Annotated in this window: 53 protein-coding genes and 1 pseudogene (2 of these 54 cut by a window edge); 19 read left to right on the top strand and 35 right to left on the bottom strand. The window is 41.1% G+C overall.

Translation table 11 applies throughout. The features are described 5' to 3' along the window. The 4 genes from CYAN7822_RS21190 to CYAN7822_RS21175 form a co-directional block, all read right to left on the bottom strand. Window positions 1-151 carry the 5' end (the start) of a zinc-binding dehydrogenase gene (locus tag CYAN7822_RS21190; RefSeq protein ID WP_013324299.1) on the bottom strand. Its footprint begins 857 nt before the window's first position, so 151 of the gene's 1008 nt are visible here — the first part of the coding sequence; its start codon is at window positions 149-151; the stop codon falls past the left edge of the window. A 21-nt stretch (window positions 152-172) separates the two neighbouring features. Then, complete coding sequence (locus CYAN7822_RS21185; RefSeq protein WP_013324298.1) at window positions 173-622, bottom strand: DUF3598 family protein; 450 nt, start codon at window positions 620-622, stop codon at window positions 173-175. 219 nt (window positions 623-841) lie between these two features. Then, window positions 842-2257 carry an aldehyde dehydrogenase family protein gene (locus CYAN7822_RS21180; protein WP_013324297.1) on the bottom strand — a complete coding sequence of 472 codons (1416 nt, stop codon included), beginning with the start codon at window positions 2255-2257 and terminating at the stop codon, window positions 842-844. 10 nt (window positions 2258-2267) lie between these two features. Beyond that, entirely contained in the window at window positions 2268-3311 is a 1044-nt protein-coding gene (locus CYAN7822_RS21175) for a nitrilase-related carbon-nitrogen hydrolase (protein ID WP_013324296.1), read from the bottom strand. Between the two features lie 310 nt (window positions 3312-3621). Between CYAN7822_RS21175 and CYAN7822_RS21170 the strand changes: the two genes are divergently transcribed. Beyond that, window positions 3622-3864, top strand: coding sequence for a DUF4327 family protein (locus CYAN7822_RS21170; RefSeq protein ID WP_013324295.1), 243 nt, complete (start codon window positions 3622-3624; stop codon window positions 3862-3864). A gap of 318 nt (window positions 3865-4182) precedes the next feature. Further along, window positions 4183-4425, top strand: coding sequence for a DUF4327 family protein (locus CYAN7822_RS21165; RefSeq protein WP_013324294.1), 243 nt, complete (start codon window positions 4183-4185; stop codon window positions 4423-4425). Between the two features lie 273 nt (window positions 4426-4698). Here the strand turns inward: CYAN7822_RS21165 and CYAN7822_RS21160 are convergent, their stop codons facing one another. The 6 genes from CYAN7822_RS21160 to CYAN7822_RS21135 all read right to left on the bottom strand — a co-directional run bounded on the left by CYAN7822_RS21160 (window position 4699) and on the right by CYAN7822_RS21135 (window position 9960). Beyond that, on the bottom strand, window positions 4699-5043 hold the full coding sequence (locus tag CYAN7822_RS21160) for a hypothetical protein (RefSeq protein WP_013324293.1): 345 nt from the start codon (window positions 5041-5043) through the stop codon (window positions 4699-4701). A 190-nt stretch (window positions 5044-5233) separates the two neighbouring features. After that, window positions 5234-6172: a GDP-L-fucose synthase family protein gene (locus tag CYAN7822_RS21155; RefSeq protein ID WP_013324292.1), complete on the bottom strand. Its 939-nt coding sequence runs from the start codon at window positions 6170-6172 to the stop codon at window positions 5234-5236. A gap of 37 nt (window positions 6173-6209) precedes the next feature. Beyond that, window positions 6210-7292 (bottom strand): GDP-mannose 4,6-dehydratase, encoded by a 1083-nt coding sequence (gmd, locus tag CYAN7822_RS21150; protein WP_013324291.1) that lies wholly within the window; start codon window positions 7290-7292, stop codon window positions 6210-6212. A 328-nt stretch (window positions 7293-7620) separates the two neighbouring features. Continuing rightward, window positions 7621-8352, bottom strand: a complete 732-nt coding sequence (locus CYAN7822_RS21145) for an undecaprenyl-phosphate galactose phosphotransferase family protein (RefSeq protein WP_013324290.1) — start codon at window positions 8350-8352, stop codon at window positions 7621-7623. Window positions 8353-8427: 75 nt separating this feature from the next. Beyond that, window positions 8428-9588 carry a glycosyltransferase gene (locus CYAN7822_RS21140; RefSeq protein ID WP_013324289.1) on the bottom strand — a complete coding sequence of 387 codons (1161 nt, stop codon included), beginning with the start codon at window positions 9586-9588 and terminating at the stop codon, window positions 8428-8430. 3 nt (window positions 9589-9591) lie between these two features. Further along, window positions 9592-9960, bottom strand: coding sequence for a single-stranded DNA-binding protein (locus CYAN7822_RS21135; RefSeq protein WP_013324288.1), 369 nt, complete (start codon window positions 9958-9960; stop codon window positions 9592-9594). 275 nt (window positions 9961-10235) lie between these two features. Between CYAN7822_RS21135 and CYAN7822_RS21130 the strand changes: the two genes are divergently transcribed. The 6 genes from CYAN7822_RS21130 (at window position 10236) to CYAN7822_RS21105 (ending at window position 19312) form a co-directional block, all read left to right on the top strand. Next, window positions 10236-11300 (top strand): rod shape-determining protein, encoded by a 1065-nt coding sequence (locus CYAN7822_RS21130; RefSeq protein ID WP_013324287.1) that lies wholly within the window; start codon window positions 10236-10238, stop codon window positions 11298-11300. A 40-nt stretch (window positions 11301-11340) separates the two neighbouring features. Then, window positions 11341-12105, top strand: coding sequence for a rod shape-determining protein MreC (gene mreC, locus CYAN7822_RS21125; protein ID WP_013324286.1), 765 nt, complete (start codon window positions 11341-11343; stop codon window positions 12103-12105). 1 nt (window position 12106) lies between these two features. Then, the gene (gene mreD / locus CYAN7822_RS21120; protein ID WP_013324285.1) at window positions 12107-12646 is read left to right on the top strand and encodes a rod shape-determining protein MreD; all 540 of its coding nucleotides are present in this window, start codon (window positions 12107-12109) and stop codon (window positions 12644-12646) included. 393 nt (window positions 12647-13039) lie between these two features. Further along, a complete protein-coding gene (locus tag CYAN7822_RS21115; protein WP_013324284.1) occupies window positions 13040-15847 on the top strand; it encodes a cation-translocating P-type ATPase in 2808 nt (935 codons plus the stop codon). Window positions 15848-16080: 233 nt separating this feature from the next. Next, window positions 16081-17877 (top strand): SLC13 family permease, encoded by a 1797-nt coding sequence (locus CYAN7822_RS21110; RefSeq protein ID WP_013324283.1) that lies wholly within the window; start codon window positions 16081-16083, stop codon window positions 17875-17877. A gap of 91 nt (window positions 17878-17968) precedes the next feature. Then, the gene (locus CYAN7822_RS21105) at window positions 17969-19312 is read left to right on the top strand and encodes an ammonium transporter (protein WP_041933903.1); all 1344 of its coding nucleotides are present in this window, start codon (window positions 17969-17971) and stop codon (window positions 19310-19312) included. A gap of 127 nt (window positions 19313-19439) precedes the next feature. On the opposite strand, the gene CYAN7822_RS40525 is transcribed toward CYAN7822_RS21105, so the two are convergent. The 8 genes from CYAN7822_RS40525 to CYAN7822_RS21060 form a co-directional block, all read right to left on the bottom strand. After that, complete coding sequence (locus CYAN7822_RS40525; protein ID WP_013324281.1) at window positions 19440-19829, bottom strand: photosystem I reaction center subunit IV; 390 nt, start codon at window positions 19827-19829, stop codon at window positions 19440-19442. A gap of 365 nt (window positions 19830-20194) precedes the next feature. Beyond that, on the bottom strand, window positions 20195-20920 hold the full coding sequence (locus CYAN7822_RS21090; protein ID WP_013324280.1) for a metallophosphoesterase family protein: 726 nt from the start codon (window positions 20918-20920) through the stop codon (window positions 20195-20197). 66 nt (window positions 20921-20986) lie between these two features. Next, entirely contained in the window at window positions 20987-21625 is a 639-nt protein-coding gene (locus tag CYAN7822_RS21085) for a bifunctional 4-hydroxy-2-oxoglutarate aldolase/2-dehydro-3-deoxy-phosphogluconate aldolase (RefSeq protein WP_013324279.1), read from the bottom strand. Between the two features lie 325 nt (window positions 21626-21950). Then, complete coding sequence (locus CYAN7822_RS21080; RefSeq protein ID WP_013324278.1) at window positions 21951-22211, bottom strand: hypothetical protein; 261 nt, start codon at window positions 22209-22211, stop codon at window positions 21951-21953. A 266-nt stretch (window positions 22212-22477) separates the two neighbouring features. After that, a complete protein-coding gene (locus CYAN7822_RS21075) occupies window positions 22478-23242 on the bottom strand; it encodes an ABC transporter ATP-binding protein (protein WP_013324277.1) in 765 nt (254 codons plus the stop codon). A 19-nt stretch (window positions 23243-23261) separates the two neighbouring features. After that, window positions 23262-24440, bottom strand: coding sequence for an FtsX-like permease family protein (locus CYAN7822_RS21070; protein WP_013324276.1), 1179 nt, complete (start codon window positions 24438-24440; stop codon window positions 23262-23264). Window positions 24441-24525: 85 nt separating this feature from the next. Further along, the gene (locus CYAN7822_RS21065) at window positions 24526-24738 is read right to left on the bottom strand and encodes a hypothetical protein (RefSeq protein ID WP_013324275.1); all 213 of its coding nucleotides are present in this window, start codon (window positions 24736-24738) and stop codon (window positions 24526-24528) included. A 391-nt stretch (window positions 24739-25129) separates the two neighbouring features. Beyond that, window positions 25130-25780 carry a hypothetical protein gene (locus tag CYAN7822_RS21060; RefSeq protein WP_013324274.1) on the bottom strand — a complete coding sequence of 217 codons (651 nt, stop codon included), beginning with the start codon at window positions 25778-25780 and terminating at the stop codon, window positions 25130-25132. 147 nt (window positions 25781-25927) lie between these two features. Between CYAN7822_RS21060 and CYAN7822_RS21055 the strand changes: the two genes are divergently transcribed. The 4 genes from CYAN7822_RS21055 to CYAN7822_RS21040 all read left to right on the top strand — a co-directional run bounded on the left by CYAN7822_RS21055 (window position 25928) and on the right by CYAN7822_RS21040 (window position 30020). Further along, window positions 25928-27289 carry a GTP-binding protein gene (locus tag CYAN7822_RS21055; protein ID WP_013324273.1) on the top strand — a complete coding sequence of 454 codons (1362 nt, stop codon included), beginning with the start codon at window positions 25928-25930 and terminating at the stop codon, window positions 27287-27289. Window positions 27290-27396: 107 nt separating this feature from the next. Next, window positions 27397-28041 carry a tetratricopeptide repeat protein gene (locus tag CYAN7822_RS21050; RefSeq protein WP_013324272.1) on the top strand — a complete coding sequence of 215 codons (645 nt, stop codon included), beginning with the start codon at window positions 27397-27399 and terminating at the stop codon, window positions 28039-28041. 110 nt (window positions 28042-28151) lie between these two features. Beyond that, window positions 28152-29120 carry a YegS/Rv2252/BmrU family lipid kinase gene (locus CYAN7822_RS21045; protein ID WP_013324271.1) on the top strand — a complete coding sequence of 323 codons (969 nt, stop codon included), beginning with the start codon at window positions 28152-28154 and terminating at the stop codon, window positions 29118-29120. A 207-nt stretch (window positions 29121-29327) separates the two neighbouring features. Next, on the top strand, window positions 29328-30020 hold the full coding sequence (locus CYAN7822_RS21040) for a manganese catalase family protein (RefSeq protein WP_013324269.1): 693 nt from the start codon (window positions 29328-29330) through the stop codon (window positions 30018-30020). A gap of 125 nt (window positions 30021-30145) precedes the next feature. On the opposite strand, the gene treY is transcribed toward CYAN7822_RS21040, so the two are convergent. From treY to CYAN7822_RS21025, 3 genes are all read right to left on the bottom strand, one after another. Beyond that, window positions 30146-32935: a malto-oligosyltrehalose synthase gene (gene treY / locus CYAN7822_RS21035; RefSeq protein ID WP_013324268.1), complete on the bottom strand. Its 2790-nt coding sequence runs from the start codon at window positions 32933-32935 to the stop codon at window positions 30146-30148. Window positions 32936-33043: 108 nt separating this feature from the next. Then, window positions 33044-34867: a malto-oligosyltrehalose trehalohydrolase gene (gene treZ / locus CYAN7822_RS21030; protein WP_013324267.1), complete on the bottom strand. Its 1824-nt coding sequence runs from the start codon at window positions 34865-34867 to the stop codon at window positions 33044-33046. 97 nt (window positions 34868-34964) lie between these two features. Continuing rightward, the gene (locus CYAN7822_RS21025) at window positions 34965-36908 is read right to left on the bottom strand and encodes an alpha-amylase family glycosyl hydrolase (protein ID WP_013324266.1); all 1944 of its coding nucleotides are present in this window, start codon (window positions 36906-36908) and stop codon (window positions 34965-34967) included. Between the two features lie 346 nt (window positions 36909-37254). Between CYAN7822_RS21025 and CYAN7822_RS21020 the strand changes: the two genes are divergently transcribed. Beyond that, a complete protein-coding gene (locus tag CYAN7822_RS21020; RefSeq protein WP_013324265.1) occupies window positions 37255-37977 on the top strand; it encodes a vWA domain-containing protein in 723 nt (240 codons plus the stop codon). Between the two features lie 279 nt (window positions 37978-38256). Here CYAN7822_RS21020 and CYAN7822_RS21015 read toward each other — a convergent pair whose 3' ends face one another. The 6 genes from CYAN7822_RS21015 to CYAN7822_RS20990 form a co-directional block, all read right to left on the bottom strand. After that, window positions 38257-38751, bottom strand: coding sequence for a host attachment protein (locus CYAN7822_RS21015; RefSeq protein ID WP_013324264.1), 495 nt, complete (start codon window positions 38749-38751; stop codon window positions 38257-38259). 94 nt (window positions 38752-38845) lie between these two features. After that, complete coding sequence (locus CYAN7822_RS21010) at window positions 38846-39424, bottom strand: DUF1802 family protein (RefSeq protein WP_013324263.1); 579 nt, start codon at window positions 39422-39424, stop codon at window positions 38846-38848. Window positions 39425-39645: 221 nt separating this feature from the next. Then, the gene (locus CYAN7822_RS21005; protein ID WP_041933901.1) at window positions 39646-40224 is read right to left on the bottom strand and encodes a HEAT repeat domain-containing protein; all 579 of its coding nucleotides are present in this window, start codon (window positions 40222-40224) and stop codon (window positions 39646-39648) included. A 222-nt stretch (window positions 40225-40446) separates the two neighbouring features. Continuing rightward, complete coding sequence (locus CYAN7822_RS21000; protein ID WP_013324261.1) at window positions 40447-40947, bottom strand: HEAT repeat domain-containing protein; 501 nt, start codon at window positions 40945-40947, stop codon at window positions 40447-40449. Window positions 40948-40998: 51 nt separating this feature from the next. After that, entirely contained in the window at window positions 40999-44733 is a 3735-nt protein-coding gene (locus CYAN7822_RS20995; protein ID WP_013324260.1) for a HEAT repeat domain-containing protein, read from the bottom strand. A 295-nt stretch (window positions 44734-45028) separates the two neighbouring features. Further along, on the bottom strand, window positions 45029-46324 hold the full coding sequence (locus CYAN7822_RS20990; RefSeq protein ID WP_013324259.1) for a Glu/Leu/Phe/Val family dehydrogenase: 1296 nt from the start codon (window positions 46322-46324) through the stop codon (window positions 45029-45031). A gap of 195 nt (window positions 46325-46519) precedes the next feature. Between CYAN7822_RS20990 and CYAN7822_RS20985 the strand changes: the two genes are divergently transcribed. Further along, a complete protein-coding gene (locus tag CYAN7822_RS20985; protein ID WP_041933335.1) occupies window positions 46520-47077 on the top strand; it encodes a DUF4126 domain-containing protein in 558 nt (185 codons plus the stop codon). 5 nt (window positions 47078-47082) lie between these two features. Here the strand turns inward: CYAN7822_RS20985 and CYAN7822_RS20980 are convergent, their stop codons facing one another. From CYAN7822_RS20980 to CYAN7822_RS20960, 7 genes and pseudogenes are all read right to left on the bottom strand, one after another. Next, the gene (locus CYAN7822_RS20980) at window positions 47083-48621 is read right to left on the bottom strand and encodes an anthranilate synthase component I (RefSeq protein ID WP_245602778.1); all 1539 of its coding nucleotides are present in this window, start codon (window positions 48619-48621) and stop codon (window positions 47083-47085) included. 48 nt (window positions 48622-48669) lie between these two features. Further along, window positions 48670-49047 (bottom strand): annotated as a pseudogene (gene folK, locus CYAN7822_RS39560) (2-amino-4-hydroxy-6-hydroxymethyldihydropteridine diphosphokinase); the annotation flags it as partial. Window positions 49048-49099: 52 nt separating this feature from the next. Beyond that, entirely contained in the window at window positions 49100-49240 is a 141-nt protein-coding gene (locus CYAN7822_RS37830; RefSeq protein WP_157871832.1) for a hypothetical protein, read from the bottom strand. A 54-nt stretch (window positions 49241-49294) separates the two neighbouring features. Then, window positions 49295-50767 (bottom strand): N-6 DNA methylase, encoded by a 1473-nt coding sequence (locus CYAN7822_RS20975; RefSeq protein ID WP_013324256.1) that lies wholly within the window; start codon window positions 50765-50767, stop codon window positions 49295-49297. A gap of 106 nt (window positions 50768-50873) precedes the next feature. Beyond that, on the bottom strand, window positions 50874-51308 hold the full coding sequence (locus CYAN7822_RS20970) for a hypothetical protein (protein ID WP_013324255.1): 435 nt from the start codon (window positions 51306-51308) through the stop codon (window positions 50874-50876). Window positions 51309-51458: 150 nt separating this feature from the next. Then, complete coding sequence (locus tag CYAN7822_RS20965; RefSeq protein WP_041933897.1) at window positions 51459-52142, bottom strand: DUF4335 domain-containing protein; 684 nt, start codon at window positions 52140-52142, stop codon at window positions 51459-51461. A gap of 104 nt (window positions 52143-52246) precedes the next feature. Continuing rightward, window positions 52247-52855, bottom strand: a complete 609-nt coding sequence (locus CYAN7822_RS20960) for a DUF3038 domain-containing protein (protein ID WP_013324253.1) — start codon at window positions 52853-52855, stop codon at window positions 52247-52249. 153 nt (window positions 52856-53008) lie between these two features. Here CYAN7822_RS20960 and CYAN7822_RS20955 point away from each other — a divergent pair, with 153 nt between their 5' ends. The 3 genes from CYAN7822_RS20955 (at window position 53009) to CYAN7822_RS20945 (ending at window position 55037) form a co-directional block, all read left to right on the top strand. Continuing rightward, window positions 53009-53527: an adenine phosphoribosyltransferase gene (locus CYAN7822_RS20955; RefSeq protein ID WP_013324252.1), complete on the top strand. Its 519-nt coding sequence runs from the start codon at window positions 53009-53011 to the stop codon at window positions 53525-53527. A gap of 133 nt (window positions 53528-53660) precedes the next feature. Beyond that, window positions 53661-54722 carry an ABC transporter permease gene (locus CYAN7822_RS20950; protein WP_013324251.1) on the top strand — a complete coding sequence of 354 codons (1062 nt, stop codon included), beginning with the start codon at window positions 53661-53663 and terminating at the stop codon, window positions 54720-54722. A 24-nt stretch (window positions 54723-54746) separates the two neighbouring features. Beyond that, on the top strand, window positions 54747-55037 hold the full coding sequence (locus CYAN7822_RS20945) for a hypothetical protein (protein WP_013324250.1): 291 nt from the start codon (window positions 54747-54749) through the stop codon (window positions 55035-55037). A gap of 8 nt (window positions 55038-55045) precedes the next feature. Here CYAN7822_RS20945 and CYAN7822_RS20940 read toward each other — a convergent pair whose 3' ends face one another. Beyond that, window positions 55046-55321, bottom strand: coding sequence for a DUF7219 family protein (locus CYAN7822_RS20940; RefSeq protein ID WP_013324249.1), 276 nt, complete (start codon window positions 55319-55321; stop codon window positions 55046-55048). A gap of 200 nt (window positions 55322-55521) precedes the next feature. On the opposite strand from CYAN7822_RS20940, the gene purC reads away from it, so the two are divergent. Further along, window positions 55522-56253: a phosphoribosylaminoimidazolesuccinocarboxamide synthase gene (purC, locus tag CYAN7822_RS20935; RefSeq protein ID WP_013324248.1), complete on the top strand. Its 732-nt coding sequence runs from the start codon at window positions 55522-55524 to the stop codon at window positions 56251-56253. A gap of 69 nt (window positions 56254-56322) precedes the next feature. Further along, window positions 56323-57671: the 5' portion of a BamA/TamA family outer membrane protein gene (locus tag CYAN7822_RS20930; protein WP_013324247.1), read on the top strand. The gene runs 1018 nt beyond the window's last position; only the first 1349 of its 2367 coding nucleotides appear in the window; its start codon is at window positions 56323-56325; its stop codon lies off the right edge, out of view.

Raw genomic sequence — 57671 nt, 5'->3', positions numbered from 1 at the left:
CAAACCCCCCATTAACCGCCGCAAATTGATTGCGAATGACAATTTCATCAGCTTGTGGCTGTTCTAAGTTAACTTCTACAATTTCTGCGGCTGTTCGAAAATCATGACTATACTGTTTCACCATTAATTTTCGGTAAGTTTTTGGGTTCATTCTTTGTATCTAATTGTCATTTTATGTAATTCTACTTTCTTGTATTAGAGTTCGTTGATAAATTTGATTATTTTTAAACCAATGCCAAGTTCTTGCCCGATGATTATTACAAGGACTAATTTGAATCATTTCATAAATATACATTTCTTCGGGAATCCCTTTATAAGTGAGCCAAAGGATAAGGGTTGAATCATCCGCTTCCCAAGAATAGCCATTTAATCTTTCAGTATCAAACCAGACTTTTTTGTCTCGATAAATTCCCGGAAAGTGAAATTCTTGCACTTTTCCATCTGGCCAACTGTAGCGATTCACTTGATAGTAAGTGTCAGGTTTATCTGAGGGAAATTGACAACTTAAATGCGATTGATGATGATCCAAAATTTGCCCATTAATATCAATTAAGGTGTAAGTTCCTTGCCATTCTCCCTCATGACGGGCAAGTACGGGCATAGCTTCACGAATATTAGTCATATTTTATCGCAGTTTTTTGATTATTTATTATATCGTGTTTTTATTTGAGTTGTGAACCCTATTTTTTAGCACTGACACCTTAAAAGGTGCAGCTATACGAGCGAAGCCCGCCTGCGCGGACTAAAGTATTTATTAATAATAAATATTAAACCTTGAAGCCTGCGTCGGCAGGCTTTGTTCGTGTAGCTGCACCCTTCAGGGTGTGAGAATTAATAAACTTTACTTAAACCACCAAGGATCAGCCATCGATTGAGTTTTTACTAACAAAGCTTTTTTACGCCTAAATCGTTGCAAAGCCGCCGCCCCCATGCGAGAACCTCCTAACCCCGAAAACTTAAAAGAATTCTTCTCTCCTTCATGAATAAAAGCCGTTAAGCCGGCATCATTAATACTAATTGCTCCTGCCTCTAAATCAGCCGCCACCGCTAAAGCTTCCTCAGTAGAAGCGGCAAAAACGGCCGCACTTAATCCATAAATACTATCATTGGCTAATCTAATTCCCTCTTCAACACTTGAAAAAGCCATCACCGGCATAATGGGGCCAAACGTTTCCTCACTCATAATTTTCATCGAATGATTAACCTCACTCAACACAGTAGGAAGACACCAAAACCCCCCTTCTAACAGTTCTACTTCTCCGCCACAATGGATTTTTGCCCCCTTATAACGGGCATCTTCTAAATGAGTTGCCATAATTTCTGCTTGAGAAGCTGATATAATGGGGCCAATTTGTCCATCTTCAAAGGTGGGATAAGCGAGTTTAAGTCTTTGGGCTTTTGCTGTTAGTTGTTCGACAAAAGATTCAAAAATAGACTCGGCTACATAAACCCGTTCTAAAGATAAACAAGATTGCCCATTATTAACCACTGATCCCCATAAAATTGCTGATGTGGCTTCTTCAAGATTAGCGGATTCTAAAACAATGGCGGCATCTTTTCCTCCCAATTCTAAAAAGGCAGGAATAAACTGTTTAGCGGCTGCGGCGGCTACTTTTTTGCCGGTGGCTACACTCCCGGTAAAACAAATTAAATCTACCTTTTGGATTAAATTCGCCCCCGTTTCTGCTGCTCCTTCAATATAGGCTAAAACATCCCGCAATAAGGGAACAGTGCTAATAGTTTTAATTAAAGGTTGAATGAAACGAGGAGCAATTTCACTGGGTTTGACGATTACGGCACATCCTGCCATTAAAGCTGGAATTGTATCAATCGTAGACAAGAGTAACGGGAAATTCCAAGGACTGATAACCCCCACCAAAGGATAAGCAATAGATTGATGTTGTAGGTTAATAAAAGGAATAGCGGTAGTCCGTTCTGCTTCTGGGGCCAGTAATTGAGGGGCTAAACGACACCAGCGATCAATCCCAGAAATCAAAGAGTCTATTTCTAAAATTGATTCGGATTTTCTGCCCGTATCAGTGATTAAAGCCTCTAAAAGTTCGGCTTGATCAGCTTTTATTGCTTGTTTCCAAGTTTGTAAAACTTCGATTCGTTGCTGGAGTCCGCCTAAAACCCATTGTTTTTGATGTTGTCGTAGATGCCCACACAGATCAGTCAATTGTTGCTCTGTTGGCGGCGTGATGGTGTAATCGATTTTTCCATTTCGGGGGTTACGAATTGGTATTGAAGTATCCATTCATTAAAATTTATATGATTCCTAATTTTGTTAAACGTTCAATGGTTTCTCGTTGAGTATTGATAAAATGGCTGCGCTCAATTTCTCCTGTTAGCATCGTATTATTGGGGTAAAAGTTGGGGTTTTCATATTGTTGAGGATAAATTTGGCTGCGGTGACGAGCTAGTAAATTTTTCATCCCGAGTTGACGACGATAGCGCCGCAGTGCCGCCAGATCAATATCCGCATAAGCGGCCATACTTTCTCCGGTGTCGGTTTCGGCTAATACCAGTCCCCGATAATCGATGATTTTCGACCCTCCATCCACAGAAGAAGCCGCGATCGCTGTTCCGCTAATACCGGCTGTATTGGCACTAATGACATAAGCCATATTTTCAACCGCGCGGCAAAGTTTAGCCGCTTCTTTAGGCGCTCGTGCATTGCCAAACACTTCTGAGGTAGGATGAAGGATGATTTCTGCTCCCCGCATGGCTAAACTTCGAGCGACTTCGGGAAATAAAATTTCATCGGAAGCAACGGCGGCTAGATTGCCGATGGGGGTTTTTGCCACCGGAAACATTCCCTCTACGCCATAACACTCTAAATAACGCTCTAAGACATCTCCAGGGGTAGGAGAAAACATAGAATTGAGCCGACGGTAGCGTAAAATGATTGAGCCAGTGGGATCGATGACAAAACAGGTTTGAAAATAAATATTAGGAAAATTGTCATCGAGTTCGTAGGCGTTGCCGGCCAAAAAGAGGTTATTTTTGCTGGCTATCTGTCCTAATTCTTGGTAGAGGGGATCAGCCATCTCTAAACAGGCTTTTTTTGCCCAGTCGGTGATCGACTCTCCCATTGGAAAACTGGTGAGTACATATTCAGGGAGCAACACTAAACGGCAATTAGGCCCAATAAAAGCTTTGGCGGCACTAATTTGTTGTCCAATACGTTTGATACTCTCCTGCATGATTTTTCGCGCCTCGGTGGCGTTAGTGGCCTGGTTCACCCCATGACAAGTAACTTGTAGCGCTAAGGCAATATAAGCATCGATCTGTTCTATAGAGTTTGACATCACAGTTGATCGGATTTTTACTCAATATAGATCAGCCTAGTTTTCCTTGGCACATCTTTTGGTAAAAATGCTAGGGTGAATACAAGGGCAGTAGACGAGCGGCTAGATTACCACACTATCGCCAGATAGAATTTTAAGTTTTGTCATCGGGTTTTTAAAATCAGTCTAGGCATTTCTAACCCTTACCGGATAGCACTTTGCTAAAAAGATAAGAAATTGTAATTAACGATACAGCAAGAAATCGCTTTATTCTTTTGAGCAATTGGATTATGATAAATCATAGGTCTTGTTAGTTGATAGGTAACTTCTCATGAGTGTTAGTACACTGGCATCGGCTTCAACGTTTCATTACTCCATCAAGATGATCAAGGAAGAAGTTCGTCAACTGGTGGAACATGGAACCGTCAGCCGTCATCAGCCGATTTATGTTCTTTGTCAATATATCCCGCCTCGCGAGTGGGTTTATGTAGAATGCGAATTAGAAAGATGTGATTACCTGCTACGGGACCAAATAGGAGATTTAATCGCTTCTGAATGTTGGGATAATGATTAATTAAATTTCTCATAAGCAGTTTCTCCTGCTGATACCGAACTTGAACACTGTAGTATACCCTTGTACACTGCCTTGGATAAGCACAATCTTTCTGAATCACCTGCCCTAGTCCACAAACTAGGGCTAAAAGACTGAAGGGTAAAATTTTCAAGAAAAAGTTAGAGAAATCTTAAGAAAAACCTAAATTTTCTAGCTTTCGTCTAAAAATGCCAAAAGATTGTAACTAAGTATACAAAAAAAATGGGGATCGCTAAGAGATCCAAAAAGGATTAAGCAATCGGGGTTAGTCTATAAACTACTTAAACAGGTTGGTAATTTATGAGCAGTCAAGCAGTATCCTCCCTTCAAATTAGCCACTATACCATTGAAGTGATCCAGGAAGAAGCCCGTCAATTAGTCGCTCAAGGAGTCATCAGTCGTCAACAGCCTATCTATGTTCTGTGTCAATATATTCCGGCTCGGGAATGGGTAGAGGTTGAGTGTGAACTAGAAAGATGTGATTATTTGTTGCGTGATCGCATTAGTGATCTCATTGCCCCTGAAACTTGGACTGATGACTAAACCTAATAATTAACAGAGATCATTAAAGTCGAGGTAGCTATTTTATTTAACTTTATTAAGAACGAGAAAAAAGGTCGGTAAGTTCCTCGATTGAATTATTGATTAGTATTTTGTCATCTGAGTTAGACAAAGCGTTTGCAATACTTATGTTAGAAGACAACTAACTAGAGTTGTTAGTCATGGATTTGACTGAACAGTAGGTCAATTAAGCTACGGACTTTTTGTTCAGTCAATTTCTTTTTTTCATTTTAGGAGGGGAAACAGCAAGCCCTTTTAAGCCGCTTGTTCTAAATATTGCTCGAGATCTTCGATAAGACGAGTCAATTCGGCTTCTGTGGTTAAACGAATACGCTCATCACGAACCGTTAGCAAGACTTTAGCCGCAAAAGGACTCGGATAAATGTTCGGGTTACAAAAGACTTCTAGAAAGACTTCCCCGGTATGGCGGTATTCCATCGCTTTTTTAGGAGTTGGCTTACCTCCAGTAGAAGTATTGACCGCGATCGCTTTTAAGCTTTCCATTAATTGATTAATTTCTTGTTTTAGGGAGAGTGCTGCCTCTACTGTAAAACTAAAACTTACAGCACCTTGAATCAAGTTGAGTGTTAGTTGGGTCATGGTTAGTCACGAGACTAGGTCAATGTTTTATATTTATCAAAAAAGTACCCTTTAGAGAACCCTTCTTTTGATCACATTTCTCTCTATGATTTTCCCCGTAAGCTCTAGGTCAATGTAAAGAAATTTTAAGAGCTTCGCCAAAATTAATTAGGTTATATCAGGAGGGCTGTTTTAACCCTCCCTAACCCATTTATCCCGGATGCTGTCTATACCATTCAATTGTATTTTTTAGTCCTTCTTTAAAGTCCATTTGAGCAACAAAACCAAATTTTTCTCGGGCTAATCTAGTATCAAGACAACGGCGGGGTTGACCATTGGGCTTATCGGTTTGCCAAACAATTTCCCCTTTAAATCCCATTAACTCACAAATCATCTCCACTAGGTCCCGAATAGAGACTTCAAAATTTGTTCCTAAGTTAACGGGTAAAGATTGATCATAAGACTGAGTGGCCATGACAATTCCTCTAGCGGCATCAGTAGAATAAAGAAACTCACGAGTAGGACTCCCATCACCCCAGACGGGAATCTGCTTTTCCCCCTTTTGTTGAGCTTCGTAAACTTTACGAATTAAAGCCGGAATAACATGAGAACTATTGGGGTCAAAATTATCTTCAGGACCATATAAATTGACGGGCAGAAGATAAATCCCATTAAAGCCATATTGCTGACGATAAGATTGAAGTTGAACTAATAAAGCCTTTTTTGCGATGCCATAAGGCGCATTCGTTTCTTCAGGATAGCCGTTCCAAAGGTCATCTTCAGAAAAAGGGACGGGCGTAAATTTAGGATAGGCACAAATGGTCCCCACACAGACAAATTTTTCTACCCCTGCACAGTAGGCAGCATGAATCAGTTGAGTCCCCATCATTAAGTTATCGTAAAATAACTCTGCCGGTTTTTCTCGATTTAATCCAATCCCTCCGACATGAGCGGCTAAGTGAATGATAATATCCTGTCCAGTAACCGCCCTTTGACAATGATCTAGCACTCGCAAATCACAAGAGTGAGAACGAGGAATCGTAATTTGATCAGCCTTAGCTCCAGCGATTAAAAGTTGTTCAACCACTTGTCGTCCTAAAAATCCGGCCCCACCAGTGACGACAATCCGTTTTTCACTGAGATTCAGCATGATTTCTCCCCTTATTAGTTGGCTTACTGTGATTAATTTAATCTATGGTGGTTCTCGTCTCATGACGAATATAAGCCGTATCGGCTAAAAAGTGTTCACTATGATTTCCCTTGGCGATGGGGATGTCTAAAGCCGCTAGATCAGCTTCTACCATTAAATGAACTAATTCTTCAAAAGTGACTGAGGGTTGCCAACCGAGCTTAGTTCTAGCTTTAGAGGAATCTCCGATCAATAAATCCACCTCAGCCGGGCGTAAATAGCGCTCATCGAATTCTACATAGTCTTGCCAATCGAGATTAACGAATTTAAAGGCAATTTCTAGAAATTCTTTGATGGAATGGGTTTCATTAGTAGCAACGACATAATCATCAGGTTCTTGTTGCTGTAGCATTAGCCACATAGCTTTAACATAATCTTTAGCATAACCCCAGTCCCGTTTAGAATCTAGATTACCTAAATAGAGTTTTTTCTGTTGTCCGGCCAAAATACGGGCGATGGCTCTGGTAATTTTGCGAGTCACAAAGGTTTCACCCCGCCTTGGGGATTCATGGTTAAAGAGTATTCCATTACAGGCAAACATTCCATAAGATTCACGATAGTTAAGGGTTTGCCAGTGAGCATAAACTTTGGCACAGGCATAGGGACTGCGGGGATAGAATGGGGTTGTTTCTTTTTGCGGGATTTCTTGGACTTTGCCAAACATTTCCGATGAACCCGCTTGATAAAAACGCACTTCTATGCCTGTGCGATGTTGATAATCTCGAATTGCTTCTAGTAATCGTAGTGTTCCCATTCCCACTGAGTCGGCTGTGTATTCTGGTGAGTCAAAACTCACACGCACATGAGATTGGGCCCCTAAGTTATAAATTTCTATCGGTTGAACTTGTTCTAAAATCCTCCGCAGGGTTGTCCCATCGGTTAAATCTCCATAATGTAGAAATAGTCGTGCTTCTGAGTTATGGGGATCGACATATATATGATCAATGCGGTCTGTATTGAAGGTGGAAGTGCGACGGATAATTCCATGAACTTGATAGCCTTTTTCTAATAGTAACTCACTTAAGTAAGAACCATCTTGTCCAGTAATACCAGTAATTAAAGCCGTCTTTGCTTGAGTCATGTTTAATGATCCTCAGAGGTTGTCTAATGCAAAATACCTACTTAAATTTAATTTATCATTTTCTTAAATTCAATTAAATTCTTTCTTTAATAAATTTATATTAATTTTTATAGCAATTTTATGCAATTATACACAATATTTTGCTTAATTTATTCTCCAGACGAATTCACGAGAGCCAAGGAAGGCTTGAAAAAAATACAAGGCAAAAAGAGGAATCCTTTGCCTTGTTAGCGAAATTTCTGGATTTTTTCAGCAATAATTTTTAGATGGGTTCTGTTTAGCTAAAAGCCATTCCAAAACCTTGTGAAAATTGAGTAATACTTATTCCTCAATAAGCTCCATTGTTATGAGGGAAAACCACTACGCCAATGGTTTTTACCATCACCCACAAATCCATGAAAAAATTGCGGGAATTTACGTAGTAAACATCCATTTGAACTCTTAAGGGGTAAGGAATATCATTGCGCCCAGAAACTTGCCATAATCCTGTAATTCCCGGCTGAATTGTCAGCACTTTATCAATCCGATTTCCGTACTTATATAATTCTTCTGGAACTAAAGGTCTTGGGCCAACAACACTCATATCCCCCATTAAAACGTTCCAAAATTGAGGAAATTCATCTAAGCTAGTTATGCGTAAAAATTTTCCAATCCAAGTTACTCGTGGATCGTCTCTGAGTTTAAAATTATCTTCAAACTCTTCACGCATCTCTTCTGAGTTAGCCATCATGGACTCTAAGATCTCATCAGCGTTAGTGACCATTGTTCTAAACTTGATACAGTCGAAGCGTTTATAATTTTTTCCGACTCGTTCCTGTATGTAGAAAATCGGCCCCGGAGAACTAACGGCAATTAATAAGGCAATAATTAGATAAAGCGGAGAAAAGAAAATTAAAACCCATGAAGAAAAGACAATATCAAACAATCTTTTGGCAAAATCCCCGTTTATAGCTTCTAACCCCGATCTTTTGGGTTTTGAGCGCAAAACTAGAGGTTGGAAACCTCGTCTGACCAAAGCTTGTAAAGCCTTGACGGAGATGAATTGGCTATTAGCAGTCATCTTGCTCCTTCACATCACATCACACCACACTGTCCCGATCATAAAGCTAGAAGACGATTAAGTGAGCGACTCTCGTCACAAAAATCGAAATTTTTTCGAAAAATTTTTCGCACGGGAGTGGCGACAACAATCTTCTAAAAACTCTAGATAGGACGTTTGAAATATTTTTGCTGTAAACTGAGTTGCCATCGAGTGACAACTATCTGAACTAATTTGATGTTGAAACTCCAAGAAAGTTTCGACAGATTCCACTAACGCGGTTGGGGTTTGCGGATAAAAGAATATCCCAGTCCCATTTATGGGATTTTGACGGATATCTCGAACCGTTTCTAAGGCACCACCTCCTTGATAAGCTATTATAGGGGTTCCACAGGCCTGTGCTTCAACTAGGGCAATGCCAAAATCTTCACAAGCTGCATAGACAAAAGCTTTCGCTGATGCCATGTATTTTTCTACCACTTCATTGGGTTGTTCCCCTAATATTGTTATATTCGATTTAGCCCGTTGACGGATAAAATTTAATTCGGGCCCATCCCCAATGATCACTAATGGCAATTTTAAATGATTAAAAGCCTCTACGATTAAAGAGACTTTTTTATAACTCACCAAGCGGCACACCGTTAAGTAAAAATCTTCTTTTTGAGCTTTAAAGGGGAAACGATCCAACTCGACGGGGGGGTAAATCACTTTAGACGAGCGGCGATAACAACGCCAGATGCGACGAGCGGTATGGTTCGAGTTGGCAATAAAGTAATCCACTCGATTAGCACTAATCACATCCCATTGACGCAGGCGATGCAGAAGATAGCGAGTCAAAATTCCCGCTACACCTCTGCCGGCTGGACTCGCTTGCAGATAATCAAAGGTTAAATCCCAGGCATAACGCATCGGCGTGTGACAATAGCAGATGTGAAGTTGTTCAGGAGTGGTCAAAACCCCCTTGGCCACCGCGTGGGAAGAAGACAAAATTACATCATAATCTCGTACATCTAGCTGTTCAATGGCCAACGGCAGTAAGGGTAAGTATTTTTGCACTCCATTGCGCGCCCCCGGCAAATGTTGTAAAAAAGTTTTGCCGATGGAGCGCCCGTAAAGGTAGCTATCCGGATTAGTCGATTCAAAATCAATCAGCGCATAAACATCGGCTTCTATGTGCCGCAAGATCTCTTTGACGACTAATTCGGAACCGCCTGTGGCTTTCGGGGTTAACCACTCATGAACTAGGGCATATCTCATAAACTACAGGGTCGGGTCATCACCATAGCCGCTCAGGGCATTTTGATCATTATCCCGTTTTGAGCCTAATAAATCCAGCTTATCCACTCGAATCACTGGTTTAGAACGATTCGCTCCTGTATTGGCATCGGTCCAGGTTTCGATTTTTAATGAGCCTTTAACGCCAATTAAACTGCCTTTCCGCACATAATTAGCGGCTACTTCGGCAGTTTTCCCCCAAATTTCCAAATTAAACCAATCCGGCTCATCACTTTTACTGGTGGGACGATTAACGGCTAAGGTTAATGTACATAAAGAACTCCCCGAGGTAAAAAATTTAATTTCTGGGTCTCTACCCACACGACCCACCAAATGAACAACATTCAGACTCATAACTTGACTTGATTCTTTGATCGAGTACATCAGTACATTTATTTTAAGGCCAACTAAGTTATTGTAAAAATAATTAGATATTTGACTTTTCCTAGGGAATCAATGATAACTTTATCTTAGAGATAAGGGAATTATAACAATAAATTAATTAATCCAACTAGACTTAGGAGGAAAAACATAATAAAATCCACTTCGATTCCCTAGGGGTAAGAAAGCATCCGCCACTGAGTGACGGAGCGATTATTACTTCGTCAAAAAATAGCACAATTTCCAAAATGGGGGCAGTAAAACAAGTGGGTTTGTTTCGTCGCTTTTCTCTTTCTCTCTCACGAGATATGGGTATAGACCTAGGGACTGCCAATACCCTAGTTTATGTCTCGAATAAAGGCATAGTTCTAGAAGAACCCTCCGTGGTAGCTATAGACCAAGACAAGAATCCCCTAGCGGTGGGTGAAGAGGCTAAAAAAATGCTCGGACGGACTCCGGGTAATGTGGTGGCCTTACGTCCTCTGCGCGATGGGGTCATTGCCGATTTCTACAGCGCCGAAATTATGTTGGCAGAGTTTATCCGCCGCGCTCATGAAGGAAGTACCTTGGGAAATCCTCGTATGGTGATCGGTATTCCCAGTGGCATTACTGGAGTAGAACGACGAGCGGTGATGGAAGCCGCCACCCGAGCCGGAGCCAGAGAAGTCGGATTGATCGATGAGCCAATTGCGGCGGCACTCGGGGCCGGACTGCCGGTGACTGAGGCCACCGGTAATATGATCATCGATATTGGAGGCGGGACCACAGAAGTGGCGGTACTCAGCTTACAAGGAAGAGTCCTCAGTGAATCGGTACGAGTAGCCGGCGATGAGTTAACCGATTCCATCATCCAATACATGAAAAAAGTTCATAATCTGGTAATCGGAGAAAGAACCGCAGAAGAAATTAAAATTCGTCTGGGTTCGGCTTATCCGATGCAAAACCAAGATGAACCGGTCATGGAAGTCAGAGGCTTACATCTGATGTCCGGATTACCGCGAACCGTAACCATTAAAGGCGAGGAAATCCGCGAAAGTATGGCTGAACCCCTATCAGTGATCGTTGATGCTGTCAAACGCACTTTAGAGAGAACACCTCCTGAGTTAGCGGCTGATATTATCGACCGAGGCATTATGCTGGCTGGTGGCGGAGCCTTACTCAGAGGATTGGATACCCTGATAGGTCATGAAACCGGTATTGTGACTCATATTGCTGAAGATCCCTTAAGATGCGTCGTTAAAGGAACAGGAGAAGTGCTAAAAAATCAAAAACTTTTAGATCGGATCTTGGCAGAAACTTCTCGCAATGCCTAGGTGTCTTTAGTTGATGACGGGTATATAGGTCAATTGCGGTATGTTCATAGTAAGACGCCGATGGACTCGACGGGGTTTGCGAATGGTCCTAGCAGGATTAGCCTTGGGCAGTGGCTGGTTTTTTTATCAAACTCATAGCGCGGCCATTCTTGAGTTATATGCTGTCGTTACCCGTCCTTTTCAAACTGATTCTGCTCAAATCAAACAGCAGCAACTGACGGATGCTCGTGTATCTGAGTTGCAAGAACGGGTTAAGGAATTAGAACAGCAAAATCAACAACTGAAAGCTTTATTAGGGTATTTTGAAGCACAACCTAAACCGGCTATCACCGCTCCTGTGATTGGACGAAGTTCTGATGATTGGTGGCAACAATTAATCCTAGGTCGAGGGAGTCGAGATGGAATTGAAACAGGGGCTGCTGTAACTGGCATTGGTGGGTTAGTGGGGAGAATTAGTGAAGTGACTCCTCATACTTCTCGCGTGTTATTAATCAGTAATCCTACTTCTCGCGTAGGGGTGACCATTAGTCGCAGCCGCTCTATGGGCTTAATTGAAGGACAAGGGTCGAAAATTGCTGTTATGCGATTTTTTGAGAAAGTTCCTGATGTTCGTCCGGGTGATACCGTGACTACCTCCAGTGTCAGTCGTTTATTTCCTGCTGGGTTGCCCATTGGTCGTGTTCAGTCTGTGAATTTAGAAAGTCGCGGCCCTGCCCCTGAAGCCAAAATAGAATTGATTGCCCCTATTAATAATTTAGAATGGGTGATTGTTCATCCCCTAAAAAGCCACGAAGAGTTTAACTAGAGTGATTAAAGTAGCCCGCTTATCTCCTAAGACGCGGCAAATCCTCAACGGATTTGTTATTGTTAGTTCGATTTTGCTGTGCATTTTTTTCTCGCTGACTCGTTTACCTGGGATGGAGTTGTTGGGAATTGGCCCCAATTGGCTGATGATGTGGGTGATTGCTTGGAGCGTCAAGCGCACGATTTTTCAGGCTGTGGTAGCAGGATTAACCCTAGGCTTGATTCAAGATGGCATCACCTCCTCTTATCCTTCCCATGTTGTGGTTTTAGTGTTAATTGCTTATATCACAGCCCAAATTCAGAAGCAACGGTATATTAAAGAAGATTTGATGTCGGTGGTTCTGATTGTTTTCATGATGAGCTTATTCTCTGAAACTTTACTGGCCTTTCAGTATGTTATATCCGGTATTCGCCCTCTTGACGAAATTTGGCTAGATTATCAACAAATAGCCCTTTCCTCAGCTATTCTAAGCAGTTTATGGACTCCAGTCCTTTATTATCCTCTTAATAATTGGTGGGAAAATATTAAAACTTTAGATTAATTTACTATTAATGATTTTTCGGGAAAAATTTTCGTTGTTAATTAATATTAATTATTTTTTAATTATTTTAGTATCAAAAAGCACAAATTGCTGGTTCATCGGATAGGCCTTTCGCTTTCTGTTGCTTCTGCCAGAATGAGGGAACAGGGATAGGGGTTAAGCTAATTTCTTGATCCCTGAGACTAGATCAAGGTAATCAACAATGGTAAAATCAAAAATTAACCTGATCAGACAACAGAGTCTGGCTCAGGGTATTGAAATGGGTTTATGATTTTTATTGAGTTTAATCATCAGAAATTATTGAAAAAATATAGCACTCCTTCCCTAGGGATAATTTTCCTAGTTAAATCACTTTAAACACTGGCTAATCCTGCTCACTTTATTCAAAAAAATATGTCATTTCCCACCACCTCTTCTTTATCGGCTCCCTCTTTCCCGACTGCGGCTCAACCTTGGCATACCCAAACAGTGGAAGAAGCTTTAAAACTGCTTCAAGCCGATTCACAACAAGGCTTAACTCAACAGCAAATTCTCCAACGACAGCAATATTATGGCCCCAATGAACTCAAAGAAACCGGCGGTCGTAGTGCCTTAAAAATTCTCTGGGAACAGTTTACTAACATTATGTTGGTAATGCTGATTGCTGTGGCGGTTGTGTCGGCCGTTTTAGACCTCAAGGCAAGAGCATTTCCCAAAGATGCGATCGCCATTTTTTCCATTGTGATTTTGAATGGAATTTTAGGCTACTTACAAGAAAGCCGCGCCGAAAAAGCCTTAGCCGCCCTAAAAAATCTGTCTTCCCCCAAAGTGCGAGTCATCCGCTCGGACAAGACCATAGAAATTAGTGCAAAAGAATTAGTGCCGGGTGATATTATGCTCCTAGAAGCCGGTGTCCAGATTGCCGCAGATGGTCGCCTCCTAGAAGCCCAAAACTTACAAGTCAAAGAATCTGCCTTAACCGGAGAAGCCGAAGCCGTCAATAAAGTGGCCGAGACAGTCTTAAGTGAAGATGCTCCCTTGGGTGATCGGATTAATCTTGTGTTTCAAGGAACAGAAGTCATCCAAGGCAGGGCCAAAGTTCTCGTCACCAAAACCGGCATGGACACAGAAATTGGTCACATTGCCGCCATGCTTCAATCGGTTGAAACTGAACCCACTCCCCTGCAACAACGAATGTCTCAATTGGGAAATGTGCTGGTGAGCAGTTCTTTAGTATTAGTTGGCTTGGTGGTGATCGGTGGCGTATGGCGAGCCGGATGGGATTTATTCGAGGAACTGTTGGAAGTTTCCTTAAGTATGGCGGTGGCAGTGGTACCAGAAGGCTTACCCGCAGTGGTAACCGTGACTTTAGCCATCGGAACTCAGCGTATGGTGCGGCGCAATGCTTTAATTCGTAAACTCCCGGCAGTGGAAACCCTAGGCTCAGTGACTACCATTTGTTCTGATAAAACCGGCACCTTAACTCAAAATAAAATGGTGGTGCAGAAAGTCGAGACAGGCAGTGTCAGCTTTCAAGTTACTGGGGAAGGATACGCGCCGCTAGGAGACTTTATCACCGAAATGGGCGTTAATGACGCTCAAAACCCAGAAATTCAAACCCTATTAACCGCTTGTGTGCTGTGTAATGACGCTCTCTTACAACAAAAAGAAGGCTCATGGGAAATATTAGGAGACCCCACAGAAGGCGCTTTACTGACTTTAGCCGCCAAAGGAGGCATTTATTCAGAAGCGATCGCGCCTCAAATGCCGAGGTGTGGAGAAATTCCTTTCTCTTCTGATCGAAAGCGGATGTCAGTGGTAGTGGAAGGGTTACCCGCTTTGAAAAACGGCGCTCAACCCTATACCATGTTTACCAAAGGCTCACCCGAGTTGATTTTAGAACGCTGTAGCCACATTCTGATCGGTGATCAGCCTCAAGTGCTAACCCCACAACAACGAGAACAGATTCTTTTCCAAAACGACCAAATGGCCATGCAAGGGTTGCGGGTACTGGGATTTTCCTATAGATTCCTCCGAGAAATTCCCTCACTCGAAAGCGAAGAAATCGCCGAACAACAGTTAGTTTGGCTCGGATTAGTGGGAATGCTCGATGCTCCTCGTAAAGAAGTCAAAGGAGCCGTAGCACGCTGTAGACAAGCCGGCATTCGCCCGATCATGATTACTGGCGACCATCAACTCACCGCTCAGGCGATCGCTTATGACTTAGGCATTGCCCAACCCGGAGAGAAGATTCTCACTGGAAGAGAATTAGAAAAACTCAATCAACAGCAATTAGAAGAAAATGTCGAACAGGTCAGCGTTTATGCCAGGGTTTCTCCAGAACATAAACTGCGGATCGTTCGAGCCTTGCAAAATCGAGGCAAATTCGTGGCGATGACTGGGGATGGGGTAAATGATGCACCTGCCCTCAAACAAGCTGATATCGGTATTGCTATGGGCATTACCGGTACTGATGTGAGCAAAGAAGCCAGTGATATGATTTTACTCGATGATAACTTTGCCACCATTGTCGCCGCCACAGAAGAAGGAAGAGTCGTCTATAGTAACATTCGCCGTTTTATTAAATACATTTTGGGCAGTAATATTGGAGAAGTGCTGGTGATTGCGGCTTCGCCGTTGCTCGGTTTAGGGGGTGTTCCCTTGTCTCCTTTACAGATTCTTTGGATGAACCTGGTTACTGATGGTTTACCCGCCCTCGCTTTAGCGATGGAACCGGCTGAACCCAATGTCATGAAACGTCCTCCCTTCAGTCCTCGGGAGAGTATTTTTGCCAGAGGGTTAGGATTTTATATGATCCGAATCGGAATTATTTTTGCGATTTTAACCATTGGTTTGATGATCTGGGCTTATAATCAAGCTCATGCCTCTGGAGATCCCGAACGTTGGAAAACGATGGTCTTTACCACTCTTTGTTTAGCTCAAATGGGTCATGCTTTAGCGGTTCGATCAGATACCCAACTCACTGTGCAATTAAATCCTTTCTCTAATCCTTATGTTTTAGGAGCCATTACTCTCACCACCTTTTTACAACTGCTATTGATTTATTTTCCGCCCTTACAAAGCTTTTTTGGCACTCATGCGCTGAGTTTAAGCGAATTATCCATTTGTTTTGGTTTTAGCCTTCTGATGTTTGTTTGGATTGAGATGGAAAAGCTCGTCATCAATTACTTCAACAAACATAAACATAACTCTCCTTTGTAGAGAGTTAACAAGGGGAATAGCCGCCTTTAAACCCGGGTTCATCCTTGCAGAATCTATAGCAAAAGTTATAACTTAAGGATGATTTAAGGCGAGTTCCCCTTGTTTCCCACAATTTAATTAATTCTTAATAAATAAATATAAATTTATCAGGTATAATTTAACACTTGTTATCAGTTTTAATCCTCCCTTTCCACCATCCCCTATTTCAAGGCTTCCCCTAACCTTTAATTTCAATGAAAATTGTTTTAACCCTTGCTGTTTTGATTATTGCTTTGATCGCCTTTGTCGCAGAATGGCTACCGGTAGATCTTACAGCAATGTCTGTTGCCGTTGTGCTAATTCTGCTAAAATTAGTCAGTCCAGAAGAAGGCATTTCAGGTTTTGGCAATTCAGCCACCATTACAGTTATGGCGATGTTTATCCTCAGTGCAGGAATAACACGCACAGGAATTATTCAAATAGTACGAGATTTGCTGATGAAATGGGGAGGAAAAAACTCTTCTCAGCAAATTTTAGTGATGGGTATGATTGTGGGTCCCATTACAGCGTTTATTAATAATACGGCTGTGGTAGCTATTTTTTTGCCGATTGTAGAAGAATGGTGTAAGCAACGAAAAATATCGGTATCTAAACTGTTAATGCCTCTGTCTTATGTGACGGTTATGGGAGGAATGATTACCCTAGTGGGAACTTCTACCAATATTTTAGCCAGTGGAGTCTCAAAACAATTAGGCTACGGAGAATTTAGCTTATTTCAATTTAGTGCTTTAGGAATGATTACTTTTGTGATCGGGTTGGCCTATTTAGCCTTTTTTGCGCCTCGATTATTACCTGATCGAAAATCGGCAAGTAACAAGAGTCTCGAGCAAGATTATCAGATAGAAGATTATGTGAGTGAAATTTTGATTCCCCCTCGCTCGAGTTTAATCGGACAAACTCTACGTCAAAGCGGCATTCAGCGAAAATTTGATTTAGCGGTTTTAGAAATTATTCACGATGATAGCCACTTTCCTCAACCTTTAGCCGATAAAGTCTTGTCGGCGGGAGACATTTTATTGGTTAAAGGAAGTCGAGAAAATTTGCTAAAAATTAAAGATGAAAGAGGGATTGAGATTTTTGCTGATGTGCAATTTAGCCAGGAAGAGGTAGAAGAAGAAATCAGTACAGGAGCCGAAAAAGTCGCTCAAGTGTTAATTTTATCAAATTCTCGTCTTATTGGTTCCACCCTCAAAGATTTACGCTTCCGACAACGCTACAACGCCACTGTGTTAGCCATACGTAGGGGTGAAGAGTTAATTCGAGAACGACTGGGAAAAGTGCCTCTTCGCTTTGGCGACTTACTGTTGGTTCAAGGTCCTAAAGAAAGCTTTATAGGGTTTCATACCACCCGAGAACTTTTGGTTTTAGAAGAGAAAGATATAGAAAATCTTAGGAAAGACAAAGCCTGGATCGCTTTAGCGATAATTTTAGGAGTGGTGATTTTAGCTGCCTTCGACTGGTTACCGATTTTAGTGAGCAGTTTGCTCGGTGTACTCTTAATGATTATCACCGGTTGTCTCAAGCCCGGAGAAATTTATGGGGCTGTTCGCTGGGATATTATCTTTCTCTTAGCCGGTTTAATTCCCTTGGGAATCGCGATGGAAAATTCGGGAACAACCGAATGGTTAGCCAATCAATTAGTTGCTATAGGAGGACATTTAAGTGGATATTGGATTTTAACATTTTTCTATTTGATTACGTCTTTTTTGACGGAAATATTGTCTAATAATGCTGCCGTTGTGTTGATGATACCCATTGCCGTGAAAGTCGCTCAAACCTTAAGCCTTAATCCGATGGCTTTTATGTTTGCGGTTACTTTTGCCGCCTCTAATAGCTACTTAACACCAATTGGCTATCAAACGAATACAATGGTTTATGGTCCGGGGGGTTATAAGTTTTTAGACTTTACACGGGTAGGATTGCCGCTAAATATTATACTCACCATAGCGACTCCCGTGTTGATTATTTGGCTTTATGGCTTAAATAATTAAATTTCTGATTGATTGACAACAAAAAGTGATGTTTCACAAAAAAACTCTATCTGTTACCCTAATTACCTTACTGTGCTTGTTAGCTTGGCCCATGAGTCAGGCTTTAGCTCAAGGAACTGCCGCCGCCAATCCCATTAATGCAGGGGATAGTGCTTGGATGCTAGTCTCCTCTGCACTCGTTCTTTTGATGACCCCAGGATTAGCCTTTTTTTATGGGGGATTGGTGAGATCGCGCAATGTTCTCAACACCATGATGATGAGTTTAGTGGCCATGGCCCTGATTGGCGTAACTTGGTGTTTGTGGGGCTATAGTCTAGCTTTTGATGTTAAACTGGCTCAGGGTCAAACCTTTGGGCAAGGTATACAAGCTCTAATAGGGGGATTCGGTTGGTTATTCCTCAATGGGGTGAGTGCCGGTGAACCCGATCCCATCGGTTATGCGGCTACTATCCCTCATCAACTGTTTATGGCTTATCAGATGATGTTTGCTATCATCACCCCGGCTCTGATTTCTGGGGCGATCGTTGAGCGCGTCAGTTTTAAAGCCTATTTCTGGTTGTTGGTATTGTGGTCTACCTTTATTTATTCTCCCTTAGCTCATTGGGTTTGGGGTAGAGGTTGGCTCGGGGCTTTAGGCGCCTTAGATTTTGCGGGAGGAACAGTCGTTCATATTAGTTCCGGTGTTTCTGCGGTAGTGGCGGCTTATGTCATCGGTTCGCGCCGTGATTTTATGAGTCAGCCGCACGTTCCTCATAATGTCCCCTATGTGCTTTTAGGGATTGGGTTGCTCTGGTTTGGCTGGTTTGGTTTCAACGGAGGTAGTGCTTTAGCTTCGGGTTCTTTGGCCACCGTTGCTTTTGTTAATACTTCTATGGCCACATCCGCCGCCGGTTTAACCTGGATGATTCTGGAATGGGTTTTGCGGGGTAAACCGACTGCTGTAGGCATCGCTACTGGGTTTTTAGCTGGATTAGTGGGAATTACCCCTGCGGCTGGTTATGTCTTTCCCATTGGAGCGATTTTAATTGGCTCAATTACATCCGTTTGTTGTTTCTTTGCTGTCAGTTTCCGAGTGAAGTTACGCTTTGATGATTCTCTCGATACCTACCCAGTTCACGGAATTGGCGGAACAGTGGGGGCTTTGTTAACTGGCGTATTTGCCAGCAAAGCGGTTAATAGTGCAGGAAACGATGGTTTGCTTTATGGAAATCCGGGATTAGTGGTGACTCAATTTATCGGAGTCTTCGCTACCTATGTCTTTGCGGCTGTAGGGACATTCATCATTCTTAAACTGTTGAGTTTGGTGATGAATTTGCGGGTGAAAGAAGAAGACGAAGTTCAAGGGTTGGATATTCCCCAACATGGAGAAGAAGCCTACGGACAAGAACTGGAGTTCTCTTCTGAGTTTAGACAGCAAAGTTCTTTGCCTAGTTAATTGTGTTTGACTCTATATTTAATATTTAGATATAGAGAAAGTTTTAAGAATCATAATTTTTCAACCCTGTCCCTTGTGGTCAGGGTTAACTTATTAGCAAACAACTCACTAATGACTAAAATTAATTTTATCGCTGTTCAGTGCCTTGATTAGGATCGCCGGCAACGCGAGGATTTTCGCTTCCGGGTGCTTCGGGTACGGCTCCTGGTCGGATATTGGTGTTAGGATCTGCATCAGACCCTCCTTGTGCTTGTCCTGTGGTACGCTTTCTTTCATCAAGGGGAGTATCTCCTTTCTTGACGGTGGCAGTAGGCCGCTTGGCAGAAGGTCCTTCCACTTCTTCTACTTCATTTACACCAAAGTTATTGGTCGTAATTCCTGCATAGTTAACTTTATCGAAACGGACAATCACCGGATAGAGAATACCACTTTTATCGATAGAAGCCACAACGCCGATGTCATTATACCAATAGGATTCTTTACGGAGAATACGAACTTTAGAACCACGTTGAACCATAATGATTTCTCCTATTTTTCATCAAATACTATTTAATAATTATCAGTTGACGGCGGCCACAAAATCTGTCGATGGTAATAAATTTTTCGGGTTTAAGTGACAACCATATTGATTAAGATTCAAGCCGGCTTTTGCCGATTTTTTTTTGATTGATGAGCTTAATTTTATTTAATAAATCTCTCTTTAGATAGAGCCAAAAATAATTATAAGTAATTAAGTGCCTAATCCCGCAGTGGACTAAGTAGTCGGACATAAATAAAGTCCACTGTGTCAAGAATTGTAAAACGCCTACAACCCTTCTCCATTGCCCATTCCCCATTGCCCATTCCCCAAACTCGCAGTTAACTTTAATTTTGTCCAGGTACTTAGATGGCTTTTATGGTACTTAACCTCAATTTTTGCTGCTTATCTCGATAAAAATCTTCAATAAAAGCTGTTCTCACTTTTCCCTGTTGATTGGTTTGCCATATTTGCCCACTATCGATATCTAAACAGGTTAACCAACCTTCTCCACAAACCCAAGTATCAAGACAAATGGCATGACCAATATTAAGCGGCAAACCGTTTTTTTGACTGGTATGCCCACAAATCATCACTTTACCCGAGTAGTGAGGTTGTGGGTCAACAAATTTAGCCCAAAACAGTTTGTCTTCTAATTGTTGATCTAAGGGCAAATGGGAATCAATATTAGCATGAACAAAAAAATGCTCTTTCGTCTCCCACCAGTCTAAACAAATATTTTGCAGAAAATCCCAGTGATGAGGGGGAATATCTTCTAAGGTGGCTCCTAAACCGCAATTTGAGTAAGATAATAGAGTGGATGTTCCATATTTTTTCAACCATTCAAACTCTTTTTCTAAACTCTTACGAGCCTCTAAAATCATCAATTCATGATTTCCCTTGAGGGCTACCAGTTGTCCCCGTTCATGTAGGGCAATCAATTGATCAATTACTCCTTTAGACTGAGGGCCTTTATTGATATAGTCACCTAAAGTAATAATAGTATCGTTTGGCCTTAGGGCGACTACATCCAATAACAGATTAAAAGCTTCTAAGCAGCCGTGAATATCTCCTATGGCTAAAGTTCTCATATTGAATTGTTCGCCTAGATCCTCTTTAGGTTAGCAAGAATTGACTGAGTTTATATGAGTGCAAGATTAAGATATGTTTACGGTTTGATTAAGATAAAAAGCCCGCTCGGTAATGGCCTGCCAATCATTGGCCACCAGTAAAGATTCAGGAAATAAATTAGTAGATAAGCCCACCGCAATTGCCCCGGCATCGATATAAGCTTTAGCATTTTCTAGGGTAATACCTCCAGTGGGAATGAGAGGAATGTGAGGCAAAGGACTTTTTAAAGCTTTAATATAATTAGCTCCCCCAAGAGATGGAGCCGGAAAAACTTTAACACAACTGGCTCCCGCTTGCCAAGCATTAACAATTTCGGTGGGAGATAACGCACCTGGGATAATGGGCAAATTAGCCGAGAGCGCCGCTTCAATTAAAATTGGACTAACATGAGGAGTAAAACAGAATTGAGCCTCACAAGCCATAGCCTCATTTAACTCCTCTAGGGTTAAAATCGTTCCTGTGCCAATAATACACTTGGGTAAATCTATCCGCAGTTGGCTAATGATTTTCGCCGGTTTTTCGCTATTCCATGTAATTTCGATAAGTCTTATGCCTCCTTTGGCCACCGCTTTAGCCATTGCTACTGCTAGAGCTACATCTTGACAGCGAATAACCGCGATCGCCCGATATTTTTTCAGAAGTTGTTGCCACTGAATTGAGTTCAATTGCTTCTACTGATGAATGGTTACCTGATCTAATTTTAAGACGGGAATGACCAACCCACACAGAGCCGTTCAAACAGGCTAGACAAAATTTGCTCAGTCAGTGGGCCTAATTGTCACCCTCTCTCGAGGGTCTAAACAACGCCAGATCTTTTAACAGGGGAGGGTTTGAAGCCTTTTAAAGAATTAATTTATTGTTGATTTATATTGCCCATCTACTTAGTTAAAGATAGATAGCAATCCTACATGAGTTGTAATAAAATTATTTCTTTGTAGAGACATTACAGACAACGCCTCTACTTTGATAAATATTACTTTTGATCAGTAATTAATTACGTTCATTGTAATTGGCTGGTAACCTTGAATAAACCGGATAATAAATGCGCTGCGTCCGATTTTGATTAACTCGAACCGAAATTTTTTTGTCAGCAACAAGTGATTTTAAACAAATCTGAAGCATAGAAACAGGACGGTTTAAATTCTGGCTTAACTCTTTGAGCGTTAATCCTTCTGGATGAGATAGAATTAAGTTTAATATAATTTCTCGGGTGGCTGGACCAGGAGTGGCAGAAATAATTTGTATGGGCAAGGCAATTTAATCTTAATAATGTTCAATTTTTCTGACGGTTTATTAACGCTTTTGGGTTCCTGAATTGATGATTTTTTTGGGATTTAATTCTGAGAAAAAGATTATGATATGACCTTTTTTTACAAAAATTGTTCCCCCAAATGACGGCTAAAGGTAATAGGCAAAAGGCAGGGCTTCTAGGATTCTGCTTCAAGTCGCTCATATTAACTGGGGTGCTTCACTGTGTTCCGCACTGTACCCTGGCCTTTACCCTAGAATAATTGATATTAGCGGCTGTGAACCTCTTGTATAGTAGGACTCTGGGCAAGTTTCCCATCTTCAAGGTGAATAACACGATCCGCTAAATCGAGAATTCTAGGGTCATGAGTCACCATCAACACCGTGCAACCTGCCTCACGAGCAAGTTGACGTAGTAATTGCACCACCGTATAGCCGCTCTGAGAATCTAAAGAAGCGGTGGGTTCATCTGCCATAATTAATTGAGGACGACCCACCAAAGCCCTAGCAATGGCTACTCGTTGTTTTTGTCCGCCGGATAATTGGCTCGGCAGATTTCCCCCTTTATCTCCTAAATCTACCTGTTCTAATAAGCTCTGAGTTTGACGACGGGCTTCTCTGCCTCGTATTCCTTTTAAATGGAATGCCATTTCAATATTTTCCGCCGCCGTTAAAGCGGGAAACAAGTTAAAATCCTGAAACACAAAACCAATATGATGCAATCTAAACTTAGCTAATTGTTTTCGGGACATAGTGGTAATTTCTTGCCCGAGAAGCTTAACACTTCCTGATGTGGGTGTTAAAAGTCCAGCTAAGATGGTCAACAAAGTAGTTTTACCTGAACCGGAAGGACCCATTAAAATTTCTACGGACCCGTAGGGAATTTCTAAATCAATGCCTTTAAGAATAGGAAATCGTCCGGCTTGGGTTTGATAAACCATTTCCACCCCCTTTGTAGCGATGGCAGCCCCCTCTGGAGTAGTAACAGGCTCGATCTGCGGCTTAACGCCAGAAAACACTAATGATGTAGTCATAAAACCTCAAATTATTGTACTAACTTTTAAAAACCATAGCGGGATCGACTCGATTGATTTTTTGGATCGCAAACAAGGCTGATCCAATGCACATAAACACCGTCACGGCCAATACGCCGCCCGCCATAACCGGGGTAATTAAAATTACGACACCTTGAGTGGCGGCTGTCCAAGTTCCTAGGCCAAGGCATAGCCCCATCCCAGGAATATAGCCCAATAAAGCCATCCACAAAGCTTGTTCTATAATGATTCGATTAGTTGCCCAGTCAGAGGCACCCATCGCTTTAAGAGTGCCAAATTCCTTGAGGTGATCAGATACGGAGGCGTAGAGAATTTGACCGACAATGACGATCCCCACAATGATACCCACGATCGCACCGAGGCCGAGAATAAAGCCGATGCTAGTTCGTTGTACCCAATAATTTTGGGTTTGGTTGGCTATTTCTTGAGTGGTGAAAGCAAGGGTATTGGGGAGGGCCTTTTCTAGTCTTTGCTTAAGGACTTGTAAATTTTGGCCGGGTTTAGCTTTGATTAAAACATAAGTAATCTTATCAGTGTTAGTTAGTGCAGCAATATCTGGTGTAGTCGGTTTGGCCTCAAAATCCGGACGGGCATAACTGTATGCTTTGGCCGTTTCCAGAGAAGTGAGCAAATAAGGACTAGAAGCGATCGATTGAATGCCGGTGGTCTGTCCTGCTAGAGTAGCTTTGTATGAACCAATTTGTCCGACATCTCCATCCTGTTTAATTCCAAGGGACTTTAATTGTGTTTGATCTACGATTATCCTATAAGGTTGGGCTAGAGCATTGACACTACCCTGAGTAATAACTCCTGGGGAGAAAAGTTTACCTTTAGGATCAAAACCAATGACTCTAACGGTAGAAATTGTCCCTTGAGAGTTACGCCATAATCCTGAGTTTAGAATTAAAGGTTCAGCAGAGGCTACACCCTCGACTTTTTGCGCTTGTGCTAAACGTTGATAGGAGATCGGCAAAGTTAGCTCAAAGTTAGTAAGATCTTTAGAAGCGACCCAAAGATCGGCTTGAGATTTGTCGATTAAGGCAGTAGTAGATTGAGTAAATCCTTTTAGTAGTCCTGTTTGAATTGTGACCAAACTGACAGCAAATAGGATTCCGGCCTGAGCAATGAGAAAGCGAGGTAAATCCTCGAATAAGTTTTTGCGAGCAAGTGAAACCATCTTAAACAGTTAACAGTGATAAGTAATAAGTTATAAGTGTTAACCACTGACAACTGACTAATGACCAATGACTAATGACCAATGACTAATGAGCTTTTCGATAGTTTGCATCTATCCAGCATCGGGGTAAATTTTCGCCGGAGGGAAAGTTTAAGCTATCTTTAGCAAATTCTTTGGGTGACTGTTCTTCTTGTCCAGCTTGGCTACTGCCTTTGACTGTATTTTGAACGGGATTAAATAAGGATTGTAGGTCTAGAATTTCGACTAGAGAGTCTGTTTGCTTGTCATGAAGTAACATAGTGCTAAACTGTTGAGTGAGTTTTGAACAATAATTTTATTTCTAGCCTATGGAGTTTTTCAAGTTAGCTTCCTCTACCAGAGGTTACAGCTATTCTTCTATCATATTACCGAATTAGAGAGAGTTATAGCTAAGGGAAGTGTGCTGTTTTTTAAGTGGCCTAAGTTGAGTTGCTTTTCAATTCAAATTAACTAATTAACACTGTAGTTGAGACTTGTGTTTTTTTTGTATTAATGATTTGTCAAACTTGTGTCAGAGGCTACGGAAGTTTAAAGTTATACCGCTATGGGCAAGAGTTTACTAAAAAAAGCTTTCAGCCTTTATGTTCATGCCCTATACTTCTATTGCCCGACTTACTTTTTTTTGATTTAAATTAGACTTTGATAGTCGCTTATTTTGAGTTATTCATATTATTTTTATCTTCTTGTACCACCATAAGTTTTTCGATTTTTTGATTTAAAAGGTCTATATCCGCTTGTCTTGGTCGTAAAGATCGATCTTCATTATATCGCTCTATGATCTTGGCTAGTTCTTCGTTTTTAGACTGTAATAACTTCAAAATTTCTGAGCAATTATCTTCTTTTTGGGTGAAAAATTTGGACATTTCAATATCCAAGTCAATTTCAAACTGGGCAAATTTATTATTAAATTTTGCAGAAATATCATAACTTTCGGCTGGACGAATAGTCGTATTAGTTACTCCTAAAAAAATCGTAAGAATGCCTAAAATAAATATAATTTCTGAGACTAAAGTTTCTGTTTTTTTTGAATCCGCTTCTAAATTTCCTTGCTGATAAATACCATTCAAAAAATTTGCCACAGGTTCTTGGGAAGCGGTGAGGCTACCCAGGACTACTAAAAAAATCGGCAGAGAATATTGTAAAACAAAAAATACACACAAGAGAAACCAGGAGAAATTTTTTTGAAATGAACAACGCTTTTTGATTTTTTGATAAAGCTTCATCGGCTTAAACTGCTCTGGTTTAAAGCCGTTAACAGCATCACGACTACGAGAACCGCTATCACCTGTATTTTCTAACACTTTTTCCCTGACCGCTCTTGAGTATATTGTTCTGATTTTAAATACAACTGGAGTCGGTTGAATTTCGGAAATTTTTAGAAAAGGCGAAAGACAGCAGACAGCGACTAAAATAGAAACAACCTATCATTAACAGTGAACCCCTGACCCGTGAGCCAGCCGCCATCCCCACAAGAAAAGCATCTTAATCAAGCTCGCACCAGCTTGCAACAAGCCCTATCTTGGTATACTAGCTTTCGCCGCCATTGGAATTATCCCCCCAATTTAGACCTACAAGCCGCCGTCAGGAAAGACTTACAAACCCTCAAAGCCGCCTTAGAAAAACTCGAACAAAACGTCATTAAAATAGCCACCTTTGGTTTAGTCAGCCGGGGAAAATCGGCAGTTGTCAACGCCTTACTGGGTGAAAAAGTCTTACAAACCGGACCGCTTCATGGTGTAACTCAATGGCCCAGATCAGTGCGTTGGACTCCGGCCAGTGGAAAAGTCCAAATAGAATTAATTGACACGCCCGGTTTAGATGAAATAGAAGGGGAAGCGAGGGCGCAAATGGCCAGAGAAGTCGCTTATCAAGCCGACTTGATCCTCTTTGTGGTGGCCTCCGATATCACCCGCACCGAATATCAGGCCCTCTGTGAACTCAGAGAAAGCCAAAAACCGATCTTGATTGTCTTTAATAAAATTGACCTCTATCCCGAGAAAGACCGTCAGGAAATTTATCAGCAATTGCAAACATGGGCCACGGGGAAAGCCGGGGAAAACCTCTCTGAGGTATTGTCTACGGATGAAATTGTCATGGTAGCGGCTGAACCTCAACCGGTACCGGTGCGAGTAGAATGGCCTGATGGTGGAGTGACAGAAGAATGGGAAACCCCACCCCCCCAAATTGAAGAATTAAAAGCAAAAATTCTCACCCTCTTAAACCGAGAAGGGCGGTCTTTACTCGCGCTTAATGCCCTTTTTCAAGCCCAAGCCGCCGAGGCCAATATCGCCAAGAAAACCGTAGAAATTCGCCAACAAGAAGCAGAAGCCCTGATTTGGCAATATGCTAAATACAAAGCCTTAGCGGTGGCGGTTAACCCGTTTGGGATTTTGGATATTTTAGGAGCGATCATTGCTGATTTAGCTCTTATACGCGCTTTAGCTCGCTTATACGGCTTACCCATTACTAATTATCAGGCCGGCAAACTTTGGCGCACCATCGTTATCAGTTCGGGAGGATTATTATTAGGGGAACTGTTCAGTAGTTTAATCATCGGTGTGGGAAAAAGTGCGGCGGCCGTCACCAGTATGTTTGAAAATCCCACAGCTTTAACCATTTATGGGGGGGCAGCCCTGACTCAAGGCGGCATTGCCGGTTATGGAACTTATGCCATAGGAAAAGCCGCACAGGTATATTTAGAACGCGGCTGTAGTTGGGGGCCAATGGGACCCTCTACGGTTATACAAGATATTCTGGCTCAAATAGAACCCAATACCATTATTTATCGATTACGGCAAGAACTTTTGTAACCAGTCCCGACTAAAAGTCTTGTTTTGATAACTTAAATTGTGTTTCTGAGGGGAAAATATAAGATAGAATTACGGGCAAGTTCTCCTCCCTCAATTAGGTGTGTAAGATGAAATTTAATGATAAAATGCTGCGTCAGCTTATGCCCGTGCTGTTAGCCTTCTCTGTAACAGCCCTTTCTCTGCCCGCCGTAGCCGGCAAACAGCCAACCATACAAGAACTCATTAAAGCGGGGACACAAGCAGCAACTCAGAAAAATTTTGCTGAAGCAGAACGAATATATCGCCGAGCCGTTGAACTTTATCCTGATGATTCTGTGGCCAACTACAATTTAGGAACGGCCCTATATGACCAAGGAAAATTAGAAGAAGCTTCCATGAGCTTCAAAAGAGCGATTCTCATCTATCCAGAATATGCCGCCGCTTACAATAATTTAGGCAGCGTTCTCTCAGATCAAGGAAAATTTGAAGAAGCCATTCTCAATTTTGAAATAGCCATCAAACTCGACCCCAAGAATTCTCTGGCTTATAACAATTTAGGGACAGCCTTACACCAACAAGGGCATTTAGACGAAGCGATCATGCAATACAAGTCAGCCATCGAAATCGATGCTAATAACGCCCTAGCTTACTATAACCTGGGCTTGGCTTTAAGAGAACAAGGAAAAGTGCAAGCGGCTAAAGACAATTTTGACAAAGCACTCAGCCTTGACCCAAGTCTTCCCGATCCGGCACGAGTCAGCAATAAAAAGTAGTAGTTAAAATCACAAAAGAGTAATAATCTGCCTAGCGGGTGTTATCTCAAGATAGAGAGAGGAATTAAACTGAATAAACAGCTATATTCCTCCTCTGAACCCTAAAAACGATGACCCGTTCTGCCTATCTCATTTACAATCCTACTGCTGGTCAGGGCGATCCTGAGCAAGAACTTCAACTCATTCAAAGTCTGTTAGCACCTGAGTTTGACCTTTATACCGAAAAGACGACAGAAGAAGTTGATGCGGCGGCACTGGCCAAGGATGCTATTGAAAAAGGCTTTAAAACCGTGATTGCGGCCGGAGGAGATGGCACCATTTCAGCCACAGCCGGCGTTTTGATCAATAGTCATGTCGCTTTTGGCATTTTACCCTGTGGTACAGCTAATGCCTTGGCTTCAACATTAGGCATTCCCCCCTCCGCCGAAGAAGCTTGTCAGACGATTTTGGCCGGACATACCCGCATCGTTGATACAGCTACCTGTAATGGACAGCCGATGCTTCTGTTAGCAGGGGTGGGTTTTGAAGCGGATACCATCGAAGGAACCAATAAACAAGCGAAAAAAAATTGGGGAATGCTGGCTTATGTCTTCTCGGGACTGCGACAACTGCGAGAATTTGAACGATTTGAGGCAGAAATTGAGACAGATGACAAACTCATTGAAGTGACAGCCGCCGCCGTGACAGTGGCCAATGCCGCTCCGGCTACCTCCATTTTAGCTCAAGGGCCTGCAAGAGTGATCTGTGATGATGGGTTATTAGATGTGACCATCGTAGCGCCCAAAAATCGAGCCAGTGCCATTACAGCTTCTTATCATTTGCTGCAAACTGCCTTACAAAATGAAGAAGCTCAACGAGATGATATTGGTTATTTACGCACCAAGCGAGTTAAAATTACCACCTCGCCGCTTCAGAATGTGGTTGTTGATGGTGAAGTCATTGGTCACACTGAGATCGAAGTGGAATGTATTCCCCATAGTTTAATTATATTTGTACCCGCCACTGGGAGTAATTCCCCTCCTGAAAAATTAGAAAATTTGCCCGAGTCAAAAGTGGAGACAAAAACCAAAGCTCCTTAACTTAATTAGTCCTTTTACTTATTTCTTTTGAAATAATTCTTAAGTCAAAAAAAATGACTGTTCTGTTGATATTTATTTCAATAGTCATAGTGAGAATCTCTTCAACATGACAGACCAAAGGAGAAGTTTTTTTTAGATAAACTAGGTTCAGCCATAAAAAAGTCTTTTGGACGATCATAACCAACAATACGCTCTTAAACTGAATTTATGTTTTATCACAAAAAAGAACTGATTGAAAAAGCCGTAAATATTGATGACCCTAACCCTCGCTTTGCTCAACTTCTTTTAGAGCAATTTGGCGGCGCAACTGGTGAATTAACGGCGGCTTTGCAATATTGGGTGCAATCGTTTCATGTAGAACACCCAGGTATTCGGGATATGCTTCAAGACATTGCCGTAGAAGAATTTAGCCATTTAGAAATGGTGGGTAAATTAATCGAAGTTCATACCCAAAAAGTCGATCAAACAGAAGCTTTTAGCAGCACTTTATTTGCTATACGAGGAAAAGGCCCTCACTTTTTAGACTCTCAAGGTTCCGCTTGGACTGCCAATTATATCAATGAAGGCGGAGATGTGGTTCGAGATTTACGAGCTAACATTGCCGCAGAAGGCGGAGCGCGTCAAACCTATGAAGCTTTAATTAAACTCGCACCAGACCCGAAAACCAAAGAAGTATTAATTCATCTTTTGACTCGAGAAATTTCTCATACTAAAATGTTCATGAAAGCCCTTGATTCTTTGGGTAAATTGGACGATCCTTTCTTTGGCAATATTCAACCTGATGAAACGGTTGATCTTTACTTTAACTTGTCTACAAACGGACAAGAAGATCAACGCGGCCCTTGGAATTCTGATGAAAATTTCCGTTATATTGCTAATCCTGTTCCTGATCAAAAATAACCCTATCGACTTTTTTTAGAGTTGATTCTTACTTTTTCCTTGTACTATTTTTAATCTGTAGAGACGTTGCCCGGGCTAGTCTCTACATTTTTAGTTTGAATGCGGAACGAGTTCCGCACCCCAGGTTATTCACTGATTAATAAGGCTACCGGATAGGAATTTAAAACTTTACCGATAGGGATTGTATCTGTTTGAGTAACTGTTTCATCAGTAAAAATATTTTTCCAATCCGACTGTAAATTAGAAGGAATTTCTAGATAAGTATCTCCCCAAATTTCTTCACCTAGAGGAGCTTGATAAGGTTCAATTAATGTGGTAATAAAGCGAGGAACAACAGTAATGGCAGTTTGATTTTCATGCTGTCTTGCATAAGCAATGACATGATCTTGATACTGACCTTTAACTTGTAAAGGTAGATAATCTCCTTGTTGAAAAATGGAAATATGTTGATTTCTGGCGGCTAAAGCGCGGAAAATTAGGAATAGTTTCAGTCTGCCATCGGTAGGATTTTCTTTTAATTCATCAATCAACGAATGGAGATCATTTTGACGATGTTTAATCTCTTCGAGATAAGACAGGCGTTTTTCGTAGTCTACAGGACGACGGTTATCAGGATCAACTAAACTTAAATCCCAGAGTTCGGTTCCTTGGTAAAAGTCTGGTAAACCCGGGGAAGTGATTTTTACTAAGGTTTGAGAGAGGGAATTAAAAATCCCATAAATAGCTATTTTGTCTTTAAAAATTCTGAATTGCTCTAAAAAGTGATTATTTTCCGGTTCGAGAACTTGCTCAATGAACTTGATAAAACCCTCTTCATAAACGCTATCAGGACGTAACCAAGCGGTATGAATTTTAGCTTCTCTGACAGCTTTAATCATATAGTCTTTGATGCGTTCTACAAATTGGGGATAATCACTGTCATCAAAGGGAAAAGCACCCAAAAGATTTTGATAAAAGAAATATTCGTCGTTGTTATCAGGGATAATTCGTTTCCCTTGTCTAACTTTTTTGTCTTTGTTCAGTTGCCGCCATTCGTTAAGTTGTCGTTCCCATTCGTCAGGAATTTCTGAGATGACATTTAATCTCGCTCTTACATCTTCACTGCGTTTTGTATCATGGGTAGAAGAAGCATTCATCGTATGAGGATGACCGGCAAATTGTTCTCGATTAAATTGATGAAATTCTTCAAGAGTAATGCCAAAGGTTTGCGGAAATCCTCCCACCTCATTTAAAGCGACAAAGCGGCTATAAACATAAAATAAGGTATCTTCTATGCCTTTTGCCATTAATGGCCCTGAAAACTGTTGAAACCTCATGGTAAAGTGTAGCCATTTTTTCTGTTCTTCTTCTGAGAGATTTTCATCGTATTCCAGCAACAAGAATTTCTCAATTAAATCTAATTCTTTTAAGAGTCGAGGTAAATTCGCTTTAGCTTTCTCAATCGCTTCTTTGACATAAGCTTTATCAATGTCAGTTATCCCCTCTTGATTCGTATAAGTACAATAAACGGGAAACTGAACTAACACTTCTAAAATGGCTTTTCTAAGTCCAGATAAGGTGAAGTCTCGTCCATAGCGATATTGACCGGCAATGCGCTTGAGAAGATGCGCTAAATTATCCACATCTCCCACTAAGTTTGTTTCAGCTATCAGCCGCTTTTTATCGGCTAAAACTTTTTCATAGTCTCCATCAAAACGGGTAATTTTTTCATAAATCTCACTGAATCTATCTTGATTTTTAACTTGAGAAAAAACGCCATTATAACGATTGAGAGAATCATAACCTGATGTTCCTTGAATTGACCAGTGAGTCGGCAGTTTTTCCTCTTTTTCTAAGATTTTTTCGACGATGAGATAAACGTCTCCCATCGTTTCTCGAAGACGGGATAAATATTGACTTGGATCATAAAGTCCATCGATATGATCAATTCTCAAACCTGTAAATTTACCAGCTTGAACCAAGTCTTTAATTAAGCTATGAGTTTTTTGAAAAACTTGCTCGTCTTCTACTCGTAAACAAATTAATTCGTTAACGGTGAAAAATCGCCGATAATTCAGTTCTTCTGCTCCGACTTTCCAGAAAGATAAACGGAAAAATTGTTCTTTGAGTAACTGATCTAATAAATCAAAACTTTCAGCTTTACCGGCTTCTCCATTAAAGGTGACGATATTTTGATCAATTAATTCTTGAACGGCGGGATTATTATTATAGAGTTCCCACAGAAGTCCTTTAATAAATTCTACCTGGTCTTTTCGTTGTCTGCCGGATGTTTCAGAAGGGACATTTTTAATTAAATAAAGTATCCCTAAAACTTTGATAAAATCGGGATGACTGCGCCCTAACTGACGGTTTAATTTCCCCAATCCGTAAGTTAAAAACTGGAGATAGGATTCAATTCTTAGAGGGATTTTGAAGGAACCATAACATTTGACGCTTAAACCGGATTGATTATAATCGAGTTGTATGTCTCCATTTTCTAGGCAGTTTCCATAGAAATCACCTAGCATAGGGGTTAAAACTTTTTCTCGAAAATCTTCATAGTGATGTTCCCACTCAATATCAAAAAAGTTATAGTATTCTGAATCTTTCCCATTTTCAAGAACATCCATCAAAGCTTTATTGTCACTATCATAAGCCCGATGATTAGGCACAATGTCTTGTACCCATCCCATCTTTTTGTCTTGTAAATCAGAAATTAGTGCGTTAAAATCTTCTTCTGTTCCTAATTCGGGATTAAGCAGATTAGCATCCACTACATCATAACCGTGTGTACTGCCAGACCTAGCTTTAAAAATCGGCGAAGCATAAAGATCTGAGATGCCTAATTCTGATAAATAATTGGCAATTTTTCTGGCTTGATTAAAACCAAAATCAGGGGTAAATTGAATCCGATAAGTCGCTGTAGGAATCCGCATAATTTTATAATTAGTTAATTGATTAAAAACAATGATTAAAGTAAAACTATGATTAGGAAATTTAAGAATTAAACTTAAAAAAAATCCTAGTTAATCAAATAAGCAAAGTTAGGCTTTTTGGTAAAGAACGGCTGTATAAGGAGATAAATTTAAACTTTGTGATTGGCTTAAAGACTGGGGTAACTTCGAGCCGCTTCCTTGCCATTGGCTTTCTGATGAATCGATTCTTTTTTGCCAGTTTCCACTAGGAATAACTAAAGAGTAGTCCACTTCTTTTCCATTAAAGTTTAAGAGGTAAATTACTTCACTGTCCGCGCTCCAACGATAGACAGAAATAATTTTTTCATCCTCTAAAAAAGAAATTTTACTATTGTACTGTTCTCGTTGAGTGAGAGCGGGTATTTCCTGCCGTAGTCGAATTAGTTCTCGATAAAATTCCCACAAAACTTTATGCTTGCCTTCTTTTCTTGATTGCCAATTTAAGGTACTCTTTTTAAATGTCTCGATACTATCAGCATCAGGCGGTTCACCTTCAGCATGAAACTCTTCAAATTCGGCTTTTCTGCCTTCTCTTACCGCTTTAATTAAATTGGGGTCAGAATGATCAATGAAGTAAAGAAAAGGCGCGTCTTCTCCATATTCTTCGCCCATAAATAATAAAGGAATAAAAGGAGAAAGGAGAAGGGTTGCTGCGGCTAATTTTAAAGCATCAAAAGAGGTTAAATGAGACAGCCGCTCCCCTAACATTCGATTGCCAACTTGGTCATGATTTTGAATGCAAACGACTAATTGATAAGGCGGACGATCACCGGCATAGTTTCCATGATAACGGCGGCGAGATGGGGAATAATTCCACGTGTAAGCAAACCCCTCTTGTAAGACTTTTGCTAACTGTTGACATTGACCAAAATCTTGATAGTAACCGATGCTTTCCTGAGTGACTAAAGTATGAACACAATGGTGAAAGTCATCACTCCATTGAGCCTGTATTCCGTGTCCTCCTAACTCTTGAGGATTAATCACTTTGACATCATTTAAATCACTTTCAGCAATTAAATATAAGGGACGTTCTTGCTGTTGAGAAAAAACCTCTACCGCTTCGGCTAATTCAGCCAGAATATGTTTAGCCCCTAAATCATAAATGGCATGAATGGCATCTAATCTTAAGCCATCAAAATGATATTCTCCTAACCAATAAATGGCATTTTCAATGACAAAATTCCGCACGCCATAACTGTGAGCATCATCAAAGTTAACGGCTGTTCCCCAAGGCGTATTATAAGTAAGGGTAAAATAAGGCCCAAAATCACTGACATAATTTCCTTCTGGCCCTAAGTGGTTATAAACTACATCTAGGATAACGGCGAGTCCTTGTTGATGACAAGCATCGACTAATTTTTTTAGACCATTAGGACCGCCATAAGAGTTTTGCACTGCATAAGGATATACCCCATCATAACCCCAGTTTCTCGCCCCTGGAAATTGAGCAACGGGCATAATTTCTATCACATTTACGCCTAATTCTTTTAAATCCGGAAGCCGCGCAATAATGGCTTCAAAAGTGCCTTCAGGGGTAAAGGTTCCTACGTGCAATTCATAGATTATCCAATCGGGAAAAGGGATGTTTTTCCAGTCTTGATCTTGCCAAGTATAGGTACTGTGATCGATGACTTGGGAGGGGTCATGCACTCCTTTAGGTTGAAAGTGAGAAGCCGGATCGGGTCGCTTTTTTTCTCCTTCTAATTGATACCAATAGAGGGTATCAGGAGTAATGTTTTTTTCTCTCACTTTCCAATAGCCGAGGTCATCTTTTTCCATTGGCAGTAAGCGTTTTTCGGGGGCCACAATTTCTACAGCGACTTCTTTGAGTAAGGGGGCCCAAACCGTGAATTCACATTCGTTATTTCCTAAATAATTTGCGCCGAGTTTCATGATTTATAATAGGGGTTTACTATTTTGATAAAATTGTCCGCAAATAAAGTGAACAGTTAAGGGTTAAGTGATTGAGGTTTAACTGTTCACTCTTGAACTACCAGGCCCAGCGATCACGCCATTTGACGGTTCCTTCGCTGGCCACTACCCAACGACGAGAGACTAAATTTTCTCTTAAAGGCGCTTGTCCTTCGCGCCACATGGCGTATTTATAGGCAATGGGTTTACCAGTGCTTTCGTTAAAGGGAATTTCGCCAAACCAGGTATTCTGGTTGATGTATTCCAAGGGGTAAGCTTTGCCAATATCCCAGTTCCCTAATTCAGGACAGTCACCGGTGACGACAATGGTTTCGCCGGGTTGGGTATTTACGCCGTTAACTTGTACCCGCACAATGGATTGTCCTTTGACTCGTTCGCCAACGCGGCTGATAATGAGTATTTGTTTAGAGTCTAGGTGTAAATTGTGCAGATGACCCTCTACGACTTGATATTTGTTGAGGGAGATAATATCGGTATGTTCTCCATCGGGTAACTCTGTATCTACTGCTTCTAGGGTAACGGGTTCGCCTCGGTTCATGGCCACAAATACCACTGAATCCCGATAGCGTCGGATATAACAATATACATCAGGGGTGAGATATTTTTGCCATTGACTCCCCATCGATACAGCAGGATTTAAGCGTCTGACTCCCGACAGGCGGCGCACATCTTGATAAATGGGGGTATCTGTCTCCCATTTTTCCATCATGGGACGGTTATAGGGGTCGTTATTGCCGTAGGGGTTGCCATCGGCATTGGTATCATTGTGTAGATATTGTTCGGTTCCATAAAATAGGCAAGGAATACCCCGAGAGGTCATGATTAATGCCACTGCCATGCGTAAGATATCGGGATCGGGGTTTAAGCTTTGGAACCGGTGCATATCATGGTTATCGATGAAGGTAATTAACTCGGTTGCCCCTTCGTAGCGACAATCTAAGTCTAATACTTCTTGAATCAGGTGAAAGCCGCCTTCTGCCCAAGTTCCCAAGGCCTGACGAATGGCCATGGCCAAACCAAAGTCTAGGATACTCATCCCAGAATTGTTGACAAAAGCTACCGAGTCAGGATCATTAGGACTGCTATAAATCCATTCGCCAAAGATAAATACATCGGGGCGGTGAGATTGGATATCTGCGTTGAATTCTTGCCAGAACCAGATCGGCATATGCTTGACAGTATCTACCCGCAAGGCATCCACTCCCCGATCTAGCCATTGTTTAATCGCAGCTTTTATATAGTTGCGATACTCGGTATTATTTTCATTAAAAGTCGCTAGTCCGCACAATTCACAGTTTTTGACTTGCCATTCATCTTCCCAATCCATGATCTCACCATAGTGGTGATACCAATGATTTTTATCATCATTAAAGTCAGCTATCTTTACGCCGTCGTCATACAGTTCCCCTTTTTTGCCGCTAATATCTGGGTTGCTGTGGTTACAAACAATATCTAAAATTAATTTCATATTCCGTTTGTGTAATTCTCTAATCAAACGGTCAAAGGTTGTATCGCGGCTGTCTTGGGTTTGGTTAAGAGAGGGGTTTTCTCCTTCACCAATATAACGGGGATTAATACGCTTAAAATCTTTTGTCCAGTATCCGTGAATGGCGGCTGATTCCACAAATAAGTCTTCGATTTGTTCAAATAAAGGAGTTAACCAAAGGGCGGTTACTCCCAGGTTTTTAAGATAATCTAGTTTTTCGATAATGCCTTGTAAATCTCCTCCCCAATATTTCCCCCATTCTTGTTGTTGGGGGTCATAAAGTTCGGGGTTAGGGCCTTCACTGTTATTCGGATCGCCGTCATAAAAGCGATCTACTACTAAAAAATAAATGGTTTCTTGGCGAAATTCAACGTCTCTTGTATAAAGAAACTCGAGGTCAATTTCACTTTCTTTAGTTCTCTCTTCAGTTTTGATGAGATCTTCTTTGATCTCAGCTTCTTTTTGAGTTACTTCATATTGATTTTTAGATGATGGTAGAGGGATTGTTTTTTCCATATCTTAACTATAAATGATTATCTTGGCGTATTGTAAAGAAAAGCTCTGTTTTTAAACATCTACCTTTGTAGGTAATCTTTTTTCCTATCTTTTGATTTAGGATAGGGTTTGATGTGGCTCTTTGTGCTTGTTTTGAATAATTGTAAAGTTGAATACTTTTTTGCCGCCTGAGATTTGACTAGGGCTGTTTGATTATTGTAAACAAATTTTAAGCCCTGATTTCATCCTCCTTCTCTTGTTTCTTCACTGTGAACTTTATTGATGTCTGGCTACTTGCTTCAATTTGGGTATCCTAAAAATAAGTCTCTGTTGACTTATCTACAACAACCCTTAAAAAATTATTTTTATGCAAGTCAATTACAGCCTTAGTCAATCTTTGATCGCTGTCAATAGTGCGGCTACAGTAGATCTACTCATCAGTTTTATCAGTTCTGCGAGTAGTAAAGACAGTTCCCGTCGTCCTCTCAATTTAAGTCTTATTTTAGATCGTTCTGGTTCTATGGCGGGTTCAGCTTTAAAGTATGCCAAAATGGCGGCACAAAAATTAGTGGAGTATTTGACTCCAGAGGACATTCTTTCTGTCGTCGTTTATGATGACTTTGTAGAGACGATTGTTGCCCCTCAACCGGTTAAAGATCAAGCCGCTATTAAAAATCAGATTAATCGTATTAATGCCAGAGGATGTACTAACTTAAGCGGCGGTTGGTTAACGGGATGCGATCATGTCAAAGCCAACTTATCCGCCGAACGACTCAATCGAGTATTATTATTAACGGATGGATTAGCCAATGTGGGCAACAGTGATCCGAAAATTTTGACCAAAACCGCCACCGAAAAAGCCGAACAAGGCATTATTACCACGACGTTAGGCTTTGGAACTTATTTTAATGAAGATTTGTTAATTAATATGGCCAATGGCGGCAAAGGCAACTTTTATTTTATTCAATCTCCGCAAGATGCCGCGCAAGTATTCGAGATAGAAATAGAAAGTTTAGTCTCTGATGCAGTTAAAGAAGGAACAGGAGGGTCTTATATGGCGTTAGGGAAGGTGCGGCGATTAGTTCAATAGCAGGGCTATTTCATTCTTTTGAAACGCTCACAGGCTGAAGCCTGGAGCTATACGAACCAAGCCTGCCTACGCAGGCTAAAAGGCTCATAATTCGTCGGATAGCCCGCGCAGGCGGGCAAAGTTCCGTGTAGCCCAACCCTTCAGGGTTAGGGAATTTGAGAGAATGAAATAGCCCTGGTTCAATAGGGATGTTTAGGTAAAAATAACTCCATAGCACTATAGAGACGTTGCCTAAAACAAAACGTCTCTACGGGGCAAAAATAGTTAAAGTTTTAATGTTTATCTAGCGGCAACTTTGCGACGAGGTAACAATTGTTTATCTGCTAAATACTCATGAAGTTCTAAGGCTTTCATTTTACATAAATCTTTAGCCAACTCTTGTAATTTGAGAGATTTAGGGAGTTGGGGAGTGATGGCCTCGCGCACAAGACCTAAAAATTTGGGTTCAGCGACTAAAACCACTTGTTGAGGATGGTACTCATCACTTAAACCGATAAGTTTATTGACAATTTCTTTAGCAAAACTGCGTTCAAATTCGTTAATATGATTCTGACGATGATCATCATAGCCATGAGCTTGACTGCCTGCACCTCGATTTCGTCCGGTTTTGGTATTGGCCCAGAGATCTTTGCCTTGTGTTTCTTTAACTGTGTTAGTAAGACAATCTCTTTCGATGAGGTTGGGTCCGGATTGATATTCAGGTGACTCTGCTGGTTCTAGGGTAAAGAAGCGGGCACGAGTTCCATCTAATACAGCTACTACGGATTGATTCATATAGGCTTTATGGCGAATTCTAACCCCATCTTATCAACCGAAGTATGTATTCTAAAACACTTTGGAATAAAGCTTAATAGTTCCTTAAATTCACTTAATTGTTGACAATTTGTCCAATTGTGCTTCGGTGTTGATTGTACTGAGTGTCATCGAGTACCGGTTGAATGTCTCCTAAGTCTATGGATTCGTTTAAATCAATCCAAGATTTACAGCCGCCGTATTCTGAACGATAGGAAATCATTACAGGATAGGGTAATAGATACACTCTTAGTAAGAGAACATAGAGCGGCTGACGCGGTTTAAATTTTAATCTTTCTGTAATAAATTTTTCATTCCAAATGTGGTAAAGGTACAATTTTTTAAGGATGATTTCCTCAGTAATGGCGAAAATATCAGTAATTTCTGCCCAACTGCCGATTCTTACGGTGTCTGGATGCCATCCAGATTCAACAGCAGTCACTTGTGCTGCATATTCGGGTTTAAGTAAATCGGGTTTTTGATGTTCGTAGGTAGGATAGAGTAAGATTTGTGGTTCTTTGACTTCAAATTTGCCTTGTGTTTCTTTTATGCCGCCTTTTCGTAATAATAAAATGGTTTTGCCGGCTTCTAAGGCGTTAACGGCGACTTCCCATTCTTTTAAGCAGTGATTTGTGGTAAGGGTTGAGAGTGACATACAGTTAGTTCGGGTGCGGCTATATTAGCTTTATAATTTTCTTTTAACAAAATTTACCACTAAATTTCATCTGTATTCGATTGAGTAATTAAAAACCTAACCCCCTAACCCCCTTCCCTACAAGGTAAGGGGGAATAAACCCCCCTCTCATCCCCAATGTAGCTGAGTAACCGTTCATTGTAGAGAGGTTGTATGCAACGTCTCTACGGGGTAAGAAATGCTTAATCAGCTTCGATAAATCCTCGAATGGTTTCTAAAGGAATACTTACCAAGGGAAAAAATACTTTTAACGCTTCTGTACCGCCTTGTTTTAAAGCATTAACTAATCTTGTTTTTAGAGTCGGATTTTGTTTAATAATTTGTTTAACGGCTTCTTCTTCTGTGGTGGTTGGATTAGTTTTTTGAATATATTCAATTAAGTCTTGAATTTGTTGGGCGGCTTCGGTTAAATTTTGTTGTTGGGCGTATTTATGAATTACCGCATCACCCCCCGCAGTGGTTTCTACTATTTGAACATTTTGAGGATTAGAAATATTATATTTAGAAGGTTCTGACATAATTGATTTTAAGTTAGATTGGGGGATAATTTGGGTAATGGCTTCAGCCGCACTAATTCTTACTTGTCTATTTTTATCTTTTAGAAAAGCTTGACGCAGCGCTAAAAAGGCTTTTTCATTACCTATTGCTATCTTACCTAAAATTTCAGCCACTTTAGCACGAATTTTCGGGTTAGGATCTGCTTGTAAGGCTTGGCAAAAATCATCAATAATGATTTGTTCATATTCCCGCCAGTCGGTCATCGAAAATTCCTGGGTTTGAAACCCCGCCCATAAGAGAGCGGCTTTACATTTAAGGATAAACATATCGTTTCAGCAGACATAAATGGCAGTGCTAACATTTTGGTTAAAAGTAAACACAGACTCGATTTTGAGCGAGTGTCTAGCGGGTTTTTGGCTAACCCTTTAAGGATTAAAATCTCTTAAGAAGAATTCGCGTTGTCTGCACGGCGCGGAGAAGTCAAACTAAGAATAACGTGAACCTATTTTTCCGATGGCATCAGCCGCATTGAGTCTTACGGTATCATCAGTATCATGGAAGGCTTGTATTAAAGCGGGAATAGCCTCTTGTGAACCAATTTGTCCTAATGCTTTAACGGCGGTAGCGCGAACCGATGAGTCTGTATCATTGAGAGATTGACAGAGGTAGGATATGGCTTGTTCACTGCCAATTTTTCCGAGGGTTTCTGCTGTGGCGCTGCGAATAGTAGAATCTGGATCATTTAGGTAATTAACGAGATCAGGTATAGCGTTGTGACTGGCTATTTCTCCCAAGGCTTGGATAATATTAAGACGGACGGTTATGTCACTGTCGTATAGATGACTCACTAATGAACCAACAGCGCGATCGCTGCCTATTTTACCTAAAGATTCGGCAGATTTAGCGCGAATTTGAGGGATAGGATCATTTAATCCTTCACAGAGAGTATCAACCGCCATCTGAGTGTATTGGGTTTGGGCAATCATCAATTATCCTCCTGTTTAATTATGACCTCTCCCCTCGGTATTAGTTTTAGTTTATATAGTTTTATGGATAACGGCATCTCCGCCTTCTGTTGTTCCTACAATCTGAACTGAATTAGCATTGATGTTATATATTGAGTCTGTTTGTGTTTTGTGGGGTTTTGGTGGCGGCGCTTGGGCTATTTCTGGGTTGTAGTATTTGAGGGTTTCTTGAAGGGTTAGTAAGGTTTCAAGTGCATGGCTAAATATATCTTGGTAATTAGTCATAGCAAAGGTTTCGTTATTTAAAATATTAATTAAGTGGGGAATAGCGGTGTGATTGCCGATTTTTCCCAAGGCTTCTGCGGCGGCGAGGCGAACATAATATTCTTCATCTTTGAGAGCATTAATTAAAGGCTCAATAGCGGTGTCATTGCCGATTTCTCCCAAGGCTTCTGCGGCTTCGTAGCGAACATAATATTCTTCATCTTTGAGAGCATTAATTAAAGGCTCAATAGCGGTCTGATTGCCGATTTCTCCCAAAGCTTTGGCGGCGGCGCGGCGAACAAAATCGTCTTCATCTTTGAGAGCATTAATTAAAGGCTCAATAGCGGTCGGATTACCGATTTCTCCCAAGGCTTCTGCGGCTTCGTAGCGAACATAATATTCTTCATCTTTAAGACCATTAATTAAAGGCTCGATAGCGGTGTGATTGCCGATTTCTCCCAAGGCTTCTGCTGCTACAAAGCGAACCAAAAAGTTTTCATCTTTGAGAGCATTAATTAATGGCTCGATAGCGGTGTGATTGCCGATTTTTCCCAAAGCTTCTGCTGCTGCGTAGCGAACATAATAGTCTTCATCTTTGAGAGCATTAATTAAAGGCTCGATAGTGGTGTGATTGCCGATTTTTCCCAAGGCTTCTGCGGCGGCGTGGCGAACATAATAGTATTTATCCTTGAGAGCATTAATTAATGGCTTGATAGCGGTGTGATTGCCGATTTTTCCCAAGGCTTCTGCTGCTGCGTAGCGAACAAAATCGTCTTCATCTTTGAGAGCATTAATTAAAGGCTCAATAGCGGTCGGATTACCGATTTTTCTCAAGATTTTTGCTGCTGCGTAGCGAACATGATAGTCTTCATCTTTGAGAGCATTAATTAAAGGCTCAATAGCGGTCGGATTACCGATTTTTTCCAAGATTTTTGCTGCTGCGCGGCGAACATAATAGTTTTCATCTTTGAGAGCATGAATTAAAGGCTCGATAGCGGTGTGATTGCCGATTTTTCCCAAGGCTTCTGCTGCTACGCGGCGAACATCAACCTCTTCATCTTTGAGAGCATGAATTAAAGGCTCGATAGCGGTGTGATTGCCGATTTTTCCCAAGGCTTCTGCTGCTACGCGGCGAACATCAACCTCTTCATCTTTGAGAGCATGAATTAAAGGCTCGATAGCGGTGTGATTGCCGATATTTCCCAAAGCTTCTGCGGCTGCGTAGCGAACATAATATTTTTCATCTTTGAGAGCATGAATTAAAGGCTCGATAGCAGTGTGATTGCCGATTTTTCTCAAAGCTTCTGCGGCTGCGTAGCGAACATAATAGTTTTCATCTTTGAGAGCATGAATTAAAGGCTCGATAGCGGTGTGATTGTCGATTTTTCCCAAGATTTCTGCGGCGGCGTGGCGAACCAAATCGTCTTCATCTGTGAGAGCATTAATTAAAGGCTCGATAGCGGTCGGATTGCCGATTTCTACCAAGGCTTCTGCGGCTGCGGAGCGAACCAAATCGTCTTCATCTTTGAGAGCATTAATTAAAGGCTCGATAGCGGTGTGATTACCGATTTTTCCCAAGATTTCTGCGGCGGCGCGGCGAACATAATATTTTTCATCTTTGAGAGCATTAATTAAAGGTTCGATAGCGGTGTGATTGCCGATATTTTCCAAGGCTTCTGCGGCGGCGTGGCGAACATAATAGTTTTCATCTTTGAGAGCATTAATTAAAGGCTTGATAGCGGTGTGATTGCCAATTTTTCCCAAAGCTTTTGCGGCTGCGGAGCTAACATCATCGTCTTCATCTTTGAGAGCATTAATTAACTCATCAATCACTAATTTTGATTTAGTTTCCTCCAAAAGCCAAATCTTATATAATTTCGGAACTTGTAACCCCATCACTAAACTAACGGTTTGCTGTTGTAACTTGGGTATTACCTCACCCGCTAACCTCGCTCCCAACTTTAAATCAACTAAGAGTGCCAACTTAACCACCCTAACAGCTTGCTTTTCCTTCTGCAATAACCCCATCATCAGGGCTAAAGGTTCAGTCCATTTGAGATAATTAAGATAATAATACTTCAAACACTCATCACTAATATCATCTAAATTTTGGTATAAATATTCCGCCGCATAATATTCTTGAATCAGTTGGTGAAGAAAAGTAATATTATCCCCTTCTAAATTAACTAAATGATGTTTCAATAAATTTTCTAAACAACCCAGAACAAAATCATCAGCATGAGCAACCTTACCCTCAAGAAACTTAATTAAAACCCTTTCCGCTTCCCCTCTAGAAATAGCAACCCTAACCTCAGTCGCCTTATCTCCCTCAATCATCCTAAAAGCAAGGTATTGTAACAACTTTTGCCACCAGTGCCGCTCATGCTCACTTGCTCTCGTTTCAACCTCTTTAAACCGTTCATATCCTTGGGTAAACAGACGAAAGACTAACCCTAAATGAGGAGGTATTTGCCCAGTCTTTTTAAATAACTCGCATAACATCCACAATAATAACGGGGTTTTTCCAAATTCTCTTAAACGGTTTTGTAACTGTCTCCATAAATCCTCCCCCGTTTCCGGCAATTTCTGCTGAATATAGTCCCGCATTTGCTTTTCGCTTAGGGGTTGCATTTCTAGGGTTTTTTTGATGTCGAAATTGCCGCCTAACTCTATATCCCGTGTCGTGAAAATCATAGGAATATGAGGGTTATCCTCACGGAACTTTCTAACAGTTTGTCTCGCTTCATCCGAGGATAATTCATTTAACCCGTCAAATAACAGTAAAAATTTTCCCTGTTGCAAAAGGGTGTTTAAAGTGGGTGCATCGGCTTCTAAATGTGGATCGTATTTGTGTAAAAATGCCCCTAGCCGCTCGATAACTTGGTCTTCCTTCTGAAAAAACCTTAACTCGATTAAAACAGGGATTTTGGGCATATCCCCCCCGGCCCCCCTTGATAAGGGTGGAGTATAAGTATTGCTCCCCTCGCCTTTTAGGAGAGGGGTTGGGGGAGAGGTCAATCTAACATTATCGAGATCCCCCCCGGCCCCCCTTGATAAGTCAGAAGTATTGCTCCCCTCGCCTTTTAGGAGATGATTTGGGGGAGAGGTCAATCTAACATTATCGAGATCCCCCCTTGCCCCCCTTGATAAGTCAGAAGTATTGCTCCCCTCGCCTTGTAGGAGAGGGGTAGGGGGAGAGGTCAAAGCATTATTAGCTTCTTCTATTAATAATCGTTGTAAAGCGGTTGTTTTTCCTGAACCGGATCGCCCTATCAATAACACATGATCTGGGGCATATTTTCGGATACCTTCTAAGACAGGGTGTGTTTCTGTTTTCTGGGGTTGCTGTCGAGGGTCTTTTGGTGGGGGTTGTACCAACTCTACCATTAAGTCAAATTCAAAGTATGACTCAGAGGGAACCGGTTTCATGGGGACTTGTTCTGCCGCATGGGTATGAATAAAATATCCCCACCAATTCTCGAAGCGAGTAGAGGAGAGTGCTTGTAAATAATCCTGAAACTCTATCCCATTAGTTAAACCCATCCCAACAGCAAAATATAGGGATTTTGTTAGTTATTGTAGCTTATTAAGATAGATAATGGTGGGTTACGCTGCCCTAATCAAGATAAATAATGGTGGGTTACGCTGCTCTAATCAAGATAAATAATGGTGGGTTACGCTGCTCTAATCAAGATAAATAATGGTGGGTTACGCTGCCCTAATCAAGATAAATAATGGTGGGTTACGCTGCCCTAATCAAGATAAATAATGGTGGGTTACGCTGCCGCTAACCCACCCTACAAGAAGAAAAAATTTTCCCCCCCCCTTATTAAAGGAATCAGCCAATGGTACCGTTAATATAATAATCTCGTGTCCCTTTAGCATCAAGCGCTTCACCGAGACGGTTCAAAGCATGAACATACGCCGCAGTCCGCAACGAAACCCCAAATTCTTGAGCAACTGACCAAACTTTTTCTGCTTCGGTGACCATGTTTTCTTTGAGTCTCTCATGCACTTCCTTTAAAGTCCAGTAAAGACCATTCCGGTTTTGCACCCACTCAAAATAACTTACCGTTACCCCACCGGCATTAACTAAAATATCCGGGAATACATAAATGCCTTTTTGCTCTAAAATTTGATCAGCCGCCGAAGTAATCGGACCATTCGCCACTTCAAAAATATACTTAGCTTTTACATCAGCCGCATTGGTCTGAGTAATTTGATTTTCTAACGCCGCCGGAATCAAAACATCTACATCTAAACTTAATAATTCCTCATTGGTAATTAACTGATGTTCCTCAATATTGCACACCGTATCTTGACAATAAATCGCTTTTATGCCTCGTTGTTCCTGTTTATAACGGCGAATACTGGGAATATCTAAGCCTTTTTCCGAATAAATACCCCCACCCGAATCACTCACCGCCACGACTTTATAGCCGGCTTTAGATAATAATTCTGCCACTACACCGCCAGCATTACCAAACCCTTGAACAGCAATAGTTGTATGAGCCGGCTCAAGATCAAAGCGCCCTAACATGGCTTGAATAACATAATAAGCTCCTCGGCCGGTGGCGGCATCTCGTCCCTGACTTCCTCCCATCGTCAAAGGTTTACCGGTCACCACTGCGGGCGAAATCTTACGAGTGATGATGCTATACTGATCCATCATCCAACCCATAATCATCGCATTAGTATAAACATCCGGTGCTAAGATATCTACATCAGGCCCGATAAAATCGGCAATGGCTTCTATATATCCCCGACTCAAGCGTTCTAACTCATGTTTTGATAGCTCTTTCGGGTTAACCGTAACGCCGCCTTTTGCTCCCCCAAAGGGTAAATTTAATAAAGCACATTTAAATGTCATCCAAAAAGCCAGAGATTGCACCTCATCAATGTTGACGTTAGGATGATAGCGAACCCCTCCCTTACCTGGGCCTCTCGTATCATCGTAGCGTACCCGATAGCCCTGAAAAATTCGCAGTGATCCATCATCCATCCGCACCGGAATAGAAACGCTTAAACTTGCCTTCGGATATTTCAAACGTTCTATGGCATCCTCGGAAATAGACACATATTTTAAAGCTGATTCTAATCTAGTGCTGGCATCGGCTAATAGCGGCTTATCCATATCCTCATTTCTCCTTTGGTTTTTCGTGATCCCCGTTGATTAATTCTCGATTAGTTCTATTTTTATTTAAACATATTTTTTGGTATAAATTGTTACAGTTTATTTTTATTAATTATGTATATGTACTGTCTCTCTACTGATAGTGATATCGGTGCATCAAGTAAACTAGAGAAAACTCTCGCTGGCAACAAGGTCATGATTATAGGACTTTTAGCTGCTCTTTCAGCATCTGCTGCGGCAGGGATGAGAATTGCCTTGCCTTTGTTGATTATTGGCCTGTTGCATAGCCAAATGTGGAATCAACTGCCCTTGCTGTCTCAGATTAATCCTCGGGTTTTATTAACCATACTCATCAGTTGGTCACTGTTTGAGTTATTTGGCTCAAAATATTTATTAGGACAACGGGTTCTTCAAGTTGTTGAGGTTCTGTTTAGTCCTATGGTAGGGGCTTTAATGAGTCTTAGCGTTGCCCATATCCTTGAACTAGAGTTTAGACCTCTGTGGGTGCTTGGGATGGTAGGAGGTCTTTTTGCTTTATTGTTACAACTGGTGCAAGCGGGGTGGTTTTTTCGTCTGCGGGGAATTCCGATCTGGGTTGTGTGTTTAGAGGATATTCTCTGTGTTTTTTTGGTGCTTTTTGCCTTTAAAGCGCCTGAAAATGGGGGATTAATTGCGCTTTTACTCTTATGGATCGCTATTCGTAGTTCTAAAGCTTGGCGAGATTGGTCTAAGCAAAAACCCCCTCATTCTTAATAAGGCTAGAATGTTGAATGGTAAAAGATTTCAGCCAAATTTAAAGCATTCAGTTGAGCTTGTGCTTTATGTAGAGACTCATACCATTCTTTTTCGGGGTCACTATCTGCCACAATTCCTGCACCCACTTGTCCCCAAACTATTGCCCCTGAGCAATCTTTGAGATCACTATAAAGTAGAGTCCGAATCAAAATATTTAAATCCAAATTTCCACGCCAATCAAGATAACCACAGGAACCATAAAATAAATTACGCTTTACCGGTTCAAGTTCTTCAATTATTTCCATACAACGAACTTTAGGACAACCGGTAATCGTCCCGCCAGGAAATACCCCTCTAATCAAGTCTACTGTGTCCGAATTCGGGTGTAGAGTACCCACTACATTACTAACCAAGTGCATGACATGACTATAACGCTCAATGGTCAAAAGTTCATCCACTTTTACCGTTCCCCACTGACACACTCTACCTAAATCATTGCGTTCCAAATCAACGAGCATGATGTGTTCTGCTCTTTCTTTAATATTGGCAATTAACTCTTCGGCTAACTGTTCATCTTCCGTAGGAGTAACGCCCCGCGCTCGCGTTCCTGCAATGGGCCGAGTCTGAACCTGCTGTCCTGTTCGCTGTATTAATCGTTCAGGAGAACAGCTTATCATCGCTCCCCAAGGTGTTTGCCAATAACTCGCAAAAGGAGAGGGGTTAATCTTCTGTAATGCTCGATAGATTGACCAACTATCAAAAACTGTATGGGCCTCAAACCTTAGTGATAAATTAGCCTGAAAAATATCGCCCGCTTGAATATATTTTTTCGCTTTCTGTACCGCCGCTATATACTCTTGTTGATTCATCTGAAAAATAGGAGTCACCGGATGAGTAGAACAAAGGTTTAGGCGAGGGTCTTCTATTTTTTGAGCCGCTTTCTCTAGCCGCTTTTCCATCACCTCGAGTTGAGGGGAATCACTAGCCGCTAACCAGAGTATTTGCTGCTGATGGTCTAAAACCGCAAAAGAGTCTGGTTCATACCAGTAAGCTATAGGAAAAGGCAGAGGATCTGCTTTATATTCGGGTAATTGTTCAATTTCTGTGGCTAAGTCATAGCCAAGCCATCCTAACCAACCACCGCTAAAAGGCAGTTCCGGCGGGACTATAGCGGGTAGACTGGTATTGTGGTGAGCAGAATCGAGCAAACGCCGCAAGAAAGGCAGAATATCTCCCACTGCGGGAGTCCAGACTTGAGGTTGACCGTTAATTACCCGAGGCGAACCGGCACAAATGGAATATCGAGCTAACTGGGAACTATTTGAATTGCCGGGACTTTCTAGAAGGGTCGCTATCTTGTGAATTTTATCTTGAGGATGAAGAAATAAGGTTTCAAAAACTTGTGAGCCGCTACGTTTGTTGAGGGGCAGCTTTTGCCAATACAAGGGTTGTCGGGTTGAGGAGGTTGGGGTAAAGATCTCACTAGCGATAGCGGCGTTAACCTCTGTATGATGATAAAAACTTGCTTTTTCTTGAGAAAACCGATTGCCGATTTGAGCCATTGTTTCTTGAGTTAGGGGGTGAATCCAATCAGGAACGAGAAAGCTTAGAGGTACTGCTACATAGGCATAACGTAAAATATCCGGTGCTGGCAATTGTAGCTTAGGTAATTGTAAGATTTCTTGCTCATAGAGAACTAGATCTAAGTCGATGGAACATTTGGCTTTCCCAGATTTTGCGCGAATGCGGCCTAATTCGTCTTCTGTCGGGCGTAAAACCTGCTCGTAAAGCTTGAGGGGGGGTAAATTTGTTTCTATTAAACAAGCACCATTGAGATAGGGAGGGCTAGTGTGATGACCAATGGCGGGGTTTTCATAAACTGGAGACAGGGCTAAAATCCGTACTTTTTGGGCTAGAGTCTTTAATCCCTTGACTAAGTTGGATTTAGCGTTATCGTTAGAACCAAAAGCAATTACAGCAAGATACACTGTTTGAAAAAAATTTAGATATTTTTAATGATCAGTCACTTTACAATATTAGCTAGAGATAGCGCAACTTATATTCCTTGGTTTGCTTCCTTGAGGCGGCTGTTGGGGGAATAAGTACCTGGACAAAAATCAAGTTAACTGTGAGGTTAGGGTGTCGGGTGTCGGGTGTCGGGTGTGGGGTAATTGTAGCCATTTTACAATTCTTTATATAGAGTGCTTTATTTATGTCCGACTACTTACAATAGATCTAGTTTTTTTCTCTTTTTTGAAGATACAATAAATATTCTTTTTCTCTGCCGAGTTCTTTGGCCAATGTCTGAAGATTAAGACGTTTTAAAAGATTAATAGTAATGGGACGCTTATCACGCCAAAAAATCATTGATTTTAAAAATAATTGAGCCGCTTCTGAATTGAGAATTTCGGCAATAAATCTAGATTCTTTTTCGGAATAACAATTTAAAAAAGTAATAGTATCATCAAAAATAACCGGCTTTCCTTCCCTAGGGCCAATACTCATAAAGTTTAATTGTTTATACAATCCAGAAATGGCAACTTTCCAAGGAGAAAAGGTATAATTACCCACTCCAAAAATTGAAAATCTCGGGTGGTTTTTATAAATGGAGCTTTTCCGTTTAGCAAATGCTTCTCGATTAGCTTGCAAATACTTCCAGATTTTCGGCGCATTTTTTTCAAGGTTTTTTGTGTCTTCTCCTATATATTTTTGAGTGACTAAAACGTATTTTTTACATTGACTAATTCGTTCATTTCCTAAATCTGAACTTTTTAACAAAGGATAAATATAATTCTCTTCTAGAGATAGGTGAACTCCCGCTCGGTTTTGATATCCTTGGGCAGTTTTTTCGAGTTCCATGATGGAAGCGCAGTCATGTTTGATGCCGGAACGCCAAATATAGTTTTTATCTACCCCATATAAATGTTTATATTGATGATAATTTTGACTATCAGCCACCAAAATATTTTGCTCATACTCTAAAATATTTTTAGGTAGGGAGTCTGATAAGTTTTCAAACCAAAAACATTTTTTAGCGGCTGGTTCAGGTTCAAGGTTTAAAACCAATAAACCAGCATCAACGGCGGCATTAAAATATTTTAAAGCATTAATTTGATATATCCAAGCTTGTTTAATAGGATAATGATGCTTCCAGCCATAGATTAACACCTTACGGGCCACAGCCGTTTTACATAACATAGCAATGGTTCCTCGTCGCTGTTTGAGCCATTCTAGATGTTGTAAAATCATCGATTCTGATATATCAAAATTACTTTTACCCGTGAGAGCATCTAATCCTTTTTGAGCTTGAAAATTAGATTTTTTAGGCAGGTTAAAACTCTCTAGTTTTCCGAGTTCAGCACTGGTTACCCAAGGAGGATTCCCGATAATTAAAATTGGCTCAGGTAAGCCATTGATAATTTCGTTCCAATTTAAATTAAAAAAATTATCGTTGATCAGTTGAATATTTTTAGAGTTTTCATTCAAGCTTATTTGTTTTAAATAATTTGGGTTTATCTCAACACCGATAATTTTTTTGAGATTATTAAATATTTGGATGGCGGCTAAAATAAAAGCGCCTTTTCCACAAGTCGGTTCAATGATTGACTGAGGGATTAATCCAATTTGTTGAACCACCTTAGTAACTTGAAGGGCTAAAGCTTGAGGGGTTTGAAAATCTCCTAATTCTAAGGTTGACTTATTTTTCATTAAAAAAAATAAAAGTGATCACGACAAAAGTCAAAATTTAGGTAAGTCTAAAAAAAATAATAGTTAGGGAACTCTAAAATTAATTATGCAAGAGGTCTAATGAGGTCTAATAGCTAAAAGGATCTTCATAACGCCCTCCTGAAGTGGGATCGCTGATGGGATCTGCATAACGCCCTCCTGAAGTGGGATCGCTGATGGGATCTTCATAACGCCCTCCTGAAGTGGGATCGCTGATGGGATCTGCATAACGCCCTCCTGAAGTAGGATCGCTGATGGGATCTGCATAACGCCCTCCTGAAGTGGGATCACTAATAGGATTAGGATGTTTGTATGTGCTTGTCGGTGTAGATCGAGAGCCGCATAATGTACCCAAATTATAAATTACTCCCGATTCTGTTTGCATATAACAAGAGTCGGAATATTGAGCGATCACCGATTCTGGTACTTGAGGAGAATAAGTTATATTAGCTTGTTGGGATAAAACTTGAACAGGAAATAAGATCACCCCAATGACAACAAGGCGAGAAAGTTTTTTGAGCATAGAATCTCAAATTCCTTGACTAACTTCTTTACCTCTATCCTCTATGCTTTTTTAAGCAATGGATGTGATTGCTATCACCGAGTCAAGGAACTTTTTTTAAGTTCTTCAACTCTTAATCATTCAAGGTTAATAGAGGTTTCCTCAAGAGTTCTATTGGGGCTGAGAATTAGGAGGATTCGAAGTTGCCCCAGGAAGCGGAGAACTAGGGAGCGTGGGTTGCGTTTGTGTGGGTAAGGATTGGGTATCGGGTTCAGGTTTGCGAACTTCGGGAATGGGAATCAAATAACAAATAAGCGCGGCTACAGCTAAACCACTCACCCCTAAAGTTAGAGGTACTAAACGCTGAGATAAAGGTTCATCGGGTTGACGATAACGACGAGACACCGGCTGTAATTTTAAATCTAAATCCGGTAAAGTCCGACTATCAGCAAAAAACTGATCCACCGCTTCTACTAAATCAAACAATTGTATAGTTGTTAACTGAATTGCCACAGGTTCGCCATGACTATCAGAACCCGGTTGCCAAATTAAACGATGTAAATTGTTTTGTGCCTTTTCTAAATGAATGCGATCTTGTTGTTGAGAAATATCTTCAGGATGATGTACACCACTCAAATATTCTTGGGCGTAAGCACTCACGGCCTTGACTAAATTTTCAAAAAAAATTCGTCCACCTTGTAGGATGGTATTGACTCCCACAAAGCGACATTCGGCACTATTTAAAACCGATAAAATGGGGACTCCCTCCCCTGAAAAATCGGTAACGCTGTCATCGCTGCTTCCCACTAATATCAGTGTGCAGTTAGGTAAACTATACTGTCGTTTAACGTCCATATCCATCAAACCATTAATTTTTTACTGATCAAGTTTATCTAAGCTAGGAAGTTCTTTTGATGCTTATGTTTTTACTAGGTTAAGTGAGAATGTTAGCATTCATGTTAGGCCACTTCCCCATCAAATAAACTAATCCAAAATCGTTGCATACCCGTAGTTCCTGTACAAAATAATAACTGATTCAGCAGAGCTAAAGCGAGTTCATTTAACTCATCTTCGATCGCTAGACACACCATTACCTTAGCACGACGAGGATTCATGCGGCTGCGGAAATGAGAGCGAAATCTTTCTAGATATTCAGATATGAGAAAATTGTTATCTACAGGTAATCCTTTATTTCGCATTTGTTGTTCGGCTAACAGTAGTTGTCGAATTGATACACTCAAATATTTAGCCCGATGACTGATAATAATCGCTAGGGCTTTAGCTTGTTGTACAGTGAGGACAGAGCGCGTGTAGGAACGCCGCCAGGGATTAGAACAACGCAAACGCCATAAAGTAATACGATTGTTGATTATTTCCTCGAGGCCTAATTCAGTTACTGTTTCGATAATATGAGTGGTTGCTTCTAAATCTAAGGCTTCGATAGCTAATAGCATTAAATCTAGCTGCTGTTGCAGACGAATGGCACAACGTTGTCCTGAAATCGGTAAATTGGGCAGGACATCTAAAATAGTAGGTTTGGAATCGATAATAGAAATAGAATCGGACATTATATTGCTAAAATACGGCTTTCTAGACTACCTTAATCTAAAAGTATCGGTTTGACCGCAGTGCGGCTGATTATTACTAGCGTAAACGCTACATTCAAGTCATGATATAGATCATATACATCATCCCACAGGGTCTTAATTATACGGTAAGCGATGGATATTAAATCACTCATTCGTAATATTCCCGATTTCCCTAAACCCGGTATCGTTTTTCGTGATATTACAACGCTGTTGAGTCATCCGGAAGGATTACGTTACACGATCGATACTTTAACTCAAAAATCTATTGAGGCTAATTTCCGTCCTGACTACGTTGTGGGAATGGAGTCTCGAGGTTTTTTATTTGGAGTTCCTTTAGCCTATCAACTTAATGCGGGTTTTATTCCTGTCCGCAAACCGGGTAAGTTGCCGGCGGCGGTTCATACCATTGAATATGACCTAGAATACGGTTCTGATAAGCTAGAAATTCATCAAGACGCTTTATCCTCTCATCATCGCGTTTTGATTGTCGATGACTTGATGGCGACGGGAGGAACCGCTAGAGCAACAGCGCAGTTGTTGGATAAAATTGGCTGCGAAGTCTTGGGTTTTGCTTTTATCATTGAGTTGAAAGAGTTGGGCGGTCGTCAAAGACTTCCTGACCTACCGATCATTACTTTAGTTGAGTATTAGTGATTATGATTCATCTGATTTTCTGATGGACTATGATTAAAATAGACTCGGATTGAAGACCTTAATCATAATTTTCATTAATCAGATGAATCCTAGTCAGTTTTCAGTTAATCAAATAAATCCGAAGTAGAAAATGACTTTAACAAGCCAATCAGGAACTTCTCAACAGTCGGGTTTTCTTCTGACGAGATTACAAGCTTTACTCTCGAGTGAGACTTTTTTATATATTATTAAACGAATCTTACAGGGATTATTAACGCTGCTGTTAGCTTCTTTTCTGAGTTTTCTCATTATCCAACTTGCCCCAGGTAATTTTATCCAAACTTTAGCCCAAAATCCGAAAATCTCTCGTCAGGTAATTGAAGAATATACAAAACTTTTTGGCTTAGATAAACCCTGGTATGTTCAATATTGGTCATGGTTAGTCCAGGTCTTAACTCATTTTAATTTTGGAACGAGTTTTGTCTATTTTCGGCCGGTTTCTTCTTTGTTGTTAGAACGAATCCCTGCAACCCTATTACTGGCTATTCTTTCTATTATTCTCACTTGGGCTATTGCGATTCCTTTGGGAATTGTGAGCGCTGTTAAGCAAAATACTTTTCTCGATAAATTTCTCAGAGTCATTAGTTATTTAGGTCAAGGATTTCCCAGTTTTATTACTGCTTTAATCCTTTTAATTATCGCTCAACAAGTGTCGCCCTTATTACCGGTGGGAGATATGACTAGCCTCAATTATTCTGAATTGTCTCCCATTGGTAAAGTTTTAGACCTTGGCTGGCACTTGATTCTTCCTACTATTGCTCTAACGGTTACCAGTTTTGCCGGATTACAACGTTTAATGCGTGGACAATTATTAGATGTGCTTCGACAAGATTATATTCAAACCGCTAGGGCTAAAGGTTTGCCAGAAAATAAAGTTATTTATGTTCATGCTTTGCGAAATGCCGTTAACCCTTTAATTACTTTATTAGGGTTTGAGTTTGCCGGTCTTCTCAGTGGGGCATTTATTGCGGAATTTTTCTTTAATTGGCCGGGTTTAGGACGCTTGATTTTACAAGCTGTTACGGCTCAAGATCTCTATTTAGTTATGGGAAGTTTAATCATGGGAGCCGCTATGTTAATTGTGGGGAATTTACTGGCTGATTTATTGCTTAAATTTGTCGATCCTCGCATTAAACTCGAAGACCTTAAATAATTTTTCAGGGTATAATTTTCTCAAATGTTGTCTTCAATTCATTATTTAATTCGCTCAAAACTTGACGGTCAATATCTTGCCGCTAGGGCAAAAACTGAGTCAGGAGATAAAACGATTAACTATTTATTAGTTTTCAAGGAATCTTTTGATGCTTTGAGTTATTTAAATACTCATGCACCTGATATCGCTCATCAGTTTTCGGTAGAGTCAATACCCGCAACTCAGCTAAAAGGAGTGCTACAACGTTGGGGGTATGTGGGGATCGGAGTGGTTAACGAGCCGCTCGAACCCCGAATTCAGTTTGTTTTGGTATAAAAGCCGATTCAACTGTCATCATCATCATCCATATCTTGGGCAAAAGGATCTTCTCCTATTCTTAACTGTTGTTTACTCAGTCTAAGACTTTTCCACAGAGCTTTTATTTGTTTGTAAGCTTCCACAGGAGTAATTTTTCCATTAGTTTCTAAATTACAAACATAGCTCACCCGTTGGGCAAACTCTTGTAAATTAGAATTAAATACTAGATTTTCCGGTTTAACTTGTCCCCGGTAAGAACTATGGGGATATAAAAACTCTTCTTTGCTCTGGTTATTTTCCATGTTTTTTGGTTGCTTATTGGTTACAATATAGATTGGCCTGTTTTTACGCCGCTTTCTTCGGCCTTGGAGTACATTTTAATTAATAACAAGGGAATAATTTTTCTGCTCCCTTAAAACTGATTATCTCGTCTCTTGGAAATCCTTTTAATATTTTATTAGGAAATTCCTAACCCCATAGGTTAACAATAGGTGAAATCTTGATGAACAAACTCTACGAAGGAAAAGCCAAAATTCTTTACAGTACCGATGAACCAGAAATTTTTCTGGCACATTTTAAAGACGATGCCACAGCCTTTAATGCTCTAAAACGCGGTCAAATACAGGGTAAAGGAGAAATCAACTGTACTATATCCTCAGCGTTATTTCGTTGGTTAGAGTCCAAAGGTATTTTGACCCACTTTATTGAGCAAAGCACATCCAATGAAATGCGGGTAAAAGCGGTTAAAATTTTGCCTTTAGAGGTGGTAGTGAGGAATATTGCCGCCGGTAGCCTTTGCCGGGAAACTGGACTCGCTGAAGGAAAAATTTTACCCTTTCCCCTAGTGGAATTTTATTTAAAAAATGATGAGTTACAAGACCCCTTATTGACTAAGGACCGCATTTTAATTTTAGAAATCGTGACCCCAGAACAGCTAGAAGAAATGAAAAATTTAGCGCTAAAGATTAACGAACATTTAACCCAGTTTTTTGCGGACTGTGGTATAACGCTAGTGGATTTTAAGCTCGAATTTGGTGTAGACTCCCAAAACAAAATTCTTTTAGCCGATGAAATTAGTCCCGATACCTGTCGTCTATGGGACAGTTCAGAAACTGACCCCCTTGCAAGAGTCATGGATAAAGATCGTTTTCGAAGAGATTTAGGCAAGATTGAAGAAGCTTATCAACAGGTTCAGCAAAGAGTTTTAAGCCAACTTTCGCAATTGAAATCTTAGAACCCCCAAACAGCAGAAACGGAACATTCTACTAATTAAGCAGTCAGGATCATCGATTCTATCTGTCTGTTGCTGGAACAATCTCTTAATGTCAATCAACGGATAGAAATTAATGATTGCTTATTTGGGTGTGTGGACGTGCTAAAAGATAATCCTAATTTACGCTTATCCCCTTTGTTGCTGTCGCTGATGATAACGGTACCTATCCTGTTATCACCAAAAATAGCTCAGGCAGAAACCGCCGACTCCTTCTCCGTTGTCGAGGAGATGCCGTCTTCTGAACCAACAGATCCATCACCTCCCTCGGCTTTTAGCGGCGATCTCAACACCCAAGCCTCTTCTGTTGACGCGAACGCTGAACTTGTGCCTCTTGAGGAGACTGACTCTATAGACCTGACGGTAGCCCCTGTCTCCCCACAGCAATCATCTGTCGCGGATGTCGATCAAAATCACCTCGTTTCACCGGTTGCCGCAGAAACCAACAGTCCACAACCTCCCGCAACCCTGCCACCTTCAACACCCAATCAGCCTTCACCCTCTCCAGCAACCCCGCCTGTCGACACTCAACCGCCTCAACAGTCCACGCCTCCAGGGATGGGTCAACCGACTACGCCTAATACCACTGAAACTCCACCCGCCGCAGAACCGAGGGTTTTAGTAGCCGAAGTGGTTATTAGTGGTGGCAATACAGAACTAGAAAACTTAATTTACAATACCATTCGCACCCGGCCAGGGCGAGCCACAACCCGCAGTCAACTGCAAGAAGATGTCAATGCTATTTATGCGACAGGCTACTTTGCTAATGTGAGAGTGGTGCCGGAAGATACTCCCTTGGGTGTTCGCGTGACTTTCGCGGTAACTCCCAATCCCATCTTAAAAGACGTGGCCATTGATACCGTACCCGCTACCCCCGGCGCGAGAGTGTTGCCGCCAGAAGCCATTAAAGAAATTTTTCAGGATCAATACGGCAAAATCCTCAACTTACGCTCCTTGCAGGAAGGAATTCAAAAAATTAATGAGTGGTATAGCAGCCGGGGATATGATTTAGCTCAAGTCATTGGCTCCCCTAAAGTCGGTGATGATGGCGTGGTGACTCTAGTCATTGCTGAGGGAGTCATAGAAAATATTCAGGTTCGCTATAGGACGAAACAAGATGAACCCAAAAAAGGCAAAACTCGGCCTTATATTATTACCCGTGAAATGCGGCTCAAACCGGGTCAGGTTTTTAACCGTAACACCGCTCAACAAGACCTACAGCGAATTTATGGCTTAGGATTGTTTGAAGATGTTAAATTTGGCTTTGAACCCGGTCAAAACCCTCAAGAAGTGGTCGTTAATGTAGATGTGGTAGAAGGCAATACAGGCTCACTGGCGGCAGGGGCAGGGATTAGTTCTAGTAGTGGTTTATTTGGAACCGT

The sequence above is a fragment of the Gloeothece verrucosa PCC 7822 genome (genome assembly GCF_000147335.1).
Classification (GTDB): Bacteria; Cyanobacteriota; Cyanobacteriia; order Cyanobacteriales; family Microcystaceae; genus Gloeothece; species Gloeothece verrucosa.
Note: the sequence above shows the minus strand (reverse complement) of the source record. Positions and strands in the feature narration are given on the sequence as shown.

Excerpts from the sequence above, each read along its gene's own strand:
- CYAN7822_RS21185 (WP_013324298.1), bottom strand. The coding sequence starts at position 622 with ATGACTAATATTCGTGAAGCTATGCCCGTACTTGCCCGTCATGAGGGA.
- CYAN7822_RS21180 (WP_013324297.1), bottom strand. The coding sequence starts at position 2,257 with ATGGATACTTCAATACCAATTCGTAACCCCCGAAATGGAAAAATCGAT.
- CYAN7822_RS21175 (WP_013324296.1), bottom strand. The coding sequence starts at position 3,311 with ATGTCAAACTCTATAGAACAGATCGATGCTTATATTGCCTTAGCGCTA.
- CYAN7822_RS21170 (WP_013324295.1), top strand. The coding sequence starts at position 3,622 with ATGAGTGTTAGTACACTGGCATCGGCTTCAACGTTTCATTACTCCATC.
- CYAN7822_RS21165 (WP_013324294.1), top strand. The coding sequence starts at position 4,183 with ATGAGCAGTCAAGCAGTATCCTCCCTTCAAATTAGCCACTATACCATT.
- CYAN7822_RS21160 (WP_013324293.1), bottom strand. The coding sequence starts at position 5,043 with ATGACCCAACTAACACTCAACTTGATTCAAGGTGCTGTAAGTTTTAGT.
- CYAN7822_RS21155 (WP_013324292.1), bottom strand. The coding sequence starts at position 6,172 with ATGCTGAATCTCAGTGAAAAACGGATTGTCGTCACTGGTGGGGCCGGA.
- gmd (WP_013324291.1), bottom strand. The coding sequence starts at position 7,292 with ATGACTCAAGCAAAGACGGCTTTAATTACTGGTATTACTGGACAAGAT.
- CYAN7822_RS21145 (WP_013324290.1), bottom strand. The coding sequence starts at position 8,352 with ATGACTGCTAATAGCCAATTCATCTCCGTCAAGGCTTTACAAGCTTTG.
- CYAN7822_RS21140 (WP_013324289.1), bottom strand. The coding sequence starts at position 9,588 with ATGAGATATGCCCTAGTTCATGAGTGGTTAACCCCGAAAGCCACAGGC.
- CYAN7822_RS21135 (WP_013324288.1), bottom strand. The coding sequence starts at position 9,960 with ATGAGTCTGAATGTTGTTCATTTGGTGGGTCGTGTGGGTAGAGACCCA.
- CYAN7822_RS21130 (WP_013324287.1), top strand. The coding sequence starts at position 10,236 with ATGGGGGCAGTAAAACAAGTGGGTTTGTTTCGTCGCTTTTCTCTTTCT.
- mreC (WP_013324286.1), top strand. The coding sequence starts at position 11,341 with ATGTTCATAGTAAGACGCCGATGGACTCGACGGGGTTTGCGAATGGTC.
- CYAN7822_RS21115 (WP_013324284.1), top strand. The coding sequence starts at position 13,040 with ATGTCATTTCCCACCACCTCTTCTTTATCGGCTCCCTCTTTCCCGACT.
- CYAN7822_RS21110 (WP_013324283.1), top strand. The coding sequence starts at position 16,081 with ATGAAAATTGTTTTAACCCTTGCTGTTTTGATTATTGCTTTGATCGCC.
- CYAN7822_RS21105 (WP_041933903.1), top strand. The coding sequence starts at position 17,969 with ATGAGTCAGGCTTTAGCTCAAGGAACTGCCGCCGCCAATCCCATTAAT.
- CYAN7822_RS40525 (WP_013324281.1), bottom strand. The coding sequence starts at position 19,829 with ATGGTTCAACGTGGTTCTAAAGTTCGTATTCTCCGTAAAGAATCCTAT.
- CYAN7822_RS21090 (WP_013324280.1), bottom strand. The coding sequence starts at position 20,920 with ATGAGAACTTTAGCCATAGGAGATATTCACGGCTGCTTAGAAGCTTTT.
- CYAN7822_RS21075 (WP_013324277.1), bottom strand. The coding sequence starts at position 23,242 with ATGACTACATCATTAGTGTTTTCTGGCGTTAAGCCGCAGATCGAGCCT.
- CYAN7822_RS21070 (WP_013324276.1), bottom strand. The coding sequence starts at position 24,440 with ATGGTTTCACTTGCTCGCAAAAACTTATTCGAGGATTTACCTCGCTTT.
- CYAN7822_RS21065 (WP_013324275.1), bottom strand. The coding sequence starts at position 24,738 with ATGTTACTTCATGACAAGCAAACAGACTCTCTAGTCGAAATTCTAGAC.
- CYAN7822_RS21050 (WP_013324272.1), top strand. The coding sequence starts at position 27,397 with ATGAAATTTAATGATAAAATGCTGCGTCAGCTTATGCCCGTGCTGTTA.
- CYAN7822_RS21045 (WP_013324271.1), top strand. The coding sequence starts at position 28,152 with ATGACCCGTTCTGCCTATCTCATTTACAATCCTACTGCTGGTCAGGGC.
- CYAN7822_RS21040 (WP_013324269.1), top strand. The coding sequence starts at position 29,328 with ATGTTTTATCACAAAAAAGAACTGATTGAAAAAGCCGTAAATATTGAT.
- treY (WP_013324268.1), bottom strand. The coding sequence starts at position 32,935 with ATGCGGATTCCTACAGCGACTTATCGGATTCAATTTACCCCTGATTTT.
- treZ (WP_013324267.1), bottom strand. The coding sequence starts at position 34,867 with ATGAAACTCGGCGCAAATTATTTAGGAAATAACGAATGTGAATTCACG.
- CYAN7822_RS21025 (WP_013324266.1), bottom strand. The coding sequence starts at position 36,908 with ATGGAAAAAACAATCCCTCTACCATCATCTAAAAATCAATATGAAGTA.
- CYAN7822_RS21020 (WP_013324265.1), top strand. The coding sequence starts at position 37,255 with ATGCAAGTCAATTACAGCCTTAGTCAATCTTTGATCGCTGTCAATAGT.
- CYAN7822_RS21015 (WP_013324264.1), bottom strand. The coding sequence starts at position 38,751 with ATGAATCAATCCGTAGTAGCTGTATTAGATGGAACTCGTGCCCGCTTC.
- CYAN7822_RS21010 (WP_013324263.1), bottom strand. The coding sequence starts at position 39,424 with ATGTCACTCTCAACCCTTACCACAAATCACTGCTTAAAAGAATGGGAA.
- CYAN7822_RS21005 (WP_041933901.1), bottom strand. The coding sequence starts at position 40,224 with ATGACCGACTGGCGGGAATATGAACAAATCATTATTGATGATTTTTGC.
- CYAN7822_RS21000 (WP_013324261.1), bottom strand. The coding sequence starts at position 40,947 with ATGATTGCCCAAACCCAATACACTCAGATGGCGGTTGATACTCTCTGT.
- CYAN7822_RS20995 (WP_013324260.1), bottom strand. The coding sequence starts at position 44,733 with ATGGGTTTAACTAATGGGATAGAGTTTCAGGATTATTTACAAGCACTC.
- CYAN7822_RS20990 (WP_013324259.1), bottom strand. The coding sequence starts at position 46,324 with ATGGATAAGCCGCTATTAGCCGATGCCAGCACTAGATTAGAATCAGCT.
- CYAN7822_RS20985 (WP_041933335.1), top strand. The coding sequence starts at position 46,520 with ATGATTATAGGACTTTTAGCTGCTCTTTCAGCATCTGCTGCGGCAGGG.
- CYAN7822_RS20980 (WP_245602778.1), bottom strand. The coding sequence starts at position 48,621 with ATGGCTCAAATCGGCAATCGGTTTTCTCAAGAAAAAGCAAGTTTTTAT.
- CYAN7822_RS37830 (WP_157871832.1), bottom strand. The coding sequence starts at position 49,240 with ATGGCTACAATTACCCCACACCCGACACCCGACACCCGACACCCTAAC.
- CYAN7822_RS20975 (WP_013324256.1), bottom strand. The coding sequence starts at position 50,767 with ATGAAAAATAAGTCAACCTTAGAATTAGGAGATTTTCAAACCCCTCAA.
- CYAN7822_RS20970 (WP_013324255.1), bottom strand. The coding sequence starts at position 51,308 with ATGCTCAAAAAACTTTCTCGCCTTGTTGTCATTGGGGTGATCTTATTT.
- CYAN7822_RS20965 (WP_041933897.1), bottom strand. The coding sequence starts at position 52,142 with ATGGACGTTAAACGACAGTATAGTTTACCTAACTGCACACTGATATTA.
- CYAN7822_RS20960 (WP_013324253.1), bottom strand. The coding sequence starts at position 52,855 with ATGTCCGATTCTATTTCTATTATCGATTCCAAACCTACTATTTTAGAT.
- CYAN7822_RS20955 (WP_013324252.1), top strand. The coding sequence starts at position 53,009 with ATGGATATTAAATCACTCATTCGTAATATTCCCGATTTCCCTAAACCC.
- CYAN7822_RS20950 (WP_013324251.1), top strand. The coding sequence starts at position 53,661 with ATGACTTTAACAAGCCAATCAGGAACTTCTCAACAGTCGGGTTTTCTT.
- CYAN7822_RS20945 (WP_013324250.1), top strand. The coding sequence starts at position 54,747 with ATGTTGTCTTCAATTCATTATTTAATTCGCTCAAAACTTGACGGTCAA.
- CYAN7822_RS20940 (WP_013324249.1), bottom strand. The coding sequence starts at position 55,321 with ATGGAAAATAACCAGAGCAAAGAAGAGTTTTTATATCCCCATAGTTCT.
- purC (WP_013324248.1), top strand. The coding sequence starts at position 55,522 with ATGAACAAACTCTACGAAGGAAAAGCCAAAATTCTTTACAGTACCGAT.